Source organism: Snodgrassella sp. ESL0253 (genome assembly GCF_013344965.1).
Classification (GTDB): Bacteria; Pseudomonadota; Gammaproteobacteria; order Burkholderiales; family Neisseriaceae; genus Snodgrassella; species Snodgrassella alvi_B.
Window position 1 is genome coordinate 115344 of the sequence record NZ_JAAEDQ010000004.1, and the last position, 57671, is coordinate 173014.

Consider the following 57671-nt stretch of genomic DNA (forward strand, 5'->3'; position numbering starts at 1 on the left):
TTGCCCGCACTTGCATCTGCCTTAACCGATTTCTGTGGCGCAGCATTTTCCGCTGCTGCCTGTGTCAATGGCGCTGCTGATACTGACGCAGTGTTCTGTGTCGCATCTGCCGGTTTTTGAGCTGCTTTAATTTTTATTTTGGATAATTTATGCAGCTGTGAAGTAGATGGAATATTCAGGCTGATATCACGGTACATAAAATCCGGATTGCCATTGCGGAAAGCATGCGGATTGGCAACAATCAGAGCATGCATGGTTTGCTCTATACTCAATCCCTGCGGCCGTACCTTACGTGCCACATCCATCAGTGTTTCATTATTGTCTACATGATATTTCACTACCGCATTATCAGAAGCCAGCCCATTTTGCAGCGCAGCAGTAGCGCGGGCAGCTGACTTCTCTTTCACCGGCCGTACCGGCTTGCGGCGATTGCCTGCTGCTTTGCCTGCACCTGCTGAATTATGGCGATATTCTGGCGGGTCAAGTAATGCGGTATATTGCCGCCCCTGACTGCCAGCCATAAGACTGAAAGACAGCATTGGATCACGAACAGGCTTACTGGAACGCAAATGAATCACAGCATTTTGTCCTTGTGCCGTTACACGTACCTGTAATGGTGCTCCTGAAATTGCTGGCCGACTGTGTAATGCAGCTCTGGCTTCATCACCAGTCACAACCACACTTCCTGAAAACGGCTCACCCAAGGCCGAATTAACCTGTAAGCTGCCCAGCCCTGCCCATGCAGGTGCACTGGCTAACATACATAAAGACAGTGCGATGATTTTTAAATTATTTACGTTCTTCAATCCCGTACCCTCACCGGTAATGCACCATTGCCATCAGGCGCGTGCCAATTCAATATGATAATTTCTACAAGTGCTCTAAAATCAACTGGTGTTTAACGTTTACTAAACCTGTTTTTATATTATCTCACGCTATAATAGCTTTTGCGACACTTTAATGCCAAGTTACCTTTACATGTTTTGCTCTCAAACTACCCTTAACTGTGGATATTTTCAGACGCATCAATGCCTGAAAAGCCGGAAACCAATATACAATAATAGTTAAATTTTGTTTAACACATTGCTTTAACAGGTGCCAAGTGTAAAAACTCAGGGTATCATGGCAACTATTTCAAATCTTTATTAACCCAAACCAGAAAAACAGATATTAAGTCCTAATAATGAAAGCAGTATTTGAATTCTTGGTAGTCATTCTTTTCTTTGCTACCTACGTTTTAACCAAAAATATTATCCTTGCCACTGAAGTGGCTATTGTTGCCGGCATTATTCAGGCTGCATGGTGCCTGTTTAAATATCGTCGCCTGCAAACCATGCAGTGGGTCAGCCTGTTACTGGTTGTGGTAATGGGTGGTGCAACTATCTATCTCAAAGACCCACGCTTTATTAAATGGAAACCAACAGTCCTGTTCTGGATTATGTCCATTGGCCTGATGATTTCACATCTGTGCGATAAAAACGTACTGAAAAGTACGATTGGTAAAGAAATCAGCCTGCCCGAACCAGCATGGCGCAAACTCACTTGTGCATGGGTTATATTTTTACTCGCACTAGGTGCGCTCAACCTGTGGGTAGCTTTCAATTTTACCGAAGCACAGTGGGTTAATTTCAAACTTTTTGGCAGTACCACGATATTAGTTCTGTTTACAATCGGACAAACTGTATATATTAGCCAATACATTAAAAAGGATGAGTTGTAATGCTGTTTATGTTAATGGCCACTGATGCCGATAACAGTCACGAAGCACGTATTGAGGCACGGCCCAGACATCTGGCACGTTTACAGGAACTACAGGCACAAAACCGTTTGGTTTTGGCCGGCCCGAATCCGCTGCCAGATGATGACAGCCATTTTTCCGGCAGTTTGGTGATTGCAGACTTCGATTCCCTGGATGAAGCACAGGCATGGGCTGAACAGGATCCTTATGTAGATGCCGGGGTTTATGAAGAAATTCTGATTCGTCCCTTTAAAAAAGTCTTACCTAATGACTGATATTCAGACTACCATTCGCACACGCCTGCAACCGCTGGCACCACTGCAACTGGAACTGATAGACGACAGCCATTTACATGCAGGGCATAAAGGCCATCGTGGCGGCGGGCATTATCGCCTGCTGATTGTCAGCGATGCCTTTACCGGTTTATCGCGCCTGGCGCGGCAGCGCAAAGTTCATCAGCTACTTGAAGATTTATTCAGGGCAAATACCATTCATGCCTTAAGCATCAGGGCATATACCAACAGCGAATATTTAAGGCAATAATCCATTTCTATCCACTCAAAGAGAGATAACTATGAAAAAACAATTAATTGCAACCGCAATCTTGCTCGGATTAACCGGCATTGCCGCCGCCCAGACTGTAGTTACTGTTAATGGAACCAAAATTGACAGTAAAGAAATTGATAATCAGGTAGCTGTACTGGTTCAGGAAAGCCAGAATCAGATTCAGGACTCGCCCGAGTTGCGTAAAAGCATCACTAACCGTCTCATAACCCATACTTTGCTGATTCAGGCCGCAAAAAAACAGAATCTGGACAAAGATCCTGAATACTTGAATGCCTTGAGTCAGGCTGAAGCAGAAGCCAAACGTCTGGGCGATGATAAAAAGCCCGGTTTCAAGGAAGAATGGGCTTTCTTCAAAGACAATTTACTGACACAGGCCTATTTAGCCAACGTGGTTAAAAACAATCCGGTCAAACCTGAAGATGTACGTAATGCCTACAATGACATGGTGAAATACTACAGCGGTACTCAGGAAGTACAATTAGGTGAAATCCTCACTCGCGACGCAGACACCGCCAATAAAGCAATTGCTCAGTTACAGGCGAAAAAAAGCTTTGCTACAGTAGCCAAAGAGTACACCATTGACCCGGCTGGTCGTGAAAACGGCGGCATCCCTAAAGGCTATGTTGCCATCAAAGACCTACAGGAAAGTGCTCCTCCGGTTTTCAATGCTATTAAAGACCTGAAAAAAGGCCAGTACACCACAACACCAGTGCAAGGTAACGGCAATATTTACGCAGTGTTCTACATAAACGACAAGCGCAACATTAAACTGCCAACTCAAAAAGAAATGGAACCTATCCTGTCACGCCGCATGCAAAGCGCCTCAATGGCTCGTGCCATTGATCAACTTTACAAGAGTGCCAGTATTAAATAATAACTTTATTCTGACGATTATTAATCACGACAGAAAATAAGGAATACTTAACATGAAAAAAAGCATTACCTGGCTGGCTGGCTTAAGTATCATGTCCGCCGGGCTCGCTTTTGCCGATGCACCTAAAATTGACAATCAGCGTATTAACGTCATGCTCAAGCAGTTTGAGCGTCAGATGCAAGCCCAGCCGGGTGCTCCTGCGCCAAATAAAGCCGAGATTCAGAAAGAAATTACCGTTCGCCTGCAAACGGCTGAAATATTAAAAGCCGAAGCCATTAAGGCCGGGCTGGATAAACAGGCTGATACTCAGGCTGCATGGCAAAATGTACAGGCACAATTCTATGCGGCTCAATATGTAGAGCATCTGGCTGCCAGCATTGAAGTAAATGACAGTGATTTGCGCCGGCAATATGAGCAGGTTAGTCAGGAAATCAATTTACTGCCTATCGTTTTCCCAAGCAAAGAAGCCGCTGAAGAAGGTTTAACCAAGCTGAGAAAAGGTTTGGCTTATGAAACATTGCTCAAACAGGTTAACCCTGAAGCACCAGCCAGCAACTGGATGCTCCCGCAACAGCTGCCACCCGATTTTGCTCAGTTAGCTTCACAATTAAAAAACGGGCAGATTTCACCTAATGTCATCACCATTAACGGGCATCACATTCTGCTGAAACTGGCCGGTATGCGTCAGGCACCGAATGCTCCCGCTTTTGAGCAGATTAAAGACCAGTTGCGTGAACAAGCCAAACAGCAAAAAGTACAGGAGCAAATCAATCAGTTATTGCAAAAAAACGGCATTAATCTGAACGACTAGAATTTGCTGCCAAACACAACCGGTACAAACGTACCGGTTTTTATTTATGCGCTATACATAAACCACCCTGTCAACAAGCTACTGATACCACCATTAGCCTGCATTAACCCGATGTACTCTGTATCGTTCTATTACTGTGGCTGATACAACATATGCACATAGGGTATACCATCAGAAATATACGGCGCTCCCTGTATTTGAAAACCATGCCGCTGATAAAATTTAAGTACCTGACGATTTGCCTCTATTTTGATTGGATATTCGGCACAATTCTTCTGCGCATAATGCACAATTAGCTTAATCAGCTGATCCCCCAGTCCAGTACCACGAACACTCGGATGTGTTACAAACCGGCTAAAAGTAAAGTAAGTGCCGGCCAGAAACATACGCGCATAGGCCAGTATCTGCTCATCACGCTGGTAATAAACATGCCTGGCCTGTAAATCCCAATCATCCAGCTCATGGTAAATCCGCTGTTGCTCTACCATAAAAGTATCAATACGCAAGCGCGCAATACTATAAAAATCATGTGACGAAAGTTCATTAAATTTTCTGATGCACCACATAATCCCCTCCACAATTCCTGTTAACGGTACAAAATTGATTACTCAGGCCACTGCCCTAACCATACTATTCGAAATAAATTAATGAAAAACATTCGGATTCGTATCCTAACAATATCACAATATCTGCAAAAATAACTAAATAGAGAACATTATATCCAGCAAAACTATTCATCATCTTTATGTCTGTTGTCAGCATCATACCGAAATTTCAGCCAAAAAATAATCATACTGAACAGCAAAACGGATTATCTGCTAACGAAGCAGATAATCCGTGTAAAAAAACAATTAATTTTACTGTCTGACAGCCTCAATCTGGATATTCAGCTTAACATATCGGCTGGCCGGCATAGCTGTCAGATATTCATTAATTCCCCACTGTGAACGATCAATCACAGCCTCAAAATCACCACCACAAACCTGAGACTGATTCATCGGGCTTTTATAACAATTAAATTTGGTTGCCCGTAAAGTAACCGGATGTGTTTGGCCAACCATAGTTAACTGGCCACGTAAGGCTCTAACCTTACCCTCTTTATCAAAATTCCAATTATGAGACACAAAACGCAGAACCGGATACTGAGCAGCATTAAAAAAGAGCTTGCTTTGCAGATGCTTAGTGAACTCACTGCGACCGGTATCCAGAGTAGTGAGCGGAATGGTAATATCGACAGCACCGGTTTTCGTACCCGCATCATATTGCAACTCACCATTAAGATTATAAAAACCACCCACATTACTAGAGGTTGCAAAATGGTCGAGTGTAAAGCGCGCATTAGTATGCAACGGGTCAATCTTATAATTCGCAGCCACAGCTGGCACAGCGATGCCCAGCAAAGTTGCCATCAAAATACCGGCTAATCTGTTCATGAATAAACTCCTCTAAAACATTTATCTAATAGCAACTATATTAACGTGAATACCAAAGCAGCAAAATTCCGCAGAGTAAAAATATTATTTCCTCATAAGAAACAATATTCAGACATTCATGTATATTCTTAACCAGATAATCCAGCCTGTCTGACTGGCAAACAACCAATAACCTTTATCGCCAGTCAAATACCGCCATAGATTCAACATGCGCAGTCTGTGCAAACAGATTCATAATACCGCCGGCACGATACAGATAGCCACGCTTAACCAGCAAGCCAGCATCACGTGCCAGTGTTGCCGGATCACAGGAAACATAAACAATCCTGCCCGGCAGTTGCCGGTCTTCCAGCTCATTTAAAGCCAGAATTAAAGCCTGAGCACCAGCTCTTGGCGGGTCGAGCAGCCATTTATGCGCATAACCAAACCGTCGCAGACGCTGCCCGTTCATAGCAAAAAGATCAGCCTGCTGAAAACGAGCCAACTGCGCCAGCCCATTGCGTTGCGCATTACTACCGGCACGCTGACACATAGCTGCCATACCTTCCACACCAACCACTTCTGCCTGCATCCGTGCAACCGGCAAACTAAAATTACCCAGTCCGCAAAACCAGTCGATAATCCGCTCGCCAGCCTGAGGCTGCAACCACTGCATAGCACGCCGTACCATCAGCTCATTAGTAGCCTGATTTACCTGCGTAAAATCTTCAGGCTGATACGGAATCTCAAGCTGATATTCAGGTAAACCATAAGCCAGTACCGGTGTCGCCGATGCCGACTGCAAAGTAGTTGTCCGACCAGCCTGTAACCACCACTGCCATAGCCAGCCGCTTTGCTGTTGTAGCTGCGCCAGTAAGCCATCCACCTGCATCCGCATTTTCTGGCTTATCCCGCCGCAAATCTGCAAAGTAAGCGCAATAACCGCATTACCCTGATGCAGCATCATCCCTTCCACACTGCCTACAGGCCAGCTTTGCAATAAAGCTTTAATCGGCTTCAAAGCCTCAGACAGCGCCACCGGCAACACCAGACAGCCATCAATATCCACAATCGCATGCGTCTGTCTGGCCTGAAAACCCAGCTTTAACTGGCCATCTTCATACACAGCGCGCAAACGCACCCGTTCACGATAACGCCAGGGCAAACCATAAACTGGTGGCATCAGCTCATCTGGCTGTACCTTGCCCAAACGACGCATCTGATTCAGCCAGGCACGCTGTTTCAGCGCCACCTGCGTGGTAAACTCGATATGCTGACTATTACAGCCGCCACAACGCTCATAATATTCACAAGGCGGTTGTACACGCGCATTACCAGGCATCAGTACTCGGCTGATTCTGCCTTCAGTATAGGATTTTTTCACCCGCACTGGCTGCCACTCTACCACCTCACCCGGTAAAGCATCATCAATAAAAACCGCTTTACCGTCTACCCGGGCAACACCGCGCCCTTCCTGATTCCAGTCAATAACCTGTGCTGTAAACCGTTGTTCCAAATCGTAACCTCAAGCCGGAGAAATGGCCGTAAATAAACTTAACTACGTTTATTTTCTCACATTGCAGACAAATTACGTTATGATTATATTCATATTGCCATACCGGATTTTCAGAATAATGTTGAAACCAATACTTTGTGCACTCACTACCACCATCATATCAACAAGTGCATATGCTGCCATCCCAATGCCAGACTATGCTGTACCCGGTCAGGGGCAGCAGGTCATCCTGAATATTCCTCAACTACGGTTATTTTTGTTTCAGGACGGAAAATTAATCAAAACCTATCCGATAACAGTAGGCAAAGCGAGCACACAAACACCGCTGGGTGAATATAAAATTGGTGCCAAAGTCACCAATCCTACCTGGAGCGTACCACTCAGCATTCAGAAAGAAATGGCCGCAAGCGGTAAAACCGTACAAAAATCGGTACCGCCCGGCCCCAATAACCCGCTTGGCCCCGTATTTGTGCGCCTAGGCGCTCCTCGTCTAGGTTTGGGTATCCATGGCACCAACGTACCCAGCAGCGTACCCGGCGTACGTAGTCATGGCTGTGTTCGCTTACGCAGCCCGAATGCACTGGATTTTGCCGCTGCCGTACAAAGCGGTGCCGATGCCGCCGTAATTTACCAGCAGGCTTCCGTAAACACCGATGCACAAAACGACATCTGGATTGCCGTTTACCGAGACCCCTACAACAAACGCACTCTAAACAAAACACTATTAAACCAAAGCATTAGCTCATGGGCAGAGCAACACCAGCTACAAGTAGATCACAAGCGCTTAAACAACGCCCTGAATAAACCGGCCAACACCTTAATCTGCCTGACCTGTAGTAGCGGCAAAACCAAAGTTAGCGGCAATCTGAGCTCATTGCAATGGACCAGCGGTATCGGTGCAATTGTTGAATTGAAGTATATTGATACAACAGACAACAAACCAAAACAGGAAATTGCTCCTGAAAGCAGCAGTATTGAGGTTGATGAAGACGCAGACGAAGCACCCAAACAGAACATCACTCCGCTACATCCAGCCACCACACCAGCTAATCCCGAACGGCCTGCTCCAGCTAGCACCACGCCAGCCTCAGCCGATTCAGGTTTTGATGTACTGATGTAAGCCAACCCCATCTGGCTGTTTAATTGGTTCAAGAAATTAAGTCTGGGGTAAAAAATTCTCCAGCGATTGCCATAAAACAGCCTTGTCTGCTGCCTTGAGCCGCTTTAGCCGATATTCACATCGTGCTGCTGCGGCTTTAGTTATACCCTCACAAACCAGACGCATCTCAAGTGGCGGATACATACGCGTATACCGGGCACCACTCCCCGAACAGTGTGCCTGCCAGCGTTGTGCCGGCCGGTTAGTAATCCCGCAATAAAATGCACCATTAGCACAATACAGCAAATAAACCGCCCAACCAGCATCTGCCTGCGGCAAAGGGGGCAATGCAGCCAGAATAGATGCCGATAAAACCAATTTCATCGTACAGACTAACCAACTCTTAAAAATTTAGATAAAAATATTCATACCAAACAGCCTATCCATATCCGCAAGGAAAAATCGCAACCATACCGGCAATGCCTGATTTACCCATCATACAGAAACAGCTATCAAGCCGAAAACAACCCACATGTTTAAGTAGCATTACAGCAGATGGGACGTTTTCATTTATTCCCAAAATATTAAATATTTTGCATGAAATATAGTGGAAACCCAAATCACAGCCCTGACAGATAAATAGTATCGGCATATCTAATCAATATGCTGGCCTTGCTCCGTAAACAAACCGTAGCCACCGAATAACACCAGCATACCCCATGCTGCACCTGCTAATCCCATGAGCCGGGTATATTCTTTTCACAGTTTTATCAGCTCTGCCAGATTCATTTTTTATCCCCTACTCTTGTCAAACCGTATTGTAATCAGAAGCCACCAACATCTGACAAAGCTGGCTATATTTAGTGGCTTTTTACTATACTCAAAAATATTCAGAACTAAACTGGATTGCCGATAAATCAAGCGGCCTAATGATGAAAAAAGTACCTATTAATTTAATCATCTTTAGAATAAATAATTTTGGACTCAATGCCTTTAATTGCACTAGATGGTAAAATAAATCGCAAGGCCTCACTTTGCCCATTTTTGTCTTGCATTGTTCGTATCTCAAATAAAATCTGAGAACCAACACTAGCAAATAGAATATTCACATTATCTAAGTGACACAAATCAATACAATCTGGAATTGACTTTAAATGTAGACTTTTTTCTTTATCATTATTAAATTGGTTAATTCTAGTCTGTAATACATTCCTATAATTTTTATCTATATATAGCGTTACATTAGGTTGCCTAATACCACTTAAAATAAAAGAAAATTTAATTAAATTACCTCCAAACTGACCTACCACTAATGGAATTAATATCAACAACAACAAATACATAAAATTTCGTGATATTTTATCTTTATCTGATTCTTCTTTTTCTATATTTACAATTTTAAAAAATTTAGATCTAATTCTATTATCAGCAAAGAATTTTACGGAATATAATAGTAACATCAATGCTTGTACTAAAAAAATCTTCATTAAAGAAAAAATTTTTAGATCAATGCTAAATAGTATTATAAATGCTTGAGCTATTAGCCCATAAAGAAAAAATATGAGCATAATATCAACAGGCGGTAAATATTTTATTTTCAAATTTTTTATTTTAATTTTCTTAAATTTAACAATAAAAAAAATTTGTCTTATAAAGCATAGCAAATAAAATATTGATAGATTTGCCATATATAGCATTACGATAATTAATCCATATAAAATTCCAAAATTTATCGTCACCCATATAAACAACAAAGCACCGCTAATTGTTACGTCTTGAGGAAAAAAATGTATCTCTATACAGTAGATAACAACAATAAAAGCTCCTATAGCCGTGCCTAAAATACTAAATATTTTAAACAAATCTATAACAAATTCTGTAATCTCTTTATATTTTCTCATATCATCCCTTTTATAAATTATTTCTAAAAATCTTTACCAAAAAAACCACTAATATTAACCCAAACAGGCTAACATTAGTGGCTAAAATTTCAGCTAGGGATAACGAACTAATCACTCCATTTTCGGATGCAAATCAACATACTGCTGTTTGCGTTTTTCCAGCGCTTGTATCTGCTCCTGCAAGTTGGCGATGGCTGCATCAATATCATCCACACTCTGCTCAATATGCTCATACGTCTCAGCCAGCAACTCGCGTGCTTCCTTTTTATTCGAAGCCGAAGGAGATACACCACGTAATGGACGGTTAGCTGTTTCTTTCAGATAAATACCAGTAACAATCCCGATACCCCCCACCACCATCAGATAATAGGCCGGAATAAACAGATTGTTAGTGGCATCCACCAGTGCCGCGGCGATAGTCGGCGTTAAACCAGCAACAATAATCGCAATATTAAAAGCACTGGCCAGCGCACTGTAGCGGATACGCGTAGGAAACAGCGCCGGTAAAGTTGATGCCATCACCCCAGTAAAGCAATTCAGAATCAGTGCCAGAATAAACAGGCCAAGAAAAATCAGCCCTACCTTGCCACTGGTAATCAACTGAAAGCACGGAATGGCCAGAACCAGCAGCGCAACAGAACCACCGATAACAAACGGCTTGCGCCCGATTTTGTCACTCATAAAACCGATAATCGGCTGCATAAACATCATGCCAATCATAATCGCAATAATAATCAGCACACCGCGGTCTTCACCGTAATGCATATTGTGCGACAGATAGCTGGGCATATAGGTCAGCAGCATATAATAAGTAATATTAGTAGTTAATACCAGCCCCACACTTACCAGCAGCGTACGCCAGAAACGCCGCACAATTTCCGTAAACGAAACCCGCGGACGACTGCTCACCTCTTCCTGTTCTTCTTTTTCCATCATATCCAGATGTTTCTGGAATGCCGGTGTTTCCTCAGCAGCATGACGCAGATACAAGCCGAGCAAACCCAAAGGTGCGGCCAGAAAAAACGGAATGCGCCAGCCCCATGAGAGAAAATGCCCCGAACCCATGATATTTTCCAGCAAAACCACTATCCCTGCGCCCAGCACAAAGCCACATATCGAACCAAAATCCAGAAAACTGCCCAGAAAACCACGCTGGCGGTCGGGCGAATATTCCGCCACAAAAATCGCTGCACCAGTATATTCACCACCCACCGAAAACCCCTGCGCCAGCTTGCACAGCAGCAACAATACCGGCGCCCAGATGCCAATACTGTTATACGATGGTATCAGCCCAATACAGAAAGTACTGAGCGCCATAATAATAATCGTGGTCGACAATACCTTTTGCCGGCCGAAACGGTCACCAAGAATACCAAAAAACACCCCGCCCAGCGGACGCACCAGAAACGGTACAGAAAATGTACCCAATGCTGCAATCATCTGCACACTGGGAGAAGCAGACGGAAAAAACACCTGCCCCAGCGCATAAGCCACAAAACCATATACGCCAAAGTCAAACCATTCCATGGCATTACCCAGCGCAGCGGCAGAAATCGCCTTTCTAAGCTTAGTCTGGTCAATAATCGTAATGTCGTGTAACTCCAGTGTTCCATTCTGGGTAGGAATCAATGGCGGTACATGAGGAGAACCCTCATTCTGTTCATTCGGTGCTGTCATGGTAACCCTTTCATTATTAACATTGAAATGATTCTTTAAGATTATAACATGCAGCCACAAAGGTGCTTTATACTTGAATTTTAAAGAAAACTACCACCAGCATAATCGAAAAAGGGTTACATGCGCTACAATTATTTTATTTTAGGCAGACTTTTAAACCGCTCACTCAACAAGTCACTGTGCCATCATCCTGCCGGCTCAGGTACCAGTCAGTAAAGCCTGCCGATACAATGGTAGCTGTACATGAATCCGCTGCAATTGCCGCCATAACACCTTTCCCACCACATCATCATCCGGCTGTGGCTTGTGCACCTTTAATAGCTCGCCAACGGCCTCCCATTCAGCCTGAAACGCAGAATAATCAACGTTTTGCGTCATCATTTCTGCCAGCCTGCTGGCAATCGTACACCAGTGCTGTACCCGCTCAGGTGTCAACAGCGGCTGCACACGGTCTACCTGTACCCGAATCGCACCCAGTGCAGAAATACAGCTAAGCAGCACATAATTCAGTTGCAACAAAGCTTTACCTTCAACCAGATGCTGCCCGTAACGCCTTGGTTCCAGCGACATATCCGCCACAGTATTACTCAACATAGCGGCCAGCTCATGCGCATTGCGCCGCGCAGCACGATAAACCAAATCATCACAGTGCCCGTTCTGAAACTGTTGTGCCACCTGCCGCAGATAAGCAGCATCAGCGCACAAAGCACGTCTGGCAATCCGCCCCAGCGTCAGATAGCGCCAGTCCGGCCACAGGCACGATACCGCACACCACGCCAGCACCGAGCCCAGAATCGTATCCACAAAACGCGACAGCATGGCCGACTGCGTATCCATACCAATAATCGCAAAACCCACCAGTACCTGTACCGTAATAAAAAACGTAGAAAAACTATAACGGCGTAGCCTGAATGCGAAAAACAGCACCGTACTCACCACCACAATCACCAGCCGGCCTGCCAGCGTAGGCACAAAATACGGCAATACCGAGCCCACCAGCACACCAAGCAGCGTACCCATTATGCGCTGCTTCAAACGAGTCGTGGTTGCCGAATAGTTCGGCTGGCACACAATCACCCCAGTGAGCAAAATCCAGTAGCCCATCTTCAACTGGCCGCTTTCAACCACCATACAAATCACAGCCGTTAGAATCGCCAGCCGGATAGCATGGCGCATCACATTCGACTGCAAAGTAAAATGCGTCTTTAACGCCGGCAGAATATCGCGTATCCGGTCAACATCCTGCCCGGCAATCTGCATATCACCTGCCTCCTGTTTGACACCAGCAGCCTTTACCTGTTCCAGCCAGAGCAGTTGCTCATTAATCGTTAGAATATTCGCAATCAGCTGCTGCAAACCCGGCGTATCCTCATCCGTATCACATTCAGCACAATAACGTGCTACTGCCTGCTGCACCCCTTCACCAGCACGCTGGAGCACCATATTAAACACATAGGGCTTATCCTCATGCAGACACTCACTCATCTGCTGGCAAGCCTGTGCCTGCAACACAATCAGGCGCTGAATCCGGTAAATCAAATCCGAGTGCGCCAGCCTGTGCGCCAGCGCTGCATAATCCACATGGCGCGAACTGATCCGCTCATGAATATTCTGTGCTGTCAGATAGTATTGCAGCAGCGTACTGATACCACGCTGGCGGTGCTGCCGGCGCAAGCGGTAAAACAGTGCCGCACGGCAGCGGTTAAACCCGTCAATCACTGCCGTATTCTTCATTGCCAGCGCCAGCTCCCTTTCCGAGAGCAAATCTGCCTCATCAGGGTCAAAAAACTGTGCTTTCACCAGCATATAGTCTGCCAGTTTAGCAAAAGCACCGGCCAGATTGTCCTGTACCGGCCGGTTTGGAAACAACAGATGCAGCACCAGCGTACATATACTAAACAGACACGTACCACAAACCAGCATCAGCGGATTGGTATACCACGGCAAATGCGGCGAATAAGTCAGCACCGTATACAGCATCACCAGCAGCGTACCAAAGGCAATTGTCCGATAACGCGCATCAATTGCACCCATCATCGTCGTACTGAATGCCGCCCACACCATCAGCAATGAAAACGCCAGCGGATGCCCGAATGTCCACTGCACTGCCGTAGCAGCCAGCGAAAAATGCACCAGTGTAAAAAACAGATTGCGCAAACGGCCGGTGAATCCATCATCCAAATCCACCAGCCCGCCAGCAATAATCCCCAGAAACAGCGCCGTACTTTCTGCCGTATTACCCGTATACCATACCCACCATGCTGCCAGCACCATACTCAGCAGCATTGGTAAATTAGCCAGATAACCAGCACGCACCGGAATTACTCGCATCACACCGCCTCTAATCACCAGAAAATACCATTCAATTCATTTTAACAAGCCGGCGAATTACCCAGCCAGATATTTAGCGTACAAAAAAGCCGGCCATGAAAGGCCGGCTTTCTGCACAAACACAAGCATCATTACTTCTTCTCTGCCTGTGCCTGCCACGTATCACGCAAAGTTACCGTACGGTTAAATACCGGATTTTCCGCACTGTGGTCATAGCGGTCAGTTACAAAATAGCCCAGACGCTCAAACTGATAGCGCGTTTCCGGTGCCAGCGTATTTGCTACCGGTTCCACCAGTGCATCAATTTCCGTTACCGATGCCGGATTCAGAAACTCAACAAAGTCACGATACTGCCCATCATCACCACGCACTGCATCAGGGCGTTCAACCGTAAACAGGCGGTCGTACAAACGCACTTTAGCCGATACAGCATGCTCCGTAGACAGCCAGTGAATAACCCCCTTCACCTTGCGCCCCTGCGGCTTGGAAGCAAGCGTATCGTGGTCTATCGAACATTTCAGCGATACCACCCGGCCAGACGCATCCTGCACCACTTCCTCACACTTAATCACATAACTGTAGCGCAGGCGCACCTCACCACCCAGAGTCAGGCGCTGCCAGCCTTTAGGAGGGTCAAGCGCAAAATCATCTGCTTCAATATAAATCGTTTCCGTCAGCGGCATCAGGCGCTCACCCATTTCCGGGTGATGCGGATGAAACGGCGCCTCACGGCTTTGCGTTAACGCCTCATCAAAATTAATCAGCTCCACCTTAATCGGATTGAGCACCGCAATCATCCGTGGTGCCACACTTTCCAGGTCTTCACGAATTGCGCCCTCCAGCACACTCATGTCCACCACATTTTCACTCTTGGAAATACCCACCCGCTTAGCAAACAGGCGCAGCCCTTCCGGCGTATAGCCACGACGACGCATACCCGAAATCGTAGGCATACGCGGGTCGTCCCAGCTAGACACATGATCCTGCACCACCAGCTGATTGAGCTTACGCTTTGAAGTAATCGAATACAACAGTTCCAGCCGGGAAAACTCATACTGATGCGGCTGATGCGCAATTTCAATATTTTCCACCACCCAATCATACAACGGCCGGTGTGATTCAAACTCCAGCGTACACAGCGAATGCGTAATATTTTCAATCGCATCCGAAATCGCATGCGTATAATCGTACATCGGATAAATTACCCATTTATCGCCGGTACGATGATGATGTACACGGCGAATACGGTAAATCACCGGGTCGCGCAGATTAATATTGCCCGCAGCCATATCAATCTTCAGCCGCAGCGTTTTACTGCCATCCGGAAACTCACCATCACGCATACGCGCAAACAAATCCAGATTTTCCTCAACCGTACGCTCACGATACGGGCTGTTTTTACCCGGCTCCGTCAGCGTACCACGATACTGGCGCATTTCCTCCGCATCCAGATCGTCCACATATGCCTTACCGGCCTTAATCAGCTCCAGCGCATATTCATACAGGCGCTCGAAATAATCCGAAGCAAAACGCTCTTCATTCCACTGGAAACCCAGCCACTGCACATCTTCCTTAATCGAGCGCACATACTCATCCGATTCCTTCTCAGGATTCGTATCGTCAAAGCGCAGATTACACAAACCATCATAAATATAGGCCAAACCAAAGTTCAGACAGATAGATTTAGCATGGCCAATATGCAGATATCCATTTGGTTCAGGAGGAAAACGTGTCATCACTCGCTGGCATTTCCCGCTTTGCAGGTCATCCTCAATAATAGAACGTATAAAATGATTATCGGCAAACTGATCTTTATTAAGCATAGTTATTCTGAATATGTGCAAAGGCGTTTTTCAGAATTAAAACTCCAGAAAACACCAACTAAAAGGTTATAATTATATACCCAACTTATATAAGAAATATACAATTATACTAAACAAAAAAATATTAAATATTTTAGTAATAGTTAAGTAAATACCAAATCAAATCAAGTAAAACATAAAAAAAATTTACCAATTACTGAAGTTTAGTAAAAACCCATTATCATACCCAATCCAATCCGCCCCTCAGGAAACTGCTAAAACAGGAAACGAATCACTACAAAACAATCATAATTAACAATTATATTGCTTCATCCTTTGCTCTGAGCAGCAAATATTTCCCAGAAACAATGGCCAACTATTCAGAAACTCACCTTGTTCGGCGATAAAATCTTTTGGTCACAGAAGCTGTAGTACAAAATTTATACAACACATTACCCTGCCCCCAGATACCCCTATTCAGATTACCGTTGTTCTGCAACATTCAGCCATCCTGTAAACAAACATTACCACCAGAATACTGTCTAGCCCGTTACCGGCATTCACAGCAAATCGCCGGCTATCTCCGCATCAAACACCAAAGCCTGCTCTTTTTGTGCCGGTAGCCAACCACAACATAACAGCCCAATATCCAAACTTACTTCATAGCCTAACCAACCCAGTAAATAAAATTTTTATATACAATCGTACGGATTCAGCCTGAAAGCCAACTTTAACCCACATCAATACAGCCTTATAAAAAACATTACCTTTATAAATAAAAGTTACCAGCCACAAAGCAGAGCAACACATAGTGGTAAGGATTGTGACGGACAGAATAGTATAACGAGGCCGCTTAAATCCAACCTCTCCGTCAGAACAGGCAAAGCCGTGTGTAATGGCACTACCGGCAACGTGCATATAACCGGGAAATGGCCGTTAGCTAAAGAAGATTTAGTAAAAAAACATTATGGTGTAGCTGCCGAAGTTTAAGAGAGTTAAATAGGCGATTTATCCATAAAGCATTTTAACTCAATGAGCGCAAGAAACCGGATAGAGGCAGCATATAACCTCCGTCACTGAATACAGCTCAAACACCATAAGACCAATAAATACTGGCAAGGAGCAAAAACAAAATTTTAGACAAAAGCACTGGAAATTAGGCTTATTACAGAGCCTATTCCGAAGATGATTTAGCTTGAGAACATATTAAATTTCATCAACAAGAAGATATACTACAGTGATTTCTGCAAAAAATGATTATAAAGCGAGTTATACAACAGATAAAACGGATGCTGCTCATATAATGAATAGCGCAAATAAAATAAAAAATCATACACGCGCAATTGGCGTAGCCAATGGAGCAGCAAAAGCTTAACACATATAGCAAACAATCAATAAAGATTTAATCAGTCTGTACCCCATACTAACAACAGCAAACATGTTAATATTAATAGACAAACTCTTGACGTTAAAACATCGTCAGGCACAGTAAATAGCCATACCGTAGCTGCAATAAAAGACACACAAAACTACATGTTTAACCAGCCTGAGACATCAACAACATGAAAAAACTATTAATAATTCTTTTACTTCTACCCTCTTTAGCAATAGCTAAAGATTATAAAACCATCATATCTGGTAAAAAATTAACCTATAAGGGCGAAAATTGCGCGGGAGTGGCTTTTTCAAGCAATGGATTATATGCGTTTATATATGCAGAACAAGGCACCAAGTGCTTACCTAATTTGTCTTTGCGCGTTAAATGGCTAAATAACAATACCGTCATGCTGGTAGAAAGGAACAAAACCGCAGAAAATGCTCCTCAAGTTATCGTCATGCAATTTAAATCGATAAAGAAAAATAAAACCACTGTTAAAAATATTTGGGCAGGCTGGGGAGATCAACCAGACCAGATTGAAAAATACACAATTAAATAACTAATCAACCAGCACTCCAAATTTTACTTTATCTACTTAGGGCTTCAATCACATCAATTGCCCTCACTTTAATCGCGCAAATTGCCAGATTTACTGTTGCAGCCAATCCACTAACTTATCACAAACCAGCAACACTTAAAGGCAAAATTATCATCGCAAAAATACCTCTTCCAATCCAATATTTAAAGGCGAAAAGCAGCCAGCAATGCGCCTTAATACCCCCTATCAATGTAAAAGCAGCCCTGAAAACAAAACAACCAAAACAGAAAAAAAATGTTAGCTTTAATCAACTTACAACTAGAAAATAAAATAAGCTATATAATCAGTTAACGCTTGCAAATGGCCAAACAGTTATCACTCAGTGTTTTGATTTATTTAACTTTTTATAGCCAACCATACAACAAAAGTTAACAAAATTACTGTACTCCATTAGTAGCGCGCGGTTTGGGAAATAGATTTAAATCAGGAAAGCAAATGAAAAAACTACTACTGGCTCTTTTCAGCTTATGCACCAGCTCCTGTGTTTGCGCAGAAAATCCACAATTGCAATACATAAAATCAATGTATCAAGAAAGCGTAAAACTCAAGAATCGCAAAACAAATAATAACCCAGATTACTATTTAAAATACTTTAATAGAAATCTGAAACAAATATATGCCGAGGTAAAAAGTACAGTGAAATCACCGAGAGTACCGCTTGTATAGACTATGATTTTTATCGTCGTTATAGCAAAAATCACTAATGCCAATCTTCGTAGCAACTTAGATATTACATAAGGAGTTTATATGTCTAAGCCATCTTTAACAAATGAACTTACTCGCCTGTATGAATTATTGGAAAAAGGAGCAATAACAAAAGAAGAGTACGAAGAGCACAAAGCTTTACTATTAAGCAAAGCCCGTGGCACTCCCTTTCCTGACGACGAATACAGTAATCCCGCTCAAACCAAATCAGCAGAGGAAAAGCCGCAGATTATCATCAACCAAAGTACCTCAGCGGCAGCATCATCTAGCGCAGCAGCCATAGCTAAAAATGGAGGTTGTTTAAAAACCACCTTAGCAGCAATTGGTTTTTTAGCTGTTATTGCCATACTTCTGCAAACATGCTCTGACAACGAAAAGACAGCACCAGACATCCCTGCACCAGAGCCAGCACCTCAGAATATCGCCAATACAGATAATCAGAAAACTGCACAGGAAAACATACAGGCTTTATTACAAAGCGCACTACAAGATAACGCAGCAGCAAATGACGAAATCAATACCGTATGGACAGACATGGATGCCGATGTGCGCAATTATTTAAAGCCTCAGCAGCTCACATGGAACCATGAAAAGAAAAAACAGTGCCAAACCAACGAATACTCAACACCTGAGCAAAACCAGATAGCTTATTTAAACTGTGAAACAAATATAACGCGCACACGCATTCTCGAACTTCAAGCTCAGAAAAATCAGATTTACACAGAAATAAAAGAAGCGCAGCTACAAAAAGTCAAACAGGAAGCAAAAGATTCATTAGAAACACTACATACAACATGGGATACCATACCAGAACCAATTAAAGACCACTTGAATTCAAACTTTAAAAACTGGACTGAGAGTGCCAACAATGAATGCGATGCAGCAAAGCCGGCTGATACCCAGGTGCAGACAGATATCAACCGATATACCTGCATAACAAAACTGGCAAAAGCCAAGATTAAAGAGCTTCAAGGATACAAAATTTAATCTTGATTATGTAACACAATCAACCACTCTTAAGAGTGGTTTTTATTTGCAACGCCCTTAAAGTTGAAGATTTTATTACGTACGAAGAGTGCAGCAATTCAAGAGTGGATGTGCCTATAGAAGAATTACACCCTACTAGATTTATTAATTAATTTTTAGATTACACCAAGCCTGCTATGCTGGCTTTTTTATTGAAGTAAATTATACTGCCTATTAAAAATATTCCGAATATACCAAACTTCAAAGGCCTCAATCGCTGCTACTAATACACGGATAAGCATAGGAGGCGCATCATTGATTAATATTATGTTTGGTCATTCTGCGCATGCTCAATAAGTACAGTATCCTGATTCTACTGGCCGATAACATACTATCTATACCATACAGTAAGATGGCAAAGATTGCGCAAGCACTCGTCGGAAAAGGTTTATTTACCTGTTACAAGCTTGTTAACTCATATAAGGCTATCGTTCAGAGATCCAAGGGAACAGATGATACTTTAGCCAGCAGCAATCACTATCCGGCTGATATCATCTGCATAAACACCGGCACTACACATCAGTCTCGGTACAGATTATCAATCATTACATCATTCAGGCCTGAATGGCATGGAATGTTCTGCCAGTCGACACACTAAACCAAAGGAGCAAACAGAGTTAGCGCAAACAGAGAAAACCAGCAGAAAGAACCGGCCAGCACATATCAGTAGCAGGTTTCCCGCGCTGATGAAATGGCCATACAAAAAAGCGGCCAACCCAAAGAATCCCGCCATCGAAAATCACAACAAGAAAAAACGGCATCACCACACTGCAATAGCACCCAAATATATATTATTACCCTTATCGCCTGAATTATCCTTGCCGCAGTGAACAACATCGGCTAAAAAACACCAGTCCCAGCCTCTGCCTGAGCATACCGCTTTCTAATCCAAAGAATTAATAGCCCGGCCACGCCATCAACAAACAGGTAAACCCACACAAAGCAGCATTATGCATAGCTACTGGCTACGTAACAATTAGCAAACAATATCATTTAATTAATAAAATCATTAAGTTCACATTATGGTGAAATTTGTTATACAAAAATCTGTCATACCAGAAAATCGATTAGTATAAACCGTGTCTTTTACCAACCAAAATGTTCAGCCTAGCTAATTGATATAAAATTAAAAATCCACATACAAAACCGCTGAAAACAGACGATATATCAACATTAACCACATCTAAGCCTTGCAATATATAATCCACACGAATAGACAAGCAGCCGGCCACCATTTTCCGCCAGCAGGCTGCTTATAATAATGTATAAAGTTTACTTGCTTGGTACGGGCAATTTGCCCTGCTGCTGCAATTCCTGAATATATTCAGGCAGAATTACCTGCGGGATATTTTCGCGTTCTTTCTTTATTGCATCCAGCTTGGCTTTATTGCGCCGATAATCGGCCATGGATTTAATGATAGGCCGTGGGGTACAGAGTTTCTGGCTTTTGGCATATAGAGCAAACTGTTTTTTTACTATCTCAGGCGCATTTTCCTGTCTGGTACCATAATCAATAAATATCTGATTACAAGCCAGAAAATGGACGGTGATATTTCTTACCTTGCCAAAATCATCGCCAGCAAATGCTGGAGGTGGGGGTAAAGGAATAGTTGCTGAATGATATTCATTATATTGACTGATTATCCGCGATTGCTCTTCATTAAAAACCAGCCCAGGCATATTTAATACTTTTGGTCGCCAATCGGGATAAGGTAATACTTTCCAAGATACTCTAATTGTCATCCCTGGCTTCCATTTGGCTGGCAGATAAGCTGCGCCACAGGTGGAACCACCACCATAACGTTTTTTTCCAATATCTTCAGGGTTAATTGGCGATGTATTAGGTATACAACCGCCATTTGCACTACCGCCACCAATATCAACAAAATCATAATTTAAAGCTTCTACCGGCGCGGCATAGGATTTGTTTTTGCCGGAGGTTACGCCAACAAATGGCTCAAAGCCGCCACTGCATGAACTGATAGCAGTGGTGGCTAGCAATAAACAGGCTAACTTAAGCAGCTTAGGGATAGTTGCCGGGGATGATTCAGGCATTGGTTACTCCTTTACTCTGACTGATATTGGAATGATTTCTTACTATGCTGTTTGTTGCTTAGATTAAATTTTTTAATCGCTAGCGCTTACTATTGTCAGTTGCTCATTTCTTTTTGATGTTAATTATATATCAATATTTTACTCAGTTATAAGCTGAGTGCAGAAGCATTGTTTATGCAGATATACCTTTAGCTAAGCAGGTGGATACGGGATTATGCTGCGTATTTTGGCTGGTTTGCGCCACAATATTGTGTATTCAGGCCTGAAATCAACTTGGCGGCGGAACAACTGGCTTTGGGCTGGCTGGGTGAAGTGAGGCTGGTACGAAATCAGCCCAGTAGCCGTAGCGGGTACGGCACCAGATTAGGGGCGCAAGATTACAGAATGCCTGGTGGCGGAAATAGACAAAGCGGCCGCTGCGAAAATACAGACGACCGGCCGTTACTAGGTATGCGGGATTTATTTGCTTGATACAGGGAATTTGCCCTGCTGCTGCAACTCCTGAATATATTCGGGCAGGATTACCTGCGGGATATTTTCACGTTCTTTCTTTATCGCATCCAGCTTGGCTTTGTTGCGCCGATAATCGGCCATGGATTTAATGGAGGGGCGCGGAGTACAAAGTTTCTGGCTTTTGGCAAACAGTTCAAACTGTTTTTTTACTATCTCAGGTGCATTTTCCTGTCTGGTACCATAATCAATAAAAATCTGATTGCAGGCCAGAAAATGGACAGTAATATTTCTTACCTTGCCAAAATCATCGCCAGCAAATGCTGGAGGTGGGGGTAAAGGAATAGTTGCTGAATGATTTTCAGTATACTGCATTATGGTTTGATACTCATGTTCATCTAAAACTAAGCCAGGCTTATTCAATACCTTTGGCTGCCAGCCAGGATAAGGCAGAACTGTCCAATAAATCCGCGCGGTCATACCCGGCTTCCATTTAGCCGGCAAATAAGCAGCGCCGCAGGTAGAACCGCCGCCATAGCGTTTTTTACCCACTTCGTAATCATCCACACCGGGCGTATTAGGAATACAGCCACCATTAATACTGCCACCATGCACATTTTCATAATTGTATTCGAGCGCTTCTACCGGCGCGGCATAGGATTTGTTTTTGCCGGAGGTTACGCCAACAAATGGCTCAAAGCCGCCACTGCATGAGCTGATAGCAGTGGTGGCGAGCAATAAACAGGCTAGCTTAAGCAGTTTAGGGATAGTTGCCGGGGATGATTCAGGCATTGGTTACTCCTTTACTCTGACTGATATTGAAATTATTTCTTACTATGCTGTTTGTTGCTTAGATTAAATTTTTTAATCGCTATCGCTTGCTATTGTCAGTTGCTCATTTCTTTTTGATGTTAATTATATATCAATATTTTACTCAGTTATAAGCTGAGTGCAGAAGCGTTGTTTATATTGTGTATTCAAGCCTAAAATCAGCTTTGGTGCGGGACAATTGGCTTTGAGCAGGCAGCTATGGCTGGCTGGGAGAAGTGAAGCGGGCACAAAAGCAGCCCGGCAGACGGGCGTGGCGGGCACGGTGCCAGACCAGAGGCGCAAGATTACAGAATGTGCCTAGTGGCGGAAATAGACAAAGCGGCCGCTGCGAAAATACAGACGGCCGGCCGTTGCCAGGTATGCGGGATTTATTTGCTTGATACGGGGAATTTGCCTTGCTGCTGCAATTCCTGAATATACTCGGGCAGGATTACCTGCGGGATATTTTCACGTTCTTTCTTTATTGCATCCAGCTTGGCTTTATTGCGCCGATAATCTGCCATGGATTTAATTGATGGGCGTGGGGTACAGAGTTTCTGACTTTTGGCATATAGTTCAAACTGTTTTTTTACTATCTCAGGCGCATTTTCCTGTCTGGTACCATAATCAATAAATATCTGATTACAAGCCAGAAAATGGACAGTAATATTTCTTACCTTGCCAAAATCATCGCCGGCAAATGCTGGGGGGGGGTAACGGAATAGTTGCTGAATGATTTTCAGCATATTTAACAATAGTTCGATACTCACTTTCATCAACATTGACACCGGGTAAATTTAACCCCTTGGGTTGCCAATCAGGGTAAGGTAAAACTGTCCAATAAATACGAGCAGTCATACCCGGTTTCCATTTAGCCGGTAAGTAGGCGGCACCACAGGTAGAACCACCGCCAAAACGGTGTTTACCTATTTCATTATCTTCTACCCCCGATGTATTAGGTATACAGCCACCATTAATACTGCCACCATGAACAGTTTCAATTGTATAGTTCAATGCTTCAACTGGCGAGGCATAGGATTTGTTTTTGCCGGAGGTTACGCCAACAAATGGTTCAAAACCACCACTACATGAGCTGATGGCAGTAGTGGCAAACAATAAACAGGCTAGCTTAAGCAGTTTAGGGATTGTTGCCGGGGATGATTCAGACATAGGTTGCTCCTTTACTCTGGCTGATATTGGAATGATTTCTTACTATGCTGTTTGTTGCTTAGATTAAATTTTTTAATCGCTATCGCTTGCTATTGTCAGTTGCTCATTTCTTTTTGATGTTAATTATATATCAATATTTTACTCAGTTATAAGCTGAGTGCAGAAGCGTTGTTTATGCGGATATACCTTATAGCTAAGCAGGCGAATACGGGATTATGCTGCGTATTTTGGCTAGTTTGCGCCATACTATTGTGTATTGAGGCCTAAAATCAGCTTTGGTGCGGAACAATTGGCTTTGGACAGGCGGCTATGGCTGGCCGGGAGAAGTGAAGCGGGCACAAAAGCAGCCCGGCAGACGGGCGTGGCGGGCACGGTGCCAGACCAGAGGCGCAAGATTACAGAATGTGCCTAGTGGCGGAAATAGGCAAAGCGGCCGCTGCGAAAATACAGACGGCCGGCCGTTGCTAGGTATGCGGGATTTATTTGCTTGATACAGGGAATTTGCCTTGCTGCTGCAATTCCTGAATATACTCGGGCAGGATTACCTGCGGGATATTTTCGCGTTCTTTCTTTATTGCATCCAGCTTGGCTTTGTTGCGCCGATAATCGGCCATAGATTTAATTGATGGGCGTGGGGTACAGAGTTTCTGACTTTTGGCAAACAGCTTGTAATGCATGGGAGTATCTTTGCCCTCTTCTACCGTACCATAAGTAATGTAAAGCTGATTGCAGGCCAGAAAATGGACGGTGATATTTGCTACTTTGCCAAAATCATCGCCAGCAAATGCTGGAGGGGGGGGTAAAGGTATGACTGCGGAATGGTTCTCATAATATTGTCCTATTATATTTTTTTCATTTTGATCAAAGTTTACTCCAGGAATATTTAACATACGAGCCTTCCATCCTGGATAAGGTAAAACCCGCCAATAGATACGTGCAGTCATGCCCGGTTTCCATTTGGCGGGCAAATAGGCGGCACCACAGGTTGAACCGCCGCCATAGCGTTTTTTGCCCACTTCATAATCATCAACACCATTAGTGCCTGGAATACAGCCACCATTAATCGAACCACCCGACATATTTTCATAGTTGTATTCAAGTGCTTCAACTGGCGCGGCATAGGATTTGTTTTTGCCGGAGGTTACGCCAACAAATGGCTCAAAGCCGCCACTGCATGAACTGATGGCAGTGGTGGCAAGCAATAAACAGGCTAGCTTAAGCAGCTTAGGGATAGTTGCCGGGGATGATTCAGACATAGGTTGCTCCTTTACTCAGGGTTATCATTAGATTATTTTTACTGGGCTATTTACTGCTTAACTTAACCATTTTAATGTTCAGTAGTAATGCTACCGCTGTATTTGTAGTTTCAGCTTACAGCTTTATCTTTAAATTACAATTATATATCAATAATTTACTTAATTATAAGCGGTTATTCCGGATAGTGCACGTTTTGTTATGCCAGCCGCGCCGGCTGCGGTATACCCATAGCGGCCAATCAAAATAAAACGCCATTGCACCAGTATTGATGCAATGGCGTTGATACGAAGTCGGCGTTAATGAGACGCTGAATTCAGATTACTGCTAAACCAGCCAGCTTTGCAATACTTTTTTTATTAATTCAAGCTTTTGTGGCGAAATTGTCTGTAGTTGTGGCGGGATGTCTCCTGTTTGCAACTGTTGCAGCAGGCGGCTGATTTCCGGCTGGCTGCGGCTGGCGATGTTTTCCGGCAGATACTGGTTGATTTCCAACTGGCCAAGGCCGAGCCGGTTTAGGGCTGACTGGCTTATCTGTTCCACCGCCTGATCGTAGATATCGCCGCTGCCGTTGTGGTAAAAGGCCTGTGCCAGCGTTTGCGGCTCCTGTGCGCCGCTTTCAAGCAGGGCGGCGCTGGTTTGGCTGCTGCGGCTGAGGTTTTGCTGGTACTGGCTAAGCTGCTGGCGCAGATGCGCGGCCAGACTGTCTTTGCTGATGTTTTCCAAGCCGGGCGGCTGCATCAGGCTGGTTTGCGGCATGCCGGCTAGCGGGTCGGTATATACCTTCATGCCCTGCTGGAGTGCTGTCTTGAGCTGAGGTTTATCAATGCTGCCGGCTCTGGCCTGCTGTACGGCGGCTTGCAATTGCTGCTGATTGCTGCTTACTTTATCCAGCATTTTACCCAGCTGCTGTGCCTGCTGCTGCACTTGCGGGCTGGCTGAGGCCAGCTGGTCGAGCTTTCTTTGCTGCTCAAGCAATAGCTCGCGGATTTCATTCAGGTTTTTGATGGTTTCATCGCTATTCTGAATAATCTGATCCAGGGTTTTATCGGCAAAATCTTTGTCTGTCCAGCGCTGCTGCTGGGCGTATTCGTTTTTAATCTGTTCGAGCGCGGTTTGCATGTCTTTGCTAAACTGGCGCAGCTTTTCCAGATTTTTGCTGTTGGGCAGGATTTTGCCGGTATCGGGGTCGATGGCCAGTGCTTCGTAGTCTTTGGTGAGCATGGTCCAGGCAGCTTTATCTGCTGCGGTAACAAACAGCTCGGGATTGTTGAGGCCAATCAGGATGTAGGCAGGATTGCCGTATTTCACGCCCATATAGGCGCTGCGGGCAATACCGGCAATGCCAACTACGCGCTCGGCCAGCAATACCGGTGACAGCGGTTTATTGGAAAAGCCGCCGCTAAATACAATGCGGTGGGCAAAATAGCTGGTAAAGGGCTCACGGCTGCTGAGGGCGGAATCATGCATAAACCAGGCACGCGAGTCGTGTATCTGGTTGTCAAAAATCTGCACCATGTGCGGATAGGTGGCGGAATATTTTTCGGCATGGATTTTCAGGCGTTGCTGCAAGACCACTCTGTCGCGCATATCGGCCTGCCGGAGGCGCTGCCAGATGTCTTTGGCGGTGTTGGCGGCTATATCTGCGCCAAGTACGTGCTGATAGCGCTGGCGCAGCACGTTAAGCATAGCGCCGCTAATCAGGGAGCCTTTATCGGCATTTGCCCACATGTCGCTGATTTCCTGCGCCGAGAATTCCCACGGCTGGCTGCGCTCTTTGTCGCCCGCCGCGCCGGCCGGATGCCGCTGTGCCACAAAGGTATGAGCCATTGGCGGAATGGGCAGCGGATTGGCTGGCGGCTCCGGCGTTTTGAGCTTGGCAGGATCGGCGCCGAAATACAGGGTATCGCCATTATTGTGGATATCCTGATATTCGGCGGCTTCGTCGTCATTATTGAGCATATACATGCTGCCGGCAAAGGCGGTGGAAATCAGAAAGCCGGCCGACAGGATGTTTTCAAGATGGAATTCATGCAGGTAATCGGCCTTGAATTCCTTGGCGCCTTCAATTAAATCCCAGCCATCGTTGCCGGCTACGTAATTTTTATTGATGATGCCGTCGAGAAATTTGCTGCGCTCGGCTTTGGGGATGCTGTCAAGCCCGGCCTGCTGCCACAGCTCATCATTATCCACCACGCGGGTATCCGGCAGTTTGCCCTTACCGGCTTCGTTGGCCTCTTTGCGCCCCTGCCCAATTAGTTTGGTACGGCTTTTTTTAGTGTCTTTGCTTTCTTTTTCGCCCACACTGCCATCCGCAGTAAGCGGCAAGCCCAGATAGCCCGCATAGCCGGCGATACCGGAGCGTACCCAGCGCAGAATGCGGTAGGCGGTGAAATGGTGAATCTGTTTTTGCAGCGCGGTGCTGATATTCGTGGTTTCCAGCGTTTTCAGCCAGCCATTGAAAAGCTGCACCATTTCCGGCTGGGTAGCAAACTCATTATCAGTATCATCATTCATGATTTCATAGTTCTTCAGCTTAAAACGCGGATGCTTCTGCATGTCCTTAGCGAACTGAGGATGTTGTGATGATACCTGCAAAGGCATACCATGCTGCCAGCAACGCGCATACATATCATGCAGGGTAATCTGTGACAGTACATGCCCCATACCATAGTTGCTTTTAAACTGCTCGCCGGGCGGATAGCCGCCGCCGATATCGGAATGCACGCCCGGATAGACATATTCCTTGAAATTGCCCCTGGGATAGCCGCCATCGACGCAGATACTGTCAACGGAAAAGCTTTTGCGCTGCTCATGGGCAGAAACAAACTGGTAGCAGTTTTTAACAAAGCCAGCGCTGCCGGCGCGCTGTAGAGACATGGTACGGTGTGCCCAGGAGCAGTGGCCGGTAACCATGGCCACCAACGGCGACATGCCTACGGTAGCCACGGTATCAAACAAGCCACACATTTCGATATAGATGGGAATACCAAGCAGCTTGAGCTCAATGCCCTGATAAGGCTGCTCGCCATCGGGGGCAGTAGCGGCTTTATCTTTGGGCGCTGTTTTGGGGGCGGCGGAACGCATGGCGGCGGCCTGCGCCTGTACACGCTGGATGGCGGCCTTATCGGCAGCACTGTTTACCGGGCTGGCTGGCGCGGCAGCGGCTGCTTCCTTATCTTTATCTGGTGTATCCTGTTTGGCAGCGGCTGCGGCTTCAGCAGCGGCTGCGGCCGCAGCACGATTGTCCTGCCGCTGATTGATGCGCTCCTGCGCCTGCTGTGCCTGTAACTGCTCCAACTGGGCGCGGGCGGCGGCATTTTCGTCGCGGTCGAGCAGGTAATCAAGCAGCCAGTTGATAAAGGTACGCGCTTCGGCAGCGCCACGGGAAAAACCAACCACATACAGCTTGATGGCTTTGGGCAAGGGAGTGGAACTGGGGCGCTGCAAGGTATTGAGAAAGCTATCCAACTGCACTTTACGCCCGATACGACAATCCATACCTTTAACCATTTTCTGCGCGGTGGCTAATGGTAACTCTTTTTCATTAAATATCTTGCTGATACCGAGACTGGCACAGATGCGGGTTAAGCCCCAGTTAATGCGTGCCTGGCCATATTTGGCCAATGCTTCGCCAAGCATTTTGGGATCATCGTCGCCGATTTCCTCAAAGCGAGTACCAACGCCCTGAATATAATGCTTAAACCAGCCATTTTCAATCATTACCTCGTCACGATTATTATCGCCCGGCAGCCCACCAGCGCCCATACAGGCATGAAACAGGCGCGCTACATTAGTGGTACGCGGATAGGTGTAGGCCGGTATCAGCTTGGCCTGTTGGGCGGCGGCGTGCTGGAGCGGATCAAGCTGCTCAGCGGTAGGCGGAGTGGCGCCGGAGACCACGCTATCGGCTTTTTCATGGTTGTTGGTACCATCAAAAAAGAAGCTGATTTTGAGTATTTTCTGGCAGGGCTTGGCCTTGGTGCGGTCGATAAAATGGTTGTCTTTGCGATTGTCGTGAATGCTGTTGATGGATGCCGGCAGGCGGCCACCGGCAGCGGTGGGAAACTCATCCGGCTTAAGTATGCCCGGCCATTGAAATTCAATCGGTTTGATGGCCGGCATATACGGCGCGGCCAGCTCTTTGAGCTTTGCTTCCAGAGTTGCTATTGGCGGCGGGGCTGGCAAATCGGGCATGGTTGGCGGCGCGGTTTTGCCGGGCTGCTGGCCAGCGGGTGCCTTACCCTGCTGTTTGCCAGCGGATGGTTTACCCGGCTGCTTGGCAGCGGGGGGCGCCGGCTTTTTTTTGGCCGAGTCTGGTTTTTTGGGGCTGGCGGCGGGGGGGCGATTGGCGGCATCGGCTGCCTGGGCATTATCGTAAATGCCATAATCATGCTGCTCTACTTTATGGCCGGCAGTAATGCCATCAAGGCTGATGGTGTGGTTATGCGGATTATTGGGCGAAGACTTAGGACTGGCTGCCGGTTTGCCGGCAGGAGCGCCCGGCTTGGTATCCGCTGCCGGTTTGTCGGCCGCAGCCGGCGGTACTGGTTGTTTGTTATTATCGTCTTGTTCAGCCATGGCGAGCTTCCTCTTTCACTCATTTATACAAAAAAGCCGGGCAGCCGGCGAGCGGCGCTGCAAGCAATGACGGTGTTTGCCGGCATAGCCTGTTGCGCACAGCGCCCGCCTGCCCGTGGGATTTCAGCCAGATATTGGCTGCTAATCCAAGGTTTTAGGTACAGCTGTCATTAGGCTATATTAACATATTTTATACAAGTTTATATTTTTGTTTACATATGTATAGACGATAGAAGATAGCGCAGCCATAACGGCCGTGCCGCCATATGGCGGTACGGCCGCTGTAAAAAGAGGAATAGCTTATTTGCTGGTTACCGGCAATTTGCCCTGCTGCTGCAATTCCTGAATATATTCAGGCAGGATTACCTGTGGGATATTTTGGCGTTCTTTCTTTATTGCATCGAGCTTGGCTTTGTTGCGCCGATAATCGGCCATGGATTTAATGGAGGGGCGCGGGGTACAGAGTTTCTGGCTTTTGGCAAACAGTTCAAACTGTTTTTTTACTGATTCGCGTGAATCATCTTCCAGAGTGCCATAATCAATATATATCTGATTACAGGCCAGAAAATGGACGGTAATATTACTTACCTTGCCAAAATCATCGCCCATTGATGGAGGGGGTGGGGGTAAAGGGATGACTGCGGAATAATTTTCATCATATTGATTAATAATAGCTAACTCGTTACTATCTCTGACCATACCGGGAACATTTAAGCCTCTGGCATGCCAACCAGGATAAGGATAAACTTTCCAATAAATCCGCGCAGTCATGCCCGGCTTCCATTTGGCCGGCAGATAGGCAGCGCCACAGGTAGAGCCGCCACCATAGCGTTTTTTACCTACTTCGTAATCATCAACACCATTAGTGCCGGGAATACAGCCGCCATTAATCGAACCGCCGGCCATATTTTCATAATTATATTCGAGCGCTTCAACTGGAGCGGCATAGGATTTGTTTTTGCCGGAGGTAACGCCAACAAATGGCTCAAAGCCGCCGCTACATGAGCTTAGGGCGGTGATGGCCAGCAATAAGCTGGCTAACTTTACTAGTTTCGGTATGTTTTCCAAGGGCTTCTTACGCATGTATCACTCTTTCATTTATCTTGTTTGCATTTATGGTTGTAATTAGATTATTTTTATGATGCTATTTGCTGGTGTTTGGTAAAAGTAGTTGTATTGGTGCTGGTGGTGGCCACAGTAAAAAACACAATAAAAGCTTATTTAGCAGACACAGGGAATTTGCCTTGCTGCTGCAATTCCTGAATATATTCGGGCAGGATTACCTGCGGGATATTTTGGCGTTCTTTCTTTATTGCATCGAGCTTGGCTTTGTTGCGCCGATAATCGGCCATGGATTTAATTGATGGGCGTGGGGTACAGAGTTTCTGGCTTTTGGCAAACAGTTCAAACTGTTTTTTTACTACCTCAGGCGCATTTTCCTGTCTGGTACCATAATCAATAAAAATCTGATTACAGGCCAAAAAATGAACAGTAATATTTCTTACCTTGCCAAAATCATCGCCAGCAAATGCTGGAGGGGGGGGTAAAGGTATCACTGCCGAATAATTCTCATCATATTGGTCGATAATAGCTGATTCTTTACGATCTACAACTAGCCCAGGTAAATTTAATATTTTTGCACGCCAGCCAGGATAAGGATAGACCTTCCAATAAATCCGTGCCGTCATGCCCGGTTTCCATTTGGCTGGCAGATAGGCAGCGCCGCAGGTAGAGCCACCGCCATAGCGTTTTTTACCTACTTCGTAATCATCCACACCCGGTGTTTTAGGAATACAGCCGCCATTAATCGAACCACCAGAGATATTTTCATAGTTGTATACGAGTGCTTCAACTGGGGCGGCATAGGATTTGTTTTTGCCGGAGGTTACGCCAACAAATGGCTCAAAGCCGCCGCTACATGCGCTTAGGGCGGTGGTGGCCAGTAATAAGCTGGTTAACTTTACTAGTTTCGGTATGGTTGCCGGGGATGGTTCAGACATAGGTTGCTCCTTTATGCGGGGGTGATATTGGGCTTATTTTTATGGGCGCTGTTTACTGGTTAATTTAATTTATTGTATCGCTCTGTAGTGACGCTACCGCTTGCTAGTTTCAGTTGCTAACTGCTTTCTTGATGTTAATTATATATCAATATTTTATCCGATTATAAGCGGGGGTACAGTTTCCTGATTTTGGCTTGCAGATACCGCCGCCAGTGGGTTTTTAGCCTCTTTATAATGATTGATGTTGTTAGTACTGGGAATACAGCCTCTTTTAATCGGACTGGCAGCCATATTTTTATTGTTGTATTCGACTGAGGCGGTATGGGATTTGTTGTTGCCGGCGATTATATCAAGCTATGAGCTTAGGGCTGGGGCTGATAATAATAGTATGGCCAGCTTTGCTGTATGTTTTGTTGTTCTGGTGCTGTTGGTTGCCTGGGGTATCTATTTTCTATTATGTGTTTTCTTCAATATTATGAATTAATGTTTTTTATTGGTGATGCTTTTTTGTGTGGTTGATTTGGTACTTGTGGTTTGCCGGCCGGGCTTGGTTTAGATTCTTAATATGTTGATGTTTATTGGATTGTTTCTGGGAAAGATAATGATTTTATATGTTTAGATGGTGTTAATGCTGATGCTGTGGGTGGCGGATGGTTAGGCTGATTTTAGGTTTAATTTGCAGTATACGGGGATGTTTTGGCTAATGGGTGATGATTGTGGGCTTAAGGTATTCACCCTATCAGGCAGATGGGGAATTATTTTGATTAAGTTGCAGATGGATGATGCTGTTAATCTGCTGTGGGGGCAGGATTGTTAGTACGGTGATGGTGTGGCGACGTGTGTTGATAAAAATAACGCCGTGACATCATTTAGATGACAGCGGCGTCAATTGCTACGGATTATAGGTATCAATGAATGTATGGCTTTGTAAGTCTATGTTATTTACCTTTATATTAAATAAATTTACTGTTTATAGCAAGCTTTTTTATGTTTTAAACTTTTGTTGTGGTTTTTACAGGTGGTTTGTGTTGGATGATTACGACAGTAGCTTGTGATGATTGATGTGTGTATGGTGTTTGCAACTGGTTTAGGTGGCCATTTCTGGCTGGGATAAAAAAACCAAATTCGATACGAATTTGGTAAGGCTGTGTATGGCTATGGTAGTTGATGTTGTGTGTTTGCTATTTTGGACTGTGCAAACCGAGGGATTTGCTTGTCCAGTCGCGCACTTGCTGTACGAGTGCGGGGTTGTGTTCGAGTTTCTGGCCATAGCTGGGTATCCACTTGTGCAATATAGGTGCCCATTCGTTGCTGACTTTGCCGGGGAAGCAGTGTTCGAGCAGTTCGAGCATGATGGATACGGAGGTGGAAGCACCCGGGGAGGCGCCTAATAAGGCGGCCAGTGTGCCGTCTGTGGATTTTACCAGTTCGGTACCAAATTGCAGGACGCCGCCTTTTTGCGGATCTTTTTTGATTACCTGTACGCGATTGCCTGCAATAGCCAGATGCCAGTCTTCATCGCGTGCTTCGGGGTAGAAGGTGCGCAATTCCTGCATGCGGTCGGCAAAGCTTAATCGAACCTGCTGAATAAGGTAGTGTTCGAGGGCGAAGTTGTGTATGCCTACGGTGAGCATGGGACGGATGTTGGCGAAATTGAGGGTTTTGAATAAGTCTTGAAAGGAACCGCGTTTGAGAAATTTGGTGGTAAAGCCGGCAAAGGGGCCGAAGAGTAAGGCGTCTTCTCCGTTGATGACGCGTTTGTCGAGATGGGGCACACTCATGGGCGGTGCACCCACGGAGGCTTTGCCATAGACTTTGGCATTATGCTGCCTGACGACGTCGGGATTTTTACACACGAGCCACTGGCCGGATACGGGAAAGCCGCCATAGCCTTTGCTGACTTCGATACGGCTTTTTTGTAATAGGTGCAGGGAGCCACCGCCGGCGCCGATAAAGACAAAACGGGCTGATACCTGCTGATGTGTGCCGTTAATGAGGTTTTTGATGTCGAGATGCCAGCGGCCATTGTGCTGTTTGAGGTCGACAACTTCGTGTTGCAGGTGCAGCTTGCAGCCTTCGTTAGTAAGGTTGTTGATGAGGATTCGGCTTAAGGCGCCATAGTTGACGTCGGTACCAAGGTCTGACCAGGTTGCGGCAATGGGTTCGCTGTTGTCACGTCCCTGCATCATGAGGGGTACCCACTGGCTAATCTGATCTTTGTCTTCGGTATAGAGCATGTCCTGAAACAGGCGGTATTGCTGCAAGGCGGCAAAGCGTTTGCGCAAAAAGGCGACGTCTGTTTCTCCGCGCACCAGACTCATGTGGGGCACGCTGCGGATAAATGCGCCGGGGTCGGTAATCAGGCCGGCATCGACAAGTGATGCCCAGAACTGTTTGGATAGTTCAAATTGTTCGATAATTTTGATGGCTTTGGATACTTCGATGGTGCCGTCTTTCAGCTCTGGTGTGTAGTTGAGCTCGCACAGGGCTGAATGGCCGGTGCCGGCGTTATTCCAGGCATCGGAGCTTTCGGTGGCCACGTTGGCCAGACGCTCGTAGATGTTGATTTGCCAGTCTGGCTGTAACTCTTTCAGAAATGTTCCCAGTGTTGCGCTCATTACGCCAGCGCCAATTAGTACCACATCTGCTGAGCTATCGCTATTGGTGTTTTTCATAACGTAAACTCTTCTTTCTTCTCTATCAGGCTATGCTGAATTAAATGTTTATTTGGTAGTTCACACAAGGAGCATTCAGTATTGATGTGATTTATGTGTTTTTGACTTAAATCATTGACAATAACGAGAGCTTAATTTAAGCACTTTTGCTTGCTGGCAGCAATAGCAAAATAGGGTTTATGCGAGGCTGGGATGGCGCTGTAAATCATAGCCTATTGATTATTAATGTGATTGTTTTTTTATTTCTGTATGACGTAGCTATTTTATGGCCACTGTGGGCGTTTATGGATTGATTGTTGATATTTTGATTATTGATATCAATACAATAGTTTATCTTGGTGAACAGATAAAGGGCGATGAGTGATGGAATGCTCAGGCTATTAATGTTTCTGTGTCTGTGGTTTTGGCCGGGCAAAATAGAGGGCGCTGAGGGCGGCGGCCAATGCGTTGAGCAGTATAAGCATCCAGTTTGGCGACGAGGTTAACAGCAAGTTTTGCACGAATCCACATAGTAGTGCGATCATGGCTGCGCCGATGCTGATGCGATAAGGCGGATGGTGATTGATAAAGTAGCAACTGGTTATGGCGGCCAGCAGTGAAGGTATGAAGGCGTAAATGCCAACGAAACTCAGTACAAATAATAGTATAAATTTGATGTCGCCAGTGTCGAGTAAGCTAATATGATTGAGTGGCACGCCGCTGTTAGCGTACCAGTAGAATAGTACGATGTAGAATACACCGGTAGCGATTATGCTGCTTATGGTTTGCAGGATAAGTGTGAGTAGCCGGGCTGATGCCGATGGCTGGTGTGTGTGCTGGTGCTGCATGATGCTGTCCCCGGTTGGCTGGCTTGCGCGGTTGTGGGTGCATGCGGGCATGCGGATGTTGTGTTGAGTATACCTGAAATGGCGGTGCGGGGGTATTTTTCGCTGTGTAATCTGTATGCTGGGTGTGGTGGTGGCTGGTATGTTCTGGCTACCGGCCAGATGCACTGTGAAATGCTTTGCCGGTAGCCGGTGCTGGCTGCTCAGGTGTCGCTGGCACCAAACAACAGGTTTTCTTTGATAGCGCGGATTTTGTCGCGAATCTGGGCAGCTTCTTCAAACTGTAAATCGCGCGCGGCGGCCTGCATGGCTTTTTCGAGTTTGGCGATTTCTTTAACGGCATCGTCTTCGTTGTGGATTTCGCCTACTTTGAGCTTGCTGCGGCCACGGCCTTTGCTGCCGTTTTCATCGTGATAAACGCCATCTATCAGGTCACGTACCTGTTTTTTGATTTGCTGCGGTACGATGCCGTGTTCGGTATTGAAGGCTATCTGGCGGGCACGGCGGCGCTCGGTTTCGTCAATCGCGGCTTTCATGGAGTCGGTGATTTTGTCGGCATATAGTATGGCTTTGCCGTTAACGTTGCGTGCGGCGCGGCCGATGGTTTGTATCAGGCTGCGATGGCTGCGCAGAAAGCCTTCTTTGTCGGCATCAAGTATGGCCACCAATGAAACTTCGGGAATATCCAACCCTTCTCGCAGCAGGTTGATGCCTACGAGTACATCAAACAGGCCGAGACGCAGGTCACGAATGATTTCTACGCGCTCTACGGTGTCGATGTCGCTGTGCAGGTAGCGCACTTTTACGCCAAGCTCGGCATAGTAGTCGGTGAGCTGTTCGGCCATGCGTTTGGTGAGGGTGGTAACGAGTACACGCTCGCCCTGCTCGCGGCGGATATTGATTTCAGACAGTAAGTCGTCTACCTGTGTGGCCACGGGGCGGATGATGATTTCCGGATCAATCAGGCCGGTGGGGCGTACTACCTGTTCGACTACCTGGCCGGCATGCTCTTCTTCATATTTGGCCGGGGTGGCTGATACAAATATGGTTTGCGGCATGACGCGCTCAAATTCATGGAATTTTAACGGGCGGTTGTCGCGGGCGGATGGCAGGCGAAAGCCGTAATCCACCAGATTCTGCTTGCGTGAGGCATCGCCCTTGTACATGCCGCCAATCTGGCTGACGGTAACGTGGCTTTCGTCGATAAACATGAGGGCGTTTTTGGGCAGGTAGTCCATTAAGGTAGGTGGCGGCTCGCCCTCTGGCTTGCCGGAAAAGTGGCGTGAGTAGTTTTCAATGCCCTTGCAGAAACCCATTTCGTAGAGCATTTCTAAATCAAAGCGGGTGCGCTGTTCGATGCGCTGGGCTTCTACCAGCCGCCCTTCATGGGTAAACCATTTAATGCGGTCGCCCAGCTCCTGCTTGATGTGTTCACAGGCACGTAAAACGGTGTCGCGCGGGGTAACGTAGTGGCTGGACGGGAATACGGTATAGCGGCCAACGCGCTGTTGCAGGCTGCCGGATATCGGGTCAAACAGTTGCATGCGGTCGACTTCGTCGTCAAACAGGCTGACACGCAAGGCAAGCTCGGAGCTTTCGGCGGGAAAGATGTCAATCACGTCACCGCGCACGCGGAATGAACCACGGGCAAAGTCGATATCGCCACGTTCATACTGCATGGCTACCAGCCTGGCGATGATGTCGCGCTGGTCGATTTTCTGCCCTTCTTTCAGGTGCAGAATCATTTGATGGTATTCGTTGGGGTCGCCAATACCGTAAATTGCCGATACAGTGGCCACTATGATTACGTCCTGCCGCTGCATCAGGCTTTTGGTGGCACTCAGGCGCATTTGCTCGATGTGTTCGTTTATGGCTGAATCTTTTTCGATAAACAGGTCGCGACTGGGTACGTAGGCTTCCGGCTGATAGTAATCATAGTAGGAAACAAAATACTCAACGGCGTTTTCGGGAAAAAATTCGCGCATTTCTGCGTATAGCTGTGCGGCCAGGGTTTTGTTGTGCGCCATGATGATGGCCGGGCGGCCGCTTTGGGCAATGACGTTGGCCATGGTAAAGGTTTTGCCTGAGCCGGTAACCCCAAGCAGGGTTTGGCTGGCCAGTCCATCTTCCAGCCCTTCCAGCAATCCCTGAATTGCCGTGGGCTGGTCGCCAGCCGGTGGAAATGGCTGGTGCAGTTTAAACACACTACCGGGATACTGAATAACATCCATAAGTTTGTAACCTGAAAATAAATTCAACCGAGGAAAAATAACTGTGGTTAAAACAGTTAAAACCGCGCTAGGCGGTTTGTGCTACACATAAGGCCAGTGTGGACAAAAAGCAAGCTTGTCTGCTGGCTTTATAACGCAATCAGGGGCTGAATGCGCGGCTGCAACCAGACTTTACTTTTGCTGTACATTTAATTACAAATCAGCCTGTTATCCAGAAAATGGAATATTCGGTAGTGGCCGGATAAGTTGTTTTTTCAGAATCAGCACTAATACCCGAATGTAGGGGATTTGATGGAGTATGGGTAATATCTGATGGCCAGTTAATACTTGGGTATTTGTATTTGTGCTACAAAATCGGCTGACTAGTATGTATTGCGCCAATTTTCTGTGATTAGCCATGTATCACCGCCATTTTTAAATGGTTAAACCATTATAATGGCACAATAATTAGATGAAACAAAATGGCCGGTGATTAATAGCCGGCCATTAGTATACAGGGAATAAGCAGATTATGAGTAAACCAAACAAACTGAAGAAATGCCTGCAAGTGGAAATTGATGCCGCTGATCCGTTTAAAAACGACGTGTTGGATAGAAAAGCCAATATTGAAATTCTGACTCAATTTATTACCAGCTATGAACAATCGATTGTGCTGTGTATTGATGCTGGCTGGGGACAGGGTAAAACCACATTTATTAGGATGTGGCAGCAATATCTGAAAAATCAGGATATTCCGACTATTTATTTTAATGCATGGGAAAGTGATTATACGGATGATGCGCTGATTGCGTTGATTGGGGAGATTGGTTTAGTTATTGACAATCTGTCTGGCGAAGATAAATCAAAAGCTAAAGGCTTTTTTAGTACTATTAAAAATAAAATTGGGTATCTGACAAAGGATGCATCATCCAAAGAGTGGCTAACTATTGGTGCAGCCTTTGGAAGCTTGATTTCAGGTGGCCGCATTAAAGTAGATAAAATTGCTGAATTTACTGCCAATCTGGGCGCTTCTTTGGCCAAAGATCAAATTGAAAAATACGAGAAATCTAAACAGGTACTGTTTGAGTTCAAACAGGCATTAAGCCGGTTGGCTGAGTGCTATTGCGGTGATGATGACAACAAACCATTGGTGATTTTTATTGATGAGCTGGATCGCTGCCGTCCTAATTTTGCTATTGAGGTACTGGAAAAGGCCAAACATCTGTTTAATGTGGATAATATTATCTTTGTGCTGGCTACGGATAAAACCCAGCTAGGCCATTCTATCAGGGCTGTGTATGGGCAGGGGCTGGATGTTAACGGGTATCTGCGCCGGTTTATTGATTTTGATTATTTGTTACCTAGCCCAGTTAAATCTGATTTCATTGTTAGTTTATCTAAACAATTAGGACTTAATAAATATTTAAATGCACCTCCATCTCAGTTCCCAGTTTACAATTACACTCTTCTAAATATATTAAAAGATATTACTAATCTATATAAATTAACATTAAGAGAGCAAGAAGCTCTTTGTAATATTCTTAATATTATAGTGAGAACTAAAAATCAACTTACACAAGAAGAATATACTCTGTTATTCTTTTTAATTGTACTCAAATTAAAATTTCCGGATCTCTATAAAAGTCTGAATAAGGAAAATAAAAGAAATTTTATTTATAAGGCATTAGAGAACATTAATTCGCAATATACTTTTACAACTGATAATAATACCTTTCATTTAGAATCTTTAGAATGCATGCTTTTAACTGTTATTAGGACGAATTTATACACTCCAGATGAGAAAATGATTGAAGATTATGTAAACACATATGATTTCGATGATGAAAAAAAACAAAAATTAATAAATAGCTTACCTATAGTTGGAACATATCAATCCAATATACTGTCCTTATTAATAATAAAAAATGCTATTGAATTTTCGTCTTCATTCAGGCTTGACTGAACTATCTGACTGATATTGTTTATCTAAATGATACTTGATAGTTTTATAGGCCAATTGCGTGTATGCAGGCTGGAAAAGGCTGGTGATACATGAATCCGGCAGAAAATTTGCTGATAGCTTTGACTTATGCTGCACCACAAAACTCCTTACGCTTTTGTGGCTGTAGCATTTATATCCCAGAATCAGAAATTTGGTTGCTACTTGCAACTGGCTGCGTTGTTCATCTCAATCAATAAACCGCCGGCAAGGTAGTTTGTAGGTTTGTTTTGGCGTACGCTTGGAATAATCAGGCTGTTTGTCATCATCAGCACTGCTGGGCAGCCGGTTTTGCTGCTTTTGAGGCTGTTGTTAATAACTGTTTGTTATTGAATCTAGACTATTGGCTCTTGGGTTAATGCCAATCTCCTGTGTGTGCATTTCTTTTAAGCGGCTGGTATTTTTGCCGGTGGGCATTATTCAGATGCGCTTTAGCTGTGGCGTTTAAGAAAGCGGAGCTAATTATTGGCGGTGGATGGCAAGGCTTTTATGCGATGCATTGCACAGGCAGGTTTGCGGTATTCGAAGCTGCAAATTTACAGGCTGGTTTGTTGATATCACTCTTTTTGCTTTGCTTGGCTATATTGCTGCTAACTTGCTTTATGATGCTGCGATATTCTGTGCGGCATGGCGTGCGGATTCTGAACGCTAAATTTTTGGCTATTAATCTCCAGCTATTAGCAGTTTGCTTATCTACCCCGGCACTGGTATTTGCTTGTGCGCGATAGTTTTCAGGATATGGTTTGCAGTGCCGGCAAGTTGGCTGCAGGCTTTAGCTATTCAGCTTACCCTATGGTGCAGATTCACAATGGCGATACGTTGTGTAATCACTGTCAGGCAATGTGTTAGTACTTCTACTAAGCAATATTTTAGATAAATCTGAACAGTTTTGCTGGTGTATCCCACAATAAGGCTGGTGCCAGTTGTTTATCCTGTAACAGCATATTCAGTTGGGTAGCCAGATACTCGGGGTTGATTTGTTGTTCGTACTGGGTATGCGGCCAGTCGCTGCCCCACATCAGGCGGTGGCTGCCGAAATTTTCAAGTAATAAGAGGATGGCGGCGGCAAAAAATTTATGCCCGTCGGCCGCGGCAGCACTGATGCGGTATACCGCGGAAAGTTTGCACCACACCATTCCGCTATGCCCCCATTGCAGTAGCCGCTGAAAACCGTTATCACGAGCGGGTACACCATCCGCTGGCCGGCCGAAGTGGTCGACTACTACGCGGATTTGGTGTTTGAGCAGGGTGGTAATCATGGTGTCGAGTTTGTTACTGTGGCAATGTAGTTCCACATGCCAGTTAAGGGTTTTGATTTTCTCGAGCAGGTTTTGCCACGGAGCGGATTGCAGCTGGGGCTGGGTGCCGTCTATAACATTCAGGCGTATACCGACGATACCTGCCCTATCCATTGCCTGTAGCTCAGGCAAGGTGATTGTGGGGTCGACGCAGGCTACACCTCTGAGACGGGGCGCGGCCTGTGCGATGGCCTGTAGCATGAAGCTGTTATCACAACCAAGAAAGCTCGGCTGAATCAGTACGCCGTGCGTGCAGCCAAGGCCGTGCAGATGAGCCAGATAGTTTTCCAGTGGCGCACTTTGTGCCGGTGTATAGCACCGGCCGGCTACCATTGGCAAAGCCAGATTAAATACATGTGCATATATATCTATTCTAACAATTACTACTTTATTGATTTTATTTATATTTTATAATTTTTTATTTCTCAGAAATATACCCATCCAGATTAATCTGTTTTAAATCGCGCCCTTTGGTTTCGGGTAGCAGTAAGACGCTAATCACTACTATTGAGTAAGCCCAACTGGCATAGATGCCAATGGATGATCCCAGAGACATTGATGCGCTCATGTGCGCCACGAGAAACGGAACGATTGAGGAAAAAATACGGCCGAAGCTGTAACAGAAACCAACACCGGCACCACGATACTGCTGTGGGTAGAGCTCATTAAATAAGGCGCCCAGACTGGAGGGGATGCCGGCAGAAAAAAAACCCAGCGGAAAGCCAAGGAACAGCATCTGGGTATTGGTTAAGGGGACAAGCAGGTAAATGCGTATGGTGATGACACAACAGATGGCAAATAAGGCAACATTAAGACGTCTGTCGATTTTATCAAGCAGAATTGAGCTGGCCATACAGCCACACCAGAAGGCAAAAATAATCACCGCCAGATAGGCACTGGAATTAAGCATAGAAAGGTTGCGTTCTTTTGTCAGGTAGGTGGGCAGCCACGACATGATGGCATAATAGCCGCCATGTGCACCAAGACCCAATAAACCACCGAGTAAGGTAGTGCGAATCAGTGAAGGTGAAAAAATACCGAATAATGCGCTGGCTATGGATTGCCTGTCTTCGGTTTTCTGTACCGCTGCAATTTGTTTTACCGGTTCCTGCACATACCCGCGTACATAAAAAATCAGTAATGACGGCAGTAAACCTAAAGCAAATACAATGCGCCAAACCATATTTTCTGGTGCCAGACTAAATATCACGGAAAACAGTATGACTGCCAATCCCCACCCTACTGCCCATGCACTCTGCACTGTCGCCATGACTTTACCGCGATACTGGCCGGTGATAGTTTCGGCCATAAGTACAGCACCGGCCGCCCATTCGCCGCCAATACCAAATCCCTGCAAGGCTTTTAAAGCCAGCAGCCAGTAGTAATCAGTTACAAATGCGGCCAGAAATGTAAAAAATGCAAACCATACAATCATGATTTGCAATGTTTTAACTCGTCCATACCGGTCTGAAAGGGCTCCGGCAAACCAGCCGCCCAAGGCCGACGTGACCAGTGTGGTACTACTGAGTAGTCCGGCCTGCTCTTCGGTGATGGCAAAATAAACAAGTAGTAATGGAATAACCAAACCGAACATTTGATTTTCCAGAGCATCTAACGCCCAGCCATTAAAACATGCCCAAAAGGTTTTTCTCTCATTTCCTGATACCTCCTGATACCACATAAACATAAAGGTTCTCTTTCTTTGTCTATTTTCGAGAATATATAGTTTTAATTTGTTTGCAGCTGAATAAAGCTTTTTAGAACTTTATGTCTTTAATTTACTCTTAACAGCATTTAACGCCAATAAAAAAGCTTTGTTTAGTTGAACTCAAACAAATCGGCTAAGCTGTGCTTATTTGATTCTTTAAAATCAGTAATTTATTAATTACCAATCTACATACAGGTGCTTACCAAATTAAAACGTGCTTAATGAAATACGGTACTGCTAGTAGACAACAACTAGATACAGCAAATGGTTGATTTCAGGGCATCCTTTATCGTTAATTATGATTATGAATAAACAAAATAATTTAATTCTAATAAATGTGGCGCATTTTGTGCAATCTTTTTGCTGTAAATTTTTTATAATATTAATAATTGCGAACAGATGACTATTTTATAAATAAATATCAGTAATAATAATTAATTTAAAATTAAATAATCATGGCTGTCACATGAGCCAATGCCGAAGCTTTGTATCATGCAGAGCTGTTGTTTTCTTATCATACTTTTTGATATGACATTAACAGTGATATCAATATAGATATGTAAATAGAATATTTTATTGCGTTTCTGTGTGGTGTGAGTGTTCTATTATTTATACGCACGTTGTGGCCGGAAGCTATGGCTTCTGTCTGTTATGCATTCGCTTAAATTTTAAAATTTGATTTTTGTGGTTTATAAATTAGAATATTCTTTTATTTTTAATGATTTAAATATAACCACTCCCTAAGTATAATACAACCCAAAAGTAAAAAACTCTCTTAATTAACCCAAAGAGGATTTAAATATAAAAAATGACTGAACACTAAATTGTATCCATATTAAAAGGTGCAAAAGCCGGTGTTCTGGTTAAAGAGCTTTGCTGGAAACAGGGTGTAGGCAATTAGACTTTTACAAATGGCGGGAATACGGCGGTATGCAAATGTCTGATATCAACTGCCTAAAGGAACTGGATACTGAAAATCGTAAGCTTTAACAGATGGTTGCCGAGCTCAGTTTGAAATCTCAGCTACAGGAGAAAATCATAAAAAAGCTCTAGTGCCCGTCAAAGCTTGTAAAGCTTGGGTACAGGAACTACAGCAAGTCATTCTATGATGATAGAAATGAGTTGTTCTATTGTTGGCTTAAGCCTGCTGTGTTTATTGTTACCAACCCAAGTTACAGGATGACTCTGTGATTATCTCAGTAATAAGCGCTATCGCTGACAGGCATTTTGGGCTTTCGTAAATTTTTTAAATCAGCATCTTTTGCTAAAACGGCAATGATGAGAAAACCACCATCAGTATCGGCGCGGTAATATTAACAATAAAGCCAAAGCTGATGGCCAAAGGAACAGCACTAATGCCACCGGAAGCCTGAATGGCCGGCAGGGTGAAATCAAGGCTGGTGGCACCGCCAATGCTAACGGCGGTGGTGGGATAGCGGCGCATCAGTATGGGAATAAAGATGAGAGCAAAAAATTCGCGTGCCAAGTCATTGAATAAGGCAATACTGCCCCAGACTGCGCCATAGGCCTTAGTCATGATGATGCTGGAGAGTGAATACCAGCCATAGCCGCTGCTGAGCGCCAGCCCTTTGCTGATGGATACGTCAGGCATAATCAGGGCAAATATCAGGCCGCCAAGCAGGCTGGCCAGTGTAAATAATCCGGCACTGATCACGCCGCGGCGGTTGAGAAATACCTGTTGCAGGGTGATGCCGCTGCTGCGTAGCTGCATGCCTACCAGTAGCAGTAGTATTAGCAGTGCTTTGTTGACGGCAGCCTGTGGATCGCCTAACCAGCTAAAAGATAAGTAGTTGCCGGCTATCAGCCCGACAAGCAGACTGCCAACCTGCTTGAAGCTGCCCATAATGCTGATATCACCGCACTGGCCGGCTGATTGTTGTCGGTTCAGGTGCCACGGATAGCGGCGGTCGAACCAGATGAATACCAGCAGATTGGCGGCTATCAGGCAGGTAAACAATGCGCCTACGGTAAGGCTGATGTTAGTCAACTGTGCGCTAAGGTTGGGGATTTGTGCCAGTGACAGGCCAATCAGGAATAAAATCAGATATACCAGCCATGCCAGGCCGCGGTTGAGCCAGTTGATGGCACGCGCTGGTACGGGTATGCAAAATCCTGCCAGCAGGGGAATGAGGATGATTAGCAGGGGAATTAAATTTTGCATGGATGGTTCTGTATGGTGAAATTAAGGGTAATAGGCGGCTGCGGCTGCCGGCAGGTACAAAACAGGCAGCACATTGGGTGACAATGGCTGCCTGTGAATATGCATTTAAGCTTTATTGGTCAACGAAAGCGCGTTCGATAACGTAGTCGCCACGCTGCCCCATTTTCGGGGAGATGGTTAAACCAAAGCTGTTAAGGGTTTCACAGGTATCCTTGAGCATTTCCGGGCTGCCACAAATCATGGCGCGGTCGTCTGCCGGATTAATCGGTGGCAGGCCAATGTCGGTAAAGAGTTTACCGGATTTCATTAAATCAGTCAGGCGTCCGTGATGAATGTAGTCTTCTCTGGAAACCACGGGATAGTAAATCAGTTTTTCGCGCACCATTTCACCCAGATATTCGTGATTGGGTAATTCGGTGGTGAAGTGGTCGTAATAAGCCAAATCTTTTTTGTAGCGTACGCCGTGAATCAGGATGATTTTTTCAAACTGTTCGTAGATATCCGGGTCTTTGGTAACACTGAGAAATGGTGCTAAACCGGTACCGGTAGACAGCAGGTACAGGTTTTTGCCGGGATTGAGGTCACCGGCAATCAGGGTGCCGGTGGGCTTTTTGCTCACGAGGACTTCATCACCTACTTTCAGATGCTGCAAGCGACTGGTTAATGGGCCGTTCTGTACTTTGATACTGAAAAAAGCCAGCTCTTCTTCCCAGTTGGCACTGGCAATACTGTAGGCACGCATCAGTGGCTTACCGTCTACCATCAGGCCAATCATGACAAACTGGCCATTCTGAAAGCGTAATGATTCGTCACGGGTGCAGGTGAATGTGAAGTATGCATCTGTCCAGTGGTGTACGGACAGGACTTTTTGTGTGTTGTAGGCTGCCATTAATTATCCATGGTTAAGGAAAGCGGTATTATTAGCGTAAACCGAAAACACGCCAGTTGTCTGTTGCCGTTTTGGGGCAGTTTATACTCTGGCCTCTGGCGTAAGGTGTGAATTTTAAGACAATTTGATGCGCTGTTCAATGGGGTTTAGAGTATTCACTTTAATAAATGCAGGCTGATTTGTGCGTTTTGTCTGCGGCTGGTACAAACAAATCAACAGGCTGCCATTCTGATGACAACCTGTTGATATTATTTTGATTTAACTGGAATTACAGGCGGCCGTGACACAATTTGTATTTCAGGCCGCTGCCACATGGACAGGGGTCGTTGCGGCGTACGATGATGCCGCGAGCTTCCATGGCTTTGGGGCTAAAATCTTCATCTTCGATTCTGGTAGCAGCAGATATTTCTGGCTGCTCTTCTGCCTGCGCCTGTTCAAACTGCACGGAAATCAGCAGTGAGGCAACGCTATTGCGGATGTTGCTCCACATGGTTTGAAACATTTCAAATGCTTCGCGTTTGTATTCCTGTTTCGGGTTTTTCTGGGCATAGCCGCGCAGGTGAATTCCCTGACGTAGGTAATCCATGTCGGCCAGATGTTCGCGCCAGCGGCTATCAATGATTTGCAGCATTATATCGCGTTCAAATCTGCGCATGGTATCGATACCAACCAGTTCGACTTTATGGGCATAATCTTTTTCGACGATATCAAGCAGACGTTTACAAATGCTTTCGTTGTCGAGGGTGTTGTCGTCTTTAAGCCAGTCGCTGATGGCAACATCGATGTGATAATCGGCGGCCAGTTTTTGCTCGAGGCCGGAAATATCCCACTGCTCTTCCATGCTGTCTGGCGGGATAAAGCTGTCTACGGTATCAACGATGGCATCGTGGCGAATTTCCTGCATCAGGCCATCGATGTCGTTGCTGGCCAGAATATCGGCACGCTGGTGATAAATCACTTTACGCTGGTCGTTGGCTACGTCGTCGTATTCAAGTACCTGTTTGCGCATGTCGAAGTTGCGGTTTTCCACTTTGCGCTGCGCGCCTTCAATCTGGCGATTGAGCATGCCGGCTTCTATGGCTACGCCGCGTTCAGGAGCCAGACGATTAAGAATGGCGGTGGCACGATCAAGGGCAAACAGGCGCAGTAATGGGTCTTCAAACGACAGGTAAAAGCGGCTGGAACCGGCATCACCCTGCCGGCCGGCACGGCCACGCAACTGATTGTCGATACGGCGGCTTTCATGGCGTTCGGTACCGATAATGTGTAAACCGCCGGCAGCAATCACGGCATCATGGTCACGTTGCCATTGCTGTTGCAGTGTATCGATTTTGCTTGCTTTAGCTGCTTCGGTGAGGCTGTCATCGGCATTGATGGCATCTATCTGTGGCTTGATGTTGCCGCCAAGTACGATGTCGGTACCACGGCCGGCCATGTTGGTGGCGACGGTAATCATGCCCGGCCGGCCGGCCTGAGCAATGATGTCGGCTTCACGCGCGTGTTCTTTGGCATTGAGAACATTGTGTTGCAGATGTTCTTTATTCAGTAAGGCGGACACCAGCTCGGAATTTTCGATGCTGGTGGTACCCACCAGTATCGGCTGGCCTTTGGCATGGCGCTCTTTGATATCGGCTACAACAGCTTCGTATTTTTCTTCGCTGGAACGGTAAATCTGGTCGTTCAGGTCTTTGCGTACCATCGGCCGGTTTGTCGGGATGATAACGGTTTCCAAACCGTAAATATTCTGGAATTCAAATGCTTCGGTGTCGGCTGTACCGGTCATGCCGGCCAGTTTGTCGTACAGACGGAAGAAGTTCTGGAAGGTGATGGAAGCCAGTGTCTGGTTTTCTTTGTTGATTTCTACGCCTTCTTTGGCCTCTACTGCCTGATGCAGGCCATCAGACCAGCGCCGGCCGGCCATCAGGCGACCGGTAAATTCGTCAACAATCACTACTTCGCCATTTTGTACGACGTAATGCTGGTCGCGCTGGTACAGAGTATGGGCACGCAATGCGGCCATCAGGTGGTGCATCAGCATGATGTTGGTGGCTGAATACAGGGAATCGCCTTCCTGTAACAGCCCCATGCTGCTGAGAATCTGTTCGGCGTGTTCATGTCCTTGATCGCTGAGGACTACCTGACGTGCTTTTTCATCTACCCAGTAATCGCCCTCTCCTTCTTCGCTTTTCTGTGCAATCAGTTGCGGCGGAATCTGGTTCATTACCTGATACAGGGTAACGTTATCGTCGGCCTGGCCGGAAATAATCAGTGGGGTACGCGCTTCGTCAATGAGGATGGAGTCGACTTCATCGACTACGGCAAATGACAGTTCACGCTGCACTTTTTCACTCAGGTCGCGCACCATGTTGTCGCGCAGGTAATCAAAGCCGTATTCGTTGTTGGTGCCGTAGGTAATATCGGCCTGATAAGCGGCTTGTTTATCCTCATGATCCATGTTGCTGACGATGATACCAACTGTCATGCCCAGAAATTCGTATAGGGGTCGCATGATGCTGGCGTCGCGTGCGGCCAGATAATCATTTACGGTAACGACATGTACGCCTTTGCCGGCCAGTGCATTGAGATAGACGGCGGTGGTGGCTACCAGTGTTTTTCCTTCGCCGGTACGCATTTCCGCAATTTTTCCGTGATGCAGTACCATGCCCCCGATGAGCTGAACATCAAAGTGGCGCATGCCAAGGATACGCTGGCTGGCTTCACGACATACTGCAAAGGCTTCTACCAGCAGGTTGTCGAGTTTTTCGCCATCAGCCAGACGTTGTTTGAATTCAGCAGTTTTAGCCTGTAGTTCGGTATCGCTCAGTGCCTGAATTTTTGGTTCGAGCGCATTGATTTTGGATACTTCTTTACGATATTGTTTCAGAAGCCGGTCGTTGCGGCTTCCGAGAATTTTTTTAGCTAAGTTTTTCAACATAAATCAATAGTCCGGCACCAGCAGGCGCAATAAAAAGTAAGCATGAAATGGGGAATTTTAACACAAGCGTCTACTCTGCTGTATGGCTGTTTGCATGCGTGTGTCAATTATGGGCAATCAGAAACCGGTTTGAAGTTATAGGTTGCTGTTTATGGTGGCTAATATAAAGGTGAAACTGTTTTTTCCAAGCGCTGTCTGTGGTAAAAGATGCTGTTGCTGCTGTGGTTAATACAGCAGTGTCAATATAAAAATATCATCTGCAATGCGGATAATTATTCAAGATACAGATAATGATGTGGTTAAAAGATATTGAGAATGGTTAAGTTTAGCTGCAAGGGCTATGTTTATGTTACGGTTTTATTTTTAATATGCTTAATAATCAAATCGTAAGCAGCCAAAATAAAATTCACCCTGTTTCGAAGTTTTGTCTCGTCCGATAAGAATAGTGTCTGGATAGGGGTTATCAGCAGTTACGTCCGTTGTATGTTGATAATACTGGTTTATATCGCCCCAGGAAAGGGTCTCTTTTAACTGAACCGGTACGGGTTTGGCATCAATAGATTTGGCAAATGTGGCCATATCTCCTTTGGCTACGGCAAAAAAGTATGAACCGCTATCGCCCAGATATCGAACAACAGAAACTGAAGCATTTGCAATCTGTAGCGGTTTGGTAAAGCGATATTCCAGATTAATGAGGCCGTCTTTTTCGAGATTTTTTACTGTAATTTTTTGTTTATTAAGCTGTGTAGTTATATCTGAATCACGTGCATCAATAGGTGCGCTTTTGCATAATAGCGCTGCTTCAAATTGTGTTCCTGCTGTGGTATTCGTTTTTGTGGTTTCCGCCCATGCAGATAAATTAAACATAAGTAATAAGCTGCATAAGAGTTTGTGCGGTATTCTCATATTTCTGCTCTGAATGATAATAATTGAATTTAGTACTATTCAATTATTGGCGTAAATTTTTCTGGCCAGACAATTCTGGCCAGATTTTTAATCTATTATCAGCACACAGCTATATCAGCCTAACTGCTTTTTTCACTTAGGCGGCGTAACGCTGCCGCCAGCTCTGGATGATGGGTTAAAGCCTGTGCCGAGCGCGCCAAGGCTCCACGTGCTACAGGGCTTAAATTGGCACGCTTAACTGCCTCGGGCTTCGATTCTACTGGCTGTACCTTAATTTTTACGTTTTCGATTGTGGCATCAATTTGCTGTAGTTGCGGTAATAAGGCTGGTAATACCATGCGTAAGCGTGAGGCGGCCATACTATTATGGGCAATCACCACTACACAGCCGTCTCGTACACAGGCTACATTAAAATGGGCACGCATGCTGGCCGGTAGCTCCTGTTTAAGGCAGGTGCTCAAACGTTGCCAGTGTGCCGACTGCACCAGCAACTGATTAAGCTGGGCATTTTTCTTGCCAAAACGATTCAGATTCATATCAGTATACTAACGTAGATTATTAATAACATCAGGGTATTTACCTTTATAGCCACTAGTAACAGCTATGGTTTACCCTTATTGTAGATATAAATTCGAGTGAAAAATCAATGGTAATTTGTGCAAGCAGCCATTAGCGCAATATCAAGACATATAGACAGTAAATAAAAGGCAGCTTGTGGAAAACTTTGTATGAAGATGGTGATACACAACCATTTAAAAGCCGTTTTCCATGATAATCTGTCCGGGTGTTCTATTGCGGTGCATGCTGTAGCCCATATCAAGCAAAGCCTTAAAGGTGTCGGCCACCATGGCCGGATTGCCACACAACATAAAGCGAGTTTGCGCGGGGGTAAAAATCAGGCCTAATGCTGTTGCCAGTGTGCCATTTTGCAATAGCTGTGGCAAGCGCTGGTTTAGCGCCCCTGTTACGCTTTCGCGGGTGACTACGGGCTGGTAGGACAGTTTGCCGGTATATTCGCCAATCAGGGGGTGGTGAATTAAGTCGTTTATGTGCTGGCTGAAAATCAGTTCGCTGGCATGAGAGACGGAATGTACCAGCCCGATATGCTGGAAACGCTCCCAGACAGCCGGCTGTTGCAGCATGGACAAAAATGGCGCTATGCCGCTGCCGGTACTGAGCATCACCAGTTGTTCACCATCGGTAAACCTGCCGGGCAGTAAAAAGCCAAAAGCGGTTTTGTCCAGCAGGATATGGTCGCCGGCCTGTAGTTGTGCCAGTCGGGCACTCATTGACCCTTCTTCAATCAATACTACAAAAAATTCCAGCGTTTCTGCATATTCGGCAGAGACGATGGAATAGGCACGCCAGATAAATCCTGCTCCGTCACGAAAGCCCAGACGCGAAAACTGGCCGGCACTGAAACGATAGGCTTCTGGCCGGGTAATGGCAAAGGTCAGCAGTTTCGGGGTATGCTGCTTAACCCATAATACGGTTTCTTCGGTGAATTTGGCTTCTGCGGCAGCCTGCATGCAGTTATTCCTGTGTATGCCACCGGCTGGCCGGTGGCGGTATTGGTTTACAGTCTGATATCGATATCCTGATATTTTCGGCTGGCCTCGGTATTGCTGATTTCAATACCATCGCTCACTGCCCATTTACCATCGTTGATACGCTGGTATTGCAGGCTGAAATTGCCATCACCGATTTTATGCAGGGTAAAGGTTTCGCCCGCCGGTATGTAAAAGGTACGTATAGCGGTAAATTTACCGGCGTGCAGTTCGTATAATTGGGCAAATACCGGCGATTGCAAGGATGTGGCATGTACCACAATGGTGTTATTACCGCGCTGGCGCAGAATCGGATAGCCGGAAACATAGGCAGCCTTGAGCGGGAAAAGCTGGCCATTGGGTGCTACTGGCACCGGTATGCCGCTTTGTGTTTGTGCTGGTGTATTATCTACTGGCGGATGCGCCAGTCGCCACCAGACGCCGCCCATGGCAATCAGGATGGCGATACCCACTATCCACAACCAGCCATGGCCATGTTCATGCAGTACAACTATTTTGTCTTCATGATTGGGCAATAAGGCCGGCGGCGCAAACGGGGTTTGCCTGCGTGAGAGCAATGCCGGTGACAAGCGAGCCTGTAGGCTTTGTCGTGCAATCCATACATCATGATGATGGCGCTTTTCTGGATCGGAGAGCACGGCATAGGCTTGGTTAATTTCGGCCATGCGCTGGTGCGCCTGTGGATTATGTGGATTGCGGTCAGGATGGTATTTTTGTGATAAAGCCCGATAGGCCGCACGAATCACTTCGTCGGACGCTCCCGGAGCAACATTTAATACGTCGTAATAGTTGTGCACGGATTTTTCACTTACACAGGTTAAATCAAGGTATTGAGTGCATGGTTGATATCATCCCAGATATCTTCGATGTCTTCGATACCGGCAGAAATACGCAGCAGGCCTTCACGAATGCCCAGAGATTCTTTGACTTCTGTACTCATGCCGCTGTGCGACTGGCTGGCACTGTGGTTAATCAGGCTTTCTACGCCCCCGAGGCTGGCAGCCATGCGAATCAGGCGCAGGTTTTTAATCACGCTGTTGGCTGCTTCACGGCTATTGTGGCGCAGATAAATTGATACCACGCCACCAAAACCATGCTGCATTTGCTTGCAGGCTATATCGTGGTGTTCGTGCTCGGGCAGGCCGGGGTAAAACACTTTTTCTACTGCCGGATGCTGCTGCAAACGTTTGGCCAGCTCGGCTGCATTGGCCAGATGCCGGTCCATGCGCACAACCAGTGTTTTGATACCGCGTAATACCAGTGCACAATCCATCGGGCCGGCCACGCCCCCGGTATTGGTGCTCATGGCACGCAGTAATCTGGCCTGTGCCGGGTCTTTAACCACAACAATGCCCATTAGCACATCGGAATGGCCGCACAGGTATTTGGTAGCGGAATGGAATACGATATCCACGCCCAGATTCAGCGGTTGTTGTACATAGGGGGTGGCAAAAGTATTGTCGATGCCAACGATGGCACCGGCCGCTTTGGCTTTGGCTGCCAGTTCTGCGATGTCTATCAGACGCAGCAGCGGGTTGCTCGGGGTTTCCAGCCACACCATTTTCACTTTGGTCTGTGCCAGTATGCGGTCGAGGTTGGCCGGGTTGGTGAGGTCGGCAAAAATGACGTTAACGCCCCACTGTGCATATACTTCCGTCAGCAGATCGTAGGCACCACCATAAATATCGGCAACCGCAACAATGGTATCGCCCGGGCGCAGAAAAGTACGCCATACGGCATCAATTCCGGCCATGCCGCTACCATAGGCAAAGCCAGCACAGCCATTTTCCAATTCGGCTACTGTATCTTCCAGCACCTGCCGTGTGGGATTGGAGATACGCGCATAACGAAACGGAATATTTTCACCAATTTCATGCAGGGCAAACATGCTGTTCTGATAAATCGGTGGCATCAGAGCACGGTTATGTTGTTCCGGCTGGTAACTGGAATGAATGGTCTGTGTGGCAAATTTCATATTTTCTCCGATATGTTACTGGTTATGCTGTTCAGGCAGCTCTTTATACCGTCGAGGGCGTTTGCATTGAGGATGTCTAGTTTAGCACGCACACCGCTTATCAGGCAGTATGCTGTTTCTTCATTACTAATCCCGACTGATTTGCTCGGAATTAAGCCATAAAGTATAATTTTATGTCTTATATGCCGCCGGTTTGTGTGGTTTTATTATGCCGGTCTGGCTGGATTCAGATTTGTTTCGCGAGGAAAACCATCAGAATGGACATTATTGCTGATGTGCAAAGCAGTGTTGATAAACGCAATATGCCAATCAATCAGGTTGGTGTGAAGGGCTTGCGGCTGCCGCTGAGTATCATCTGCGCTGCCGGTGAACAGCATACTGTAGCTGATTTAACCATGACTGTATCGCTGCCGGCCGAGCAGAAAGGCACGCATATGTCGCGTTTTATCGAGTTAATGCAAGCACAGCATGGCAGCATTGATTTTGTAGCACTCCAACAGCTAACCACTGATATGTTGCAGAAACTTCAAGCAACAGCGGGTAAAATCAGTATGCGCTTTCCTTTTTTCCGGCGCAAACAGGCACCGGTAACTGCTATTTCCAGCCTGCTGGATTATGAGGTGATGCTCAGTGGTGAAATTAATGATGGTGTTTATCAGCATAGCTTGCAGGTAATCATTCCGGTAACCAGCCTATGTCCGTGCAGCAAGGAAATTTCGGCATATGGGGCGCACAATCAGCGTTCACATGTCACGGTTACGCTGACATCTACCGAGGCGATGGCGGTTGAAGAAATTATTGATCTGGTGGAGCAGCAGGGTTCGTGCCAGCTATACGGGTTGCTGAAACGGCCGGATGAAAAATTTGTTACTGAATATGCTTATGATAATCCGAAATTTGTTGAAGACATGGTACGAGATGTAGCCACGGCACTGAAAGCCGATGCCCGCATTCAGTCTTTTACAGTGGAAAGCGAAAATTTTGAATCAATTCATAATCATTCTGCCTATGCGCTGATACAATACCCGTAAACTGACATATTCAGACTTAAGCTTTATCTGTATTTATATGGATAAGGTCAAGAAAGATTAAGGGGAGATGAATGGCTACCCTGTACGATTTTGCTGGTAGTCATTCTCTTTGTTCGTTGTTCAGGTTGAAATTACACTGTTTACTGTGACATTTATGTATCACATTTCTTCTCGCTTGCGTGCCTGCACGGTTTCCCTGTTAAAACTGTTATTTCTGCTACTGGTTTTGCTGTTTGGGCTGAACCAAACTGCATTCGCTGCTGATGACAATGGCAAGCTATTATCACCAGAGCAGGCTTTTGTGCCGCAATTAATTGTTCATGATCAGGATGTTAGGGTACGCTTTGTTATTGCTAAAGGCTATTATCTCTACCAGAATAAAATTCAGGTTTCTACCAAACCAGAAGGTCTGTTTGACGCTGCACAGTTTGTCCAGTCAGGCACACAGAAACATGATGAGTTTTTTGGTACGCAGCAGGTTTATTATAACCATGCTGATGTACTCTGGCGCTACAGTGCAGGTGCACAAACTGTCCCGTATCAGTTAACCCTGTCGTATCAGGGCTGTGCCGAAGCGGGTATCTGTTATCCGCCGGTGGAAAATACGTTAACCATCAGCCGTACCGGCAAATATTCTATTGCTTCCCAGCCATTGCATGGCCAGCCGGATGTGGATACTTTCACCAAGCCACGCGAAAAAAAACCGCCAGCTGCGTGGTCTGGCAGCTCCGGTAGCGATAGTTTGTTTCAACTCTCTCGGGCAACGCTGATTACCAATTTAATGACCTTTTTTATTGCCGGGATGGGTCTGAGCCTGACTGCATGCATGTATCCGCTACTACCGATTGTGTCGGCCATTGTGATGGGTTCACGCAAGAAAGCGACTAAATGGCGGGCGTTTGTACTGTCGTTTGTATATGTGCAGGGACTGGCTTTTACTTACACCATTGTGGGTATTGTCACGGCGCGTACGGGGTCATTTCTGACAGGCTGGCTGCAACAGCCGGCAGTAGTACTGACCGCAGCGGCCATACTGGTGATTCTGGCTCTATCGATGTTTGATTTGTACAGTATTCAATTGCCCACACGCTGGCAGTCTTACTTTCAGCGTGTCAGTGGCCGTTTTCGCGGTGGACATTTGCTATCTGTAATGGTGATGGGCGCGCTGTCAGCGCTGATTGTCGGCCCATGTGTGGCGCCGCCGCTGGCTTTTGCCCTTGGCTATATTGGTCAGAGTGGTGATGCTACGCTGGGCGGTATGGCACTGTATGTGATGGCACTGGGTACCGGCATTCCACTGATTCTGATTTCGGTATTCGGTGTTCACATTATGCCACGAGCCGGTGGCTGGATGACTGGTGTGAAATACCTGTTCGGGCTGATGCTGCTAGGGGCGGCGACTTATATTGCCACTCCGTTTCTGCATTACTATCTGGTGGTAACTATTTATACCCTGCTTATGCTGGTACCAGCACTTTATCTGGGCTGGCAGTGGTATCACTCACAGGGACGCCAGCGCTGGTTTAATGCGGTAGCCGGTGTACTGTTTCTGACTAGCGGAATTTTCTTTGTGGCGGCCAGTGTAGTGAACTATGCCACACCTCTGCACCGTTTTCTAACTTTGACGCCGCCAAACAATCAGTATTTTGGCCGCTATTTCAAAGAGCCGGAACAATTGAGTCAGGCCATGCAACAACTGTTTGATGATAACCCGGATAAGCCGGTACTGGTGGATTTCTATGCAGACTGGTGCATTTCCTGTAAGGAAATGACTGCATTTACTTTAAGCAAAGCTTCCGTCAGGAGGGTGATTGAAGAGGAACGATTTTTACAGATTGATGTCACCAATAACACCCCGGCACAGCGACGGATGATGCAACAATATGGTTTATACGGCCCGCCGGGTTTATTTGTGGTTCACAGTAACGGCTATCGCAGCCAGCCACTGGTTGGCTATGTACCGGCATCGGAACTGTTAAGCTGGTATGACAAACAGATTCAGAAAGTGCAATAAATTAATAGCCTCCTTGTATACAAGGAGGCTATTACACAGAGAGCCAACTATACTGGCAACTTGTGTTTAATTGTATTCAGTCACGATAATGGCGGTCGGCCACTTTCAGCGCACGTCGTGCCAGCGCCAGATTGGCGATTGTGCGGTCGAGTACCATAAACATGAATACGCCCTTCACATTCTTCATCGGCCGCAATAAATAATACTGTTTATGCAAACTGATGAGAATATCATCTATGGCATCTTCGTTATTGTCCTGACCATACAGGCGGGCAATTGCCTTAACCTCCGAACGCACAATTTCGGTATTGCCGGCAGACAGAATGTCCAGATCCATTCCTGACGGGCTGACACCATCTATAAACATTCCGCTTTCATAATCCACGACAGCACACGCCATGACACCTTTAGTTGCCGCCAACTCATCAATGACGCCATCAAATCTCACTGTGATATCCTTCTTCTGTTGCCATATTGCTTATGGCAGGGTATTTGATTATCTATTTTCCAATTTTTTCCGGCTTTTGACCAGCATTAACTTTTTTTAATTAAAAAAATCTTTCTATTCAACATCCAAGCGTGCGCTTTTGTGTCTGTACAAGAAATCCGCCCAAAGGCGCAAAATCCTGTTCAGTGTCAAACGCAAACTACTTCGGTGCGGCTATAATAACAACCTTAACCGGTGGCGGATGCTGTTATGTTGTATGTTTATCAATCCAATCAATTAGCTGATTTAGCTGCTCTGTTTGCCAGCGTATATCAGCATACCTCACCGCAATCAGCGTGGGCGGCCACAGAAATCGTGGTACAGAGTCAGGGTATGCGCCGCTATCTGAACCATTATCTGGCACAGGAGCACGGCATTGCCGCCAATCTGCATTTTAGCCTGCCTGCCGGTTATATTTGGCAATTAACCCATCAGATATTACCAGAGACGCCAAAACTTAATCCGTTTCAGGCGGAAGTGTTACGCTGGCGTCTGCTGGCTTTATTTCGCAGTGCGGTGTTTCAGCAGCCGCAATTATGCCAGACTGCCAGAGCACTGCAATCCTATCTTGATAGCAGTATACAGGCACCTTACCATCTGGCGGGAAAACTTGCTGATATGTTTGACCAATATTTAATCTATCGCAATGATTGGATAAATATTTGGCAAGCCGGTGAGTCTGCTCACCTGGGTGAAGACGAAGGCTGGCAGGCAGAATTATGGCACTGGCTGAGTAATGAAACTGATTCGCCCCATCGCGCCGGCCTGATGCAAGAATTTCTGGCGCAGCTTGGTGCGGAACACCTGCCGCAACGAATTTTTGTATTTGGGATTGCTACACTGGCACCGGTTTATCTGCAAGCATTTCAGGCAATGGCACAACATACTGATGTGCATGTATTTGCAGTTAATCCATGTGCGGAATACTGGGGCAATGTGCTTTCTGCCGATTTACTACTACATAATCAGGAAGCTGATCTGAGCGTGGTTGGCCATCCTTTACTGGCCAGCTTGGGCAAACAGGGACGGGATTTTTTTGATGCACTCAATGATTTGGGTGAAGTAATACATATGCCGTCCGTGTACGCTGAATGCGGTGAAGTAGCTGATAGTCTGCTGCATCGGCTGCAAAACGATATTCAGTGTCTGCAGCATCCGAAACAGACTGAACCACCCTACCAGCGACAGGCCTATGATAGCTCCATCCAGATTGTT

At 45.9% G+C, this 57671-nt stretch carries 48 protein-coding genes (2 of these 48 cut by a window edge); 17 read left to right on the forward strand and 31 right to left on the reverse strand.

Going from position 1 to position 57671, the window contains the following annotated elements; translation table 11 throughout:
* Window positions 1-806, reverse strand: the start of a protein-coding gene (locus GYX26_RS04910) for a FimV/HubP family polar landmark protein (RefSeq protein WP_174828342.1). Its footprint begins 1567 nt before the window's first position; only the first 806 of its 2373 coding nucleotides appear in the window; its start codon is at window positions 804-806; its stop codon lies off the left edge, out of view.
* Between the two features lie 377 nt (window positions 807-1183).
* Here GYX26_RS04910 and GYX26_RS04915 point away from each other — a divergent pair, with 377 nt between their 5' ends.
* Genes GYX26_RS04915 through GYX26_RS04935 form a run of 5 tightly spaced genes read left to right on the forward strand, consistent with a single transcriptional unit; the run spans window position 1184 to window position 3990 of the window.
* Entirely contained in the window at window positions 1184-1720 is a 537-nt protein-coding gene (locus GYX26_RS04915) for a septation protein A (protein ID WP_174828343.1), read from the forward strand.
* Window positions 1720-2013, forward strand: coding sequence for a YciI family protein (locus GYX26_RS04920; RefSeq protein WP_174828344.1), 294 nt, complete (start codon window positions 1720-1722; stop codon window positions 2011-2013). Before GYX26_RS04915 ends, GYX26_RS04920 begins: the two co-directional genes overlap by 1 nt.
* Window positions 2006-2281, forward strand: a complete 276-nt coding sequence (locus GYX26_RS04925) for a BolA family transcriptional regulator (protein ID WP_100113615.1) — start codon at window positions 2006-2008, stop codon at window positions 2279-2281. The genes GYX26_RS04920 and GYX26_RS04925 overlap by 8 nt, the downstream gene beginning before the upstream one ends.
* Before the next feature lie 31 nt (window positions 2282-2312).
* The gene (locus GYX26_RS04930; protein WP_174828345.1) at window positions 2313-3179 is read left to right on the forward strand and encodes a SurA N-terminal domain-containing protein; all 867 of its coding nucleotides are present in this window, start codon (window positions 2313-2315) and stop codon (window positions 3177-3179) included.
* A gap of 52 nt (window positions 3180-3231) precedes the next feature.
* Window positions 3232-3990 (forward strand): peptidyl-prolyl cis-trans isomerase, encoded by a 759-nt coding sequence (locus GYX26_RS04935; RefSeq protein ID WP_100090771.1) that lies wholly within the window; start codon window positions 3232-3234, stop codon window positions 3988-3990.
* Window positions 3991-4121: 131 nt separating this feature from the next.
* Here GYX26_RS04935 and GYX26_RS04940 read toward each other — a convergent pair whose 3' ends face one another.
* The 3 genes from GYX26_RS04940 to rlmD form a co-directional block, all read right to left on the reverse strand.
* Entirely contained in the window at window positions 4122-4556 is a 435-nt protein-coding gene (locus GYX26_RS04940) for a GNAT family N-acetyltransferase (protein WP_174828346.1), read from the reverse strand.
* A gap of 291 nt (window positions 4557-4847) precedes the next feature.
* Window positions 4848-5423 carry a YceI family protein gene (locus tag GYX26_RS04945; protein WP_100090769.1) on the reverse strand — a complete coding sequence of 192 codons (576 nt, stop codon included), beginning with the start codon at window positions 5421-5423 and terminating at the stop codon, window positions 4848-4850.
* A gap of 175 nt (window positions 5424-5598) precedes the next feature.
* The gene (gene rlmD, locus GYX26_RS04950) at window positions 5599-6918 is read right to left on the reverse strand and encodes a 23S rRNA (uracil(1939)-C(5))-methyltransferase RlmD (RefSeq protein WP_194240696.1); all 1320 of its coding nucleotides are present in this window, start codon (window positions 6916-6918) and stop codon (window positions 5599-5601) included.
* Window positions 6919-7036: 118 nt separating this feature from the next.
* On the opposite strand from rlmD, the gene GYX26_RS04955 reads away from it, so the two are divergent.
* Complete coding sequence (locus tag GYX26_RS04955) at window positions 7037-8038, forward strand: L,D-transpeptidase (protein ID WP_238791233.1); 1002 nt, start codon at window positions 7037-7039, stop codon at window positions 8036-8038.
* Window positions 8039-8074: 36 nt separating this feature from the next.
* Here the strand turns inward: GYX26_RS04955 and GYX26_RS04960 are convergent, their stop codons facing one another.
* The 5 genes from GYX26_RS04960 to GYX26_RS04980 all read right to left on the reverse strand — a co-directional run bounded on the left by GYX26_RS04960 (window position 8075) and on the right by GYX26_RS04980 (window position 15749).
* A complete protein-coding gene (locus GYX26_RS04960; protein WP_174828347.1) occupies window positions 8075-8401 on the reverse strand; it encodes a GIY-YIG nuclease family protein in 327 nt (108 codons plus the stop codon).
* 569 nt (window positions 8402-8970) lie between these two features.
* Complete coding sequence (locus GYX26_RS04965; RefSeq protein ID WP_174828348.1) at window positions 8971-9918, reverse strand: hypothetical protein; 948 nt, start codon at window positions 9916-9918, stop codon at window positions 8971-8973.
* A gap of 111 nt (window positions 9919-10029) precedes the next feature.
* Window positions 10030-11595, reverse strand: coding sequence for a glycine betaine/L-proline transporter ProP (gene proP, locus GYX26_RS04970; RefSeq protein ID WP_174828349.1), 1566 nt, complete (start codon window positions 11593-11595; stop codon window positions 10030-10032).
* 198 nt (window positions 11596-11793) lie between these two features.
* Window positions 11794-13926 carry a YccS family putative transporter gene (gene yccS, locus GYX26_RS04975; protein ID WP_174828350.1) on the reverse strand — a complete coding sequence of 711 codons (2133 nt, stop codon included), beginning with the start codon at window positions 13924-13926 and terminating at the stop codon, window positions 11794-11796.
* Window positions 13927-14057: 131 nt separating this feature from the next.
* Window positions 14058-15749, reverse strand: coding sequence for a glutamine--tRNA ligase/YqeY domain fusion protein (locus GYX26_RS04980; protein ID WP_174828351.1), 1692 nt, complete (start codon window positions 15747-15749; stop codon window positions 14058-14060).
* Window positions 15750-16965: 1216 nt separating this feature from the next.
* Between GYX26_RS04980 and GYX26_RS04985 the strand changes: the two genes are divergently transcribed.
* The 4 genes from GYX26_RS04985 to GYX26_RS05000 all read left to right on the forward strand — a co-directional run bounded on the left by GYX26_RS04985 (window position 16966) and on the right by GYX26_RS05000 (window position 19396).
* On the forward strand, window positions 16966-17103 hold the full coding sequence (locus GYX26_RS04985; protein WP_174828352.1) for a hypothetical protein: 138 nt from the start codon (window positions 16966-16968) through the stop codon (window positions 17101-17103).
* 187 nt (window positions 17104-17290) lie between these two features.
* Window positions 17291-17665 carry a hypothetical protein gene (locus GYX26_RS04990; RefSeq protein WP_174828353.1) on the forward strand — a complete coding sequence of 125 codons (375 nt, stop codon included), beginning with the start codon at window positions 17291-17293 and terminating at the stop codon, window positions 17663-17665.
* Window positions 17666-18139: 474 nt separating this feature from the next.
* Window positions 18140-18370 (forward strand): hypothetical protein, encoded by a 231-nt coding sequence (locus GYX26_RS04995; RefSeq protein ID WP_174828354.1) that lies wholly within the window; start codon window positions 18140-18142, stop codon window positions 18368-18370.
* Between the two features lie 81 nt (window positions 18371-18451).
* Entirely contained in the window at window positions 18452-19396 is a 945-nt protein-coding gene (locus GYX26_RS05000; RefSeq protein ID WP_174828355.1) for an SHOCT domain-containing protein, read from the forward strand.
* Window positions 19397-20707: 1311 nt separating this feature from the next.
* Here GYX26_RS05000 and GYX26_RS05005 read toward each other — a convergent pair.
* Window positions 20708-21490 carry a DUF3304 domain-containing protein gene (locus GYX26_RS05005; protein ID WP_174828356.1) on the reverse strand — a complete coding sequence of 261 codons (783 nt, stop codon included), beginning with the start codon at window positions 21488-21490 and terminating at the stop codon, window positions 20708-20710.
* Between the two features lie 273 nt (window positions 21491-21763).
* On the opposite strand from GYX26_RS05005, the gene GYX26_RS05010 reads away from it, so the two are divergent.
* Window positions 21764-21961, forward strand: a complete 198-nt coding sequence (locus GYX26_RS05010) for a hypothetical protein (protein ID WP_174828357.1) — start codon at window positions 21764-21766, stop codon at window positions 21959-21961.
* On the opposite strand, the gene GYX26_RS05015 is transcribed toward GYX26_RS05010, so the two are convergent.
* The 3 genes from GYX26_RS05015 to GYX26_RS05025 all read right to left on the reverse strand — a co-directional run bounded on the left by GYX26_RS05015 (window position 21950) and on the right by GYX26_RS05025 (window position 23920).
* The gene (locus tag GYX26_RS05015; RefSeq protein WP_174828358.1) at window positions 21950-22732 is read right to left on the reverse strand and encodes a DUF3304 domain-containing protein; all 783 of its coding nucleotides are present in this window, start codon (window positions 22730-22732) and stop codon (window positions 21950-21952) included. The genes GYX26_RS05010 and GYX26_RS05015 overlap by 12 nt on opposite strands.
* Window positions 22733-23139: 407 nt before the next feature.
* Window positions 23140-23496, reverse strand: a complete 357-nt coding sequence (locus GYX26_RS05020; protein WP_174828359.1) for a hypothetical protein — start codon at window positions 23494-23496, stop codon at window positions 23140-23142.
* Window positions 23438-23920, reverse strand: coding sequence for a DUF3304 domain-containing protein (locus GYX26_RS05025; RefSeq protein WP_174828360.1), 483 nt, complete (start codon window positions 23918-23920; stop codon window positions 23438-23440). Before GYX26_RS05025 ends, GYX26_RS05020 begins: the two co-directional genes overlap by 59 nt.
* Window positions 23921-24198: 278 nt before the next feature.
* On the opposite strand from GYX26_RS05025, the gene GYX26_RS05030 reads away from it, so the two are divergent.
* The gene (locus GYX26_RS05030) at window positions 24199-24411 is read left to right on the forward strand and encodes a hypothetical protein (protein WP_174828361.1); all 213 of its coding nucleotides are present in this window, start codon (window positions 24199-24201) and stop codon (window positions 24409-24411) included.
* On the opposite strand, the gene GYX26_RS05035 is transcribed toward GYX26_RS05030, so the two are convergent.
* The 7 genes from GYX26_RS05035 to uvrB all read right to left on the reverse strand — a co-directional run bounded on the left by GYX26_RS05035 (window position 24400) and on the right by uvrB (window position 37485).
* A complete protein-coding gene (locus tag GYX26_RS05035) occupies window positions 24400-25176 on the reverse strand; it encodes a DUF3304 domain-containing protein (RefSeq protein WP_174828362.1) in 777 nt (258 codons plus the stop codon). The two genes, GYX26_RS05030 and GYX26_RS05035, sit on opposite strands and share 12 nt — an antisense overlap.
* A gap of 325 nt (window positions 25177-25501) precedes the next feature.
* The gene (locus tag GYX26_RS05040; protein ID WP_174828363.1) at window positions 25502-29755 is read right to left on the reverse strand and encodes a DUF2235 domain-containing protein; all 4254 of its coding nucleotides are present in this window, start codon (window positions 29753-29755) and stop codon (window positions 25502-25504) included.
* 300 nt (window positions 29756-30055) lie between these two features.
* Window positions 30056-30838, reverse strand: a complete 783-nt coding sequence (locus GYX26_RS05045; protein ID WP_174828364.1) for a DUF3304 domain-containing protein — start codon at window positions 30836-30838, stop codon at window positions 30056-30058.
* A 134-nt stretch (window positions 30839-30972) separates the two neighbouring features.
* On the reverse strand, window positions 30973-31755 hold the full coding sequence (locus tag GYX26_RS05050) for a DUF3304 domain-containing protein (protein WP_174828365.1): 783 nt from the start codon (window positions 31753-31755) through the stop codon (window positions 30973-30975).
* A 1181-nt stretch (window positions 31756-32936) separates the two neighbouring features.
* The gene (mqo, locus tag GYX26_RS05055) at window positions 32937-34430 is read right to left on the reverse strand and encodes a malate dehydrogenase (quinone) (protein ID WP_174828366.1); all 1494 of its coding nucleotides are present in this window, start codon (window positions 34428-34430) and stop codon (window positions 32937-32939) included.
* Window positions 34431-34810: 380 nt separating this feature from the next.
* A complete protein-coding gene (locus GYX26_RS05060; protein ID WP_174828367.1) occupies window positions 34811-35422 on the reverse strand; it encodes a hypothetical protein in 612 nt (203 codons plus the stop codon).
* A gap of 35 nt (window positions 35423-35457) precedes the next feature.
* Window positions 35458-37485 carry an excinuclease ABC subunit UvrB gene (uvrB, locus tag GYX26_RS05065; RefSeq protein ID WP_100090757.1) on the reverse strand — a complete coding sequence of 676 codons (2028 nt, stop codon included), beginning with the start codon at window positions 37483-37485 and terminating at the stop codon, window positions 35458-35460.
* Between the two features lie 511 nt (window positions 37486-37996).
* On the opposite strand from uvrB, the gene GYX26_RS05070 reads away from it, so the two are divergent.
* Together GYX26_RS05070 and GYX26_RS05075 are read left to right on the forward strand one after the other, a co-directional pair.
* On the forward strand, window positions 37997-39427 hold the full coding sequence (locus tag GYX26_RS05070) for a P-loop NTPase fold protein (RefSeq protein WP_174828368.1): 1431 nt from the start codon (window positions 37997-37999) through the stop codon (window positions 39425-39427).
* Between the two features lie 89 nt (window positions 39428-39516).
* A complete protein-coding gene (locus GYX26_RS05075) occupies window positions 39517-39663 on the forward strand; it encodes a hypothetical protein (RefSeq protein ID WP_174828369.1) in 147 nt (48 codons plus the stop codon).
* Between the two features lie 669 nt (window positions 39664-40332).
* Here the strand turns inward: GYX26_RS05075 and GYX26_RS05080 are convergent.
* From GYX26_RS05080 to GYX26_RS05125, 10 genes are all read right to left on the reverse strand, one after another.
* Window positions 40333-41094, reverse strand: coding sequence for an amidohydrolase (locus GYX26_RS05080; RefSeq protein WP_174828370.1), 762 nt, complete (start codon window positions 41092-41094; stop codon window positions 40333-40335).
* 85 nt (window positions 41095-41179) lie between these two features.
* Window positions 41180-42448 (reverse strand): MFS transporter, encoded by a 1269-nt coding sequence (locus GYX26_RS05085; protein ID WP_174828371.1) that lies wholly within the window; start codon window positions 42446-42448, stop codon window positions 41180-41182.
* Window positions 42449-43733: 1285 nt separating this feature from the next.
* Window positions 43734-44651 (reverse strand): lysine exporter LysO family protein, encoded by a 918-nt coding sequence (locus GYX26_RS05090; RefSeq protein ID WP_174828372.1) that lies wholly within the window; start codon window positions 44649-44651, stop codon window positions 43734-43736.
* A gap of 112 nt (window positions 44652-44763) precedes the next feature.
* Window positions 44764-45540 carry a ferredoxin--NADP reductase gene (locus tag GYX26_RS05095; protein WP_100090751.1) on the reverse strand — a complete coding sequence of 259 codons (777 nt, stop codon included), beginning with the start codon at window positions 45538-45540 and terminating at the stop codon, window positions 44764-44766.
* 268 nt (window positions 45541-45808) lie between these two features.
* The gene (gene secA, locus GYX26_RS05100) at window positions 45809-48475 is read right to left on the reverse strand and encodes a preprotein translocase subunit SecA (RefSeq protein ID WP_174828373.1); all 2667 of its coding nucleotides are present in this window, start codon (window positions 48473-48475) and stop codon (window positions 45809-45811) included.
* Window positions 48476-48847: 372 nt separating this feature from the next.
* A complete protein-coding gene (locus GYX26_RS05105; RefSeq protein ID WP_100113819.1) occupies window positions 48848-49342 on the reverse strand; it encodes a hypothetical protein in 495 nt (164 codons plus the stop codon).
* Window positions 49343-49500: 158 nt separating this feature from the next.
* Window positions 49501-49917 (reverse strand): DciA family protein, encoded by a 417-nt coding sequence (locus tag GYX26_RS05110; protein ID WP_174828374.1) that lies wholly within the window; start codon window positions 49915-49917, stop codon window positions 49501-49503.
* A gap of 216 nt (window positions 49918-50133) precedes the next feature.
* Window positions 50134-50910 (reverse strand): ferredoxin--NADP reductase, encoded by a 777-nt coding sequence (locus tag GYX26_RS05115; protein WP_174828375.1) that lies wholly within the window; start codon window positions 50908-50910, stop codon window positions 50134-50136.
* Window positions 50911-50957: 47 nt separating this feature from the next.
* Window positions 50958-51746 carry a J domain-containing protein gene (locus GYX26_RS05120; RefSeq protein ID WP_100090745.1) on the reverse strand — a complete coding sequence of 263 codons (789 nt, stop codon included), beginning with the start codon at window positions 51744-51746 and terminating at the stop codon, window positions 50958-50960.
* Between the two features lie 20 nt (window positions 51747-51766).
* Window positions 51767-52924, reverse strand: a complete 1158-nt coding sequence (locus tag GYX26_RS05125; RefSeq protein ID WP_174828376.1) for a PLP-dependent aspartate aminotransferase family protein — start codon at window positions 52922-52924, stop codon at window positions 51767-51769.
* A gap of 257 nt (window positions 52925-53181) precedes the next feature.
* Here GYX26_RS05125 and folE2 point away from each other — a divergent pair, with 257 nt between their 5' ends.
* Together folE2 and dsbD are read left to right on the forward strand one after the other, a co-directional pair.
* Window positions 53182-53955, forward strand: a complete 774-nt coding sequence (gene folE2, locus GYX26_RS05130) for a GTP cyclohydrolase FolE2 (protein WP_100090743.1) — start codon at window positions 53182-53184, stop codon at window positions 53953-53955.
* Between the two features lie 154 nt (window positions 53956-54109).
* Entirely contained in the window at window positions 54110-55969 is a 1860-nt protein-coding gene (dsbD, locus tag GYX26_RS05135; RefSeq protein ID WP_174828377.1) for a protein-disulfide reductase DsbD, read from the forward strand.
* A gap of 76 nt (window positions 55970-56045) precedes the next feature.
* Here the strand turns inward: dsbD and GYX26_RS05140 are convergent, their stop codons facing one another.
* Window positions 56046-56417 (reverse strand): hypothetical protein, encoded by a 372-nt coding sequence (locus tag GYX26_RS05140; protein WP_257379371.1) that lies wholly within the window; start codon window positions 56415-56417, stop codon window positions 56046-56048.
* 249 nt (window positions 56418-56666) lie between these two features.
* On the opposite strand from GYX26_RS05140, the gene recC reads away from it, so the two are divergent.
* Window positions 56667-57671: the 5' end (the start) of an exodeoxyribonuclease V subunit gamma gene (gene recC, locus GYX26_RS05145; protein WP_174828378.1), read on the forward strand. The gene runs 2223 nt beyond the window's last position; only the first 1005 of its 3228 coding nucleotides appear in the window; it begins with the start codon at window positions 56667-56669; its stop codon lies beyond the right edge, outside the window.

Bases quoted from the DNA above. Each gene is read 5' to 3' on its own strand.
- GYX26_RS04920 (WP_174828344.1), top strand. From the start codon at position 1,720: ATGCTGTTTATGTTAATGGCCACTGATGCCGATAACAGTCACGAAGCA.
- GYX26_RS05050 (WP_174828365.1), bottom strand. From the start codon at position 31,755: ATGTCTGAACCATCCCCGGCAACCATACCGAAACTAGTAAAGTTAACC.
- GYX26_RS04960 (WP_174828347.1), bottom strand. From the start codon at position 8,401: ATGAAATTGGTTTTATCGGCATCTATTCTGGCTGCATTGCCCCCTTTG.
- proP (WP_174828349.1), bottom strand. From the start codon at position 11,595: ATGACAGCACCGAATGAACAGAATGAGGGTTCTCCTCATGTACCGCCA.
- folE2 (WP_100090743.1), top strand. From the start codon at position 53,182: ATGGACATTATTGCTGATGTGCAAAGCAGTGTTGATAAACGCAATATG.
- GYX26_RS04930 (WP_174828345.1), top strand. From the start codon at position 2,313: ATGAAAAAACAATTAATTGCAACCGCAATCTTGCTCGGATTAACCGGC.
- GYX26_RS05090 (WP_174828372.1), bottom strand. From the start codon at position 44,651: ATGCAAAATTTAATTCCCCTGCTAATCATCCTCATTCCCCTGCTGGCA.
- GYX26_RS05015 (WP_174828358.1), bottom strand. From the start codon at position 22,732: ATGCCTGAATCATCCCCGGCAACTATCCCTAAACTGCTTAAGCTAGCC.
- GYX26_RS05040 (WP_174828363.1), bottom strand. From the start codon at position 29,755: ATGGCTGAACAAGACGATAATAACAAACAACCAGTACCGCCGGCTGCG.
- GYX26_RS05035 (WP_174828362.1), bottom strand. From the start codon at position 25,176: ATGTCTGAATCATCCCCGGCAACTATCCCTAAGCTGCTTAAGCTAGCC.
- GYX26_RS05125 (WP_174828376.1), bottom strand. From the start codon at position 52,924: ATGAAATTTGCCACACAGACCATTCATTCCAGTTACCAGCCGGAACAA.
- GYX26_RS04940 (WP_174828346.1), bottom strand. From the start codon at position 4,556: ATGTGGTGCATCAGAAAATTTAATGAACTTTCGTCACATGATTTTTAT.
- GYX26_RS05080 (WP_174828370.1), bottom strand. From the start codon at position 41,094: ATGGTAGCCGGCCGGTGCTATACACCGGCACAAAGTGCGCCACTGGAA.
- yccS (WP_174828350.1), bottom strand. From the start codon at position 13,926: ATGCGAGTAATTCCGGTGCGTGCTGGTTATCTGGCTAATTTACCAATG.
- GYX26_RS05020 (WP_174828359.1), bottom strand. From the start codon at position 23,496: ATGCTGAAAATCATTCAGCAACTATTCCGTTACCCCCCCCCAGCATTT.
- GYX26_RS05045 (WP_174828364.1), bottom strand. From the start codon at position 30,838: ATGCGTAAGAAGCCCTTGGAAAACATACCGAAACTAGTAAAGTTAGCC.
- GYX26_RS04990 (WP_174828353.1), top strand. From the start codon at position 17,291: ATGAAAAAACTATTAATAATTCTTTTACTTCTACCCTCTTTAGCAATA.
- GYX26_RS05110 (WP_174828374.1), bottom strand. From the start codon at position 49,917: ATGAATCTGAATCGTTTTGGCAAGAAAAATGCCCAGCTTAATCAGTTG.
- GYX26_RS04935 (WP_100090771.1), top strand. From the start codon at position 3,232: ATGAAAAAAAGCATTACCTGGCTGGCTGGCTTAAGTATCATGTCCGCC.
- GYX26_RS04955 (WP_238791233.1), top strand. From the start codon at position 7,037: ATGTTGAAACCAATACTTTGTGCACTCACTACCACCATCATATCAACA.
- GYX26_RS05075 (WP_174828369.1), top strand. From the start codon at position 39,517: ATGAATCCGGCAGAAAATTTGCTGATAGCTTTGACTTATGCTGCACCA.
- mqo (WP_174828366.1), bottom strand. From the start codon at position 34,430: ATGAAAAACACCAATAGCGATAGCTCAGCAGATGTGGTACTAATTGGC.
- GYX26_RS05115 (WP_174828375.1), bottom strand. From the start codon at position 50,910: ATGCAGGCTGCCGCAGAAGCCAAATTCACCGAAGAAACCGTATTATGG.
- GYX26_RS05000 (WP_174828355.1), top strand. From the start codon at position 18,452: ATGTCTAAGCCATCTTTAACAAATGAACTTACTCGCCTGTATGAATTA.
- GYX26_RS05105 (WP_100113819.1), bottom strand. From the start codon at position 49,342: ATGTTTAATTTATCTGCATGGGCGGAAACCACAAAAACGAATACCACA.
- GYX26_RS04915 (WP_174828343.1), top strand. From the start codon at position 1,184: ATGAAAGCAGTATTTGAATTCTTGGTAGTCATTCTTTTCTTTGCTACC.
- GYX26_RS05025 (WP_174828360.1), bottom strand. From the start codon at position 23,920: ATGTCTGAATCATCCCCGGCAACAATCCCTAAACTGCTTAAGCTAGCC.
- GYX26_RS05005 (WP_174828356.1), bottom strand. From the start codon at position 21,490: ATGCCTGAATCATCCCCGGCAACTATCCCTAAGCTGCTTAAGTTAGCC.
- GYX26_RS04945 (WP_100090769.1), bottom strand. From the start codon at position 5,423: ATGAACAGATTAGCCGGTATTTTGATGGCAACTTTGCTGGGCATCGCT.
- uvrB (WP_100090757.1), bottom strand. From the start codon at position 37,485: ATGGATGTTATTCAGTATCCCGGTAGTGTGTTTAAACTGCACCAGCCA.
- GYX26_RS05085 (WP_174828371.1), bottom strand. From the start codon at position 42,448: ATGTTTATGTGGTATCAGGAGGTATCAGGAAATGAGAGAAAAACCTTT.
- GYX26_RS04980 (WP_174828351.1), bottom strand. From the start codon at position 15,749: ATGCTTAATAAAGATCAGTTTGCCGATAATCATTTTATACGTTCTATT.
- secA (WP_174828373.1), bottom strand. From the start codon at position 48,475: ATGTTGAAAAACTTAGCTAAAAAAATTCTCGGAAGCCGCAACGACCGG.
- GYX26_RS05095 (WP_100090751.1), bottom strand. From the start codon at position 45,540: ATGGCAGCCTACAACACACAAAAAGTCCTGTCCGTACACCACTGGACA.
- GYX26_RS04925 (WP_100113615.1), top strand. From the start codon at position 2,006: ATGACTGATATTCAGACTACCATTCGCACACGCCTGCAACCGCTGGCA.
- GYX26_RS05070 (WP_174828368.1), top strand. From the start codon at position 37,997: ATGAGTAAACCAAACAAACTGAAGAAATGCCTGCAAGTGGAAATTGAT.
- GYX26_RS04965 (WP_174828348.1), bottom strand. From the start codon at position 9,918: ATGAGAAAATATAAAGAGATTACAGAATTTGTTATAGATTTGTTTAAA.
- GYX26_RS04995 (WP_174828354.1), top strand. From the start codon at position 18,140: ATGAAAAAACTACTACTGGCTCTTTTCAGCTTATGCACCAGCTCCTGT.
- dsbD (WP_174828377.1), top strand. From the start codon at position 54,110: ATGTATCACATTTCTTCTCGCTTGCGTGCCTGCACGGTTTCCCTGTTA.